The following is a 56,749-nucleotide window of genomic DNA, read 5'->3' as shown; positions in this document are numbered from 1 at the left end:
GCCACCACCGTCGAGTTCACCTTCGACGGGCAGCGGCTGACCGGCCACCCCGGCGACACGCTGGCCTCGGCGCTGCTCGCCTCCGGCCGGCACCAGGTGGCCACCAGCATCAAGCTCGGCCGGCCGCGCGGCATCGCCGCGGCCTGGGCCGAGGACCCGGGCGGCCTGGTGCAGATCGAGGAGCCCTTCCCCGAGCCGATGCTGCTGGCCACCACCGTCGAGCTGTTCGACGGCCTGGTCGCCCACGGCCTGCCGGGGCAGGGCCGCCTGGCCGACGTCCCGGACTCCGCGCGCTACGACGCCGTCCACCACCACGTCGACGTCCTCGTCGTGGGCGCGGGGCCGGCCGGGCTGACCGCGGCGCTCAGCGCCGCCCGGGCCGGCGCCCGGGTGGCGCTGGTCGACGAGCAGTCCGAGGCGGGCGGGTCCCTGCTGTCGGGCACCGACCGGCTCGACGGCGTCCCCGCCCTGGACTGGGTGGCGGACGCGGTCGCGGAGCTGTCCCGCCACCCCGAGGTGCTGCACCTGCAGCGCACCACCGCCTTCGGCAGCTACGACGACGGCTTCGTCCTGGCGCTGGAGCGCCGCACCGACCACCTCGGCGCGGCCGCGCCCAAGCACGTCTCGCGGCAGCGGATCTGGCGCATCCGGGCGCGGTCGATCGTCGTGGCGACCGGAGCCCACGAGCGGCCGGTCGTCTTCGCCGACAACGACCGCCCGGGCACCATGCTCGCCGGCGCCGCCCGGACGTTCCTGCACCGCTACGGCGTGCTGGCCGGCCGCGAGGCCGTCGTCTTCACCACCAACGACAGCGCCTACGACGCGGCCCTGGACCTGTCCCGCGCCGGTGTGCGGGTGCAGGCGGTGGTCGACGCCCGGCCGGAGGGCTCGCCGCGGCGGCGCGAGGAGTGCGAGCGCGCGGGCATCCGGGTCCTGGACGGCGCCGTCGTGACCGGCACCCAGGGCGTCGAGCGGGTCACCCACGCGCTCGTCGCCCCGCTCGCCGGCGGGGAGGTCGGCGCGAGCAGCGCCATCGCCTGCGACCTGCTCCTGGTCAGCGGCGGCTGGAACCCCGCGGTGCACCTGTTCAGCCAGGCCCGCGGCCGGCTGCGCTACGACGACGCCCTCGGCGCGTTCGTCCCGGGGGAGGAGCTCGACGGCCTGGCGGTCGCGGGCTCCGCCGCCGGCGTGCTCGACCTGGCCGGCTGCCTGGCCGACGGGCAGCGGGTCGCCCGCGCGGCGCTCACCGCACTGGGCACGGAGCCGGCGGGGGAGGACCGGCTGCCCGGCGCCCCGGAGCCCGTCGCCCCGACCGCGCCCCTGGTGCTGTGGCGGGTGCCGGACACCGCCGGGGGCAGCACCTCGTTCGTCGACCTGCAGCGCGACGCCACGGTCGCCGACATCACCCGCGCGGTCGGCGCCGGCCTGCGCTCCATCGAGCACGTCAAGCGCTACACGACGATCGGGACGGCGCACGACCAGGGCAAGACCTCCGGCGTCCTCACCTCGGGGATCGTCGCCGAGCTCCTGGGCGTCCCGGTGCAGGACACCGGGACCACCACGTTCCGGCCGCCCTACACCCCGGTCGCCTTCGCCGCGCTGGCCGGCCGTGACCGCGGCCGGCTCTTCGACCCCGAGCGGGTCACCGCGCTGCACGAGTGGCACGTCGCGGCGGGGGCGGTCTTCGAGGACGTCGGCCAGTGGAAGCGGCCCCGCTACTACCCGAAGCCGGGTGAGGACATGGAGGCGGCGGTCCTGCGCGAGTGCGCCGCGGCCCGCACCGGCGTCGGCATCCTCGACGGCTCCACCCTCGGCAAGATCGACGTCCAGGGCCCCGACGCCGCCGTGCTGCTGGACCGGCTCTACACGAACCTGATGAGCAGCCTGAAGGTCGGCTCGGTCCGGTACGGCGTCATGTGCGGCGTCGACGGCATGGTCATCGACGACGGCACGGTGCTGCGCCTGGCCGAGGACCGCTTCCTCGTCCTCACCACCACCGGCGGGGCGGCGAAGATCCTCGACTGGATGGAGGAGTGGGTCCAGACCGAGTGGCCGGACCTCCGCGTGCACTGCACCTCGGTCACCGAGCAGTGGTGCACCTTCCCCGTCGTCGGCCCGCGCTCCCGCGACGTCGTCGGCGCGCTGTTCCCCGACGTGGACGTGTCCAACGAGGCGTTCCCGTTCATGACCTGGCGGGACACCACCCTGGAGGGCGTGCCGGTCCGGCTGGCCCGGATCAGCTTCTCCGGCGAGCTGGCCTTCGAGGTCTACGTCAGCCCCTGGTACGCGGTCGCGGTGTGGGAACGGCTGCTCGAGGCCGGCCGGCCGTACGGCATCACGCCCTACGGCACGGAGACCATGCACGTGCTCCGCGCGGAGAAGGGCTACCCGATCATCGGGCAGGACACCGACGGCACCGTCACCCCGCAGGACCTGGGCATGGCCTGGGCGGTGTCGAAGAAGAAGCCCGACTTCGTCGGCAAGCGCAGCTTCGCGCGGCCGGCCAACCAGGACCCGCTGCGCAAGCAGCTGGTCGGGCTGCTGCCGGTGGACCGGGAGACCGTGCTGCCGGAGGGCTCGCAGATCGTCGAGTTCCGCACCGACGGTCAGCTGCCGCCCCCGCCGGTCCCGATGCTCGGGCACGTCACCTCCAGCTACCGCAGCGCCGAGCTCGCCCGCCCCTTCGCCCTCGCGCTGGTCAAGGGCGGCCGCGAGCGCATCGGCGAGACCGTCCACGTCCCCGTCAACGGCACCCTGGTCCCGGTCGAGGTCACCGGGTCGGTGCTGGTCGATCCCGAAGGAGCCCGTCGCGATGGCTGAGCTGCTGCGCACCCACCCGCTGGAGGCCTGGAGCGCCACCTTCGAGCGGCTGCCCGATCCGGTCGGGATCACCGTCGAGCCGTTCGTCGCGATGGTCGACGTCCGGCTCGGCGAGGTCGACGCGCAGGCGTCGGCGGCGCTGGGCGTCGACCTGCCGACGACCCCCAACACCTGGGTGCCGGCCGCTACCGGGCGGGCCGTGTGGCTCGGCCCGGACGAGTGGCTGCTCACCAGCACGACCGAGACGCCCGGGGAGCTCGAGGCCCGGGTCCGCGCCGCGGTGCTGCCGCTGGGCGGGTCGGCGACGGACGTCTCCGCCCAGCGGATCGGCCTGCGGCTGACCGGGGCGCGGGTGCGCGACGTCCTGGCCAGGGGCTGCTCGATCGACCTGCACCCGCGGGTGTTCGGCCGCGGCAGCAGCGCGCAGACGGTGCTCGGCCAGGCCGGCGTCGTCCTGCTGGCCCTGTCCGACGCCGGCGACGACTACGCCGTCCTCGTCCGGTCCTCCTTCGCCGGCTACCTCGCCGACTGGCTGCTCGACGCGGCCCTCGAGTTCACCCCCACCACCCACGACCGCTGACCGTCCCGTCAGTCAGGAGCGAAGCAATGTCCACCACCCCTCGTGTGGTCATCATCGGAGCGGGGATCGTCGGCGCCAACCTCGCCGACGAGCTCACCGCCCGCGGCTGGGACCGCGTCACCGTGGTCGACCAGGGGCCCCTCCCGCTGACCGGGGGCTCCACGTCGCACGCCCCGGGGCTGGTCTTCCAGACCAACGCCTCCAAGACGATGACGGCGTTCGCCAGCTACACGGTCGAGAAGCTCAAGGCCATCGACGTCGACGGCGCCTGGTGCTTCAACCAGGTCGGCGGCCTCGAGGTCGCCACCACGCCGGAGCGGCTGGCCGACCTGCACCGCAAGCAGGGCTGGGCCACCTCCTGGGGCGTCGAGTCCCAGGTGGTCGACGTCGACGAGTGCGTGCGGCTGCACCCGCTGGTCGACCGCGAGCGGATCCTCGGCGGCCTGCACATCCCCTCCGACGGCCTGGCCAAGGCGTCGCGGGCGGTCGTGGCGCTGGCCCGCCGCGCCGAGGCGCGCGGCGCCCGGTTCCAGGGCTCGACCCGCGTGACGGGCATCGAGCAGACCGGCGGCCGGGTCACCGGCGTCCGGACCCCGGACGGCGTCATCCCCGCCGACCTCGTCGTCTCCTGCGCCGGCTTCTGGGGACAGGAGCTCGGGGCCATGGTCGGCATGGACGTGCCCCTGCTCCCGCTGGCCCACCAGTTCGTCTGGACCGGCCAGGTGCCGGACCTGGTCGGGCGCAACACCGAGCTCACCGAGGCGAGCCTGCCGATCCTGCGCCACCAGGACCAGGACCTGTACTACCGCGAGCGCGTCGACTCCCTGGGCATCGGTTCCTACGCCCACCGGCCGATGCCGGTCGACCTGCGGGAGCTGCCGCAGGGCGACGGCGTCCGGGAGGAGTCGATGCCCTCGATGCTGCCCTTCACCGAGGAGGACTTCGCCGCGCAGTGGGAGGAGAGCCAGCTGCTGCTGCCCTCGCTGCGGAACTCGAAGATCGACTCCGGCTTCAACGGCGTCTTCTCCTTCACCCCGGACGGCGGCCCGCTGGTCGGGGAGTCCGCCGACGTCAAGGGCTTCTGGATCGCCGAGGCGGTCTGGGTCACCCACTCCGCCGGGGTGGCCCGGGCGGTTGCCCAGCTGCTCGTCGACGGGCGCAGCGAGGTCGACCTGCACGGCTGCGACGTCCACCGCTTCGAGGAGGTCCAGCTCGCGCCGGAGTACGTGAGCGAGACCTCGCAGCAGAACTTCGTCGAGATCTACGACGTGCTGCACCCGCTCGAGCCGCGGCAGTCCCCGCGCGACCTGCGGGTCAGCCCGTTCCACGCCCGGCAGCAGGAGCTCGGCGCCTTCTTCCTCGAGGCCGGGGGCTGGGAGCGGCCGCACTGGTACGAGGCCAACGCCGCCCTCGTCGACGAGCTGCCCGCGGAGTGGGTGCCGCCGGAGCGCGACGCCTGGGCGGCGCGGTACTGGTCCCCGATCGCCGCCGCGGAGGCGTGGAAGACCCGCACCGCCGTCGCCATGTACGACATGACGCCGCTCAAGCGGCTCGAGGTCAGCGGTCCCGGGGCCCTCGACCTGCTGCAGCGGCTGACGACGGGCCAGATGGACAAGTCGGTCGGGTCGGTCACCTACACGCTCGCCCTCGACGAGGCCGGCGGCATCCGCAGCGACCTCACCGTGGCCCGGCTCGGCGAGCAGCTGTTCCAGATCGGGGCGAACGGCCCGCTCGACCACGACCACCTCCGCCGCGAGGCGCCGGAGGACGGCAGCGTGCAGATCCGCGACATCACCGGCGGCACGTGCTGCATCGGCCTGTGGGGGCCGCGGGCCCGCGACCTCGTCCAGCGGCTCAGCGCCGACGACTTCTCCAACGACGGGCTGAAGTACTTCCGCGCCAAGCGGGCCCGGATCGGGGGCGTGCCGGTGACGGCGATGCGGCTGTCCTACGTCGGCGAGCTGGGGTGGGAGATCTACACCAGCGCCGACAACGGCCAGCGGCTGTGGGACGTGCTGTGGCGTGCCGGCCAGGACCTGGGCGTCGTCGCCGCGGGCCGGGCGGCCTTCAACAGCCTGCGGCTGGAGAAGGGCTATCGCGCCTGGGGCCACGACATGACCACCGAGCACGACCCCTACGAGGCCGGTCTCGGCTTCGCCGTCCGCAAGCAGAAGGACGGCTTCGTGGGCAGCGCGGCCGTCGCCGGGCTCAGCGACGACACGGTGAGCCGCCGGCTGTCCTGCCTCACGATCGACGACGGCCGCAGCGTCGTCCTCGGCCACGAGCCGGTCCTCGTCGACGGCCGCCCGGCCGGCTACGTGACCAGCGCGGCCTTCGGGCACACCGTCGGCCGGCCGATCGCCTACGCCTGGCTGCCCGCCACGGCGACCGTCGGCACGCAGGTCGAGATCGAGTACTTCGGCACCCGCGTCCCCGCGACCGTCACCGCCGAGCCCCTCGTCGACCCAGAGATGGCCCGCATCCGCGGCTAGTGCCCTGACCACAGCCCGTGCGTCCGACGGACGCGCAACGGTTCGTGCACCCATCGTGGCCCGGCGCCCGGCCGGGCCACGATGAGGGCACGCCACGCCGCGCGCGTCGGCGGTCGACCACTCCGCGCAGGGATCAGTGGTCACCGCACCGGACGTCGCCCTCCCCCCACCCGCCACCCGCTCCGGGTGGTGCCGGGGAGGGCCGCCCCGCCCCCGTCATCCGTGGAAGGACCCGCCCGTGCGCACCGACACCATCGAGACCTTCCTGGCGCAGCTCGCCGCCAGGGTGCCCGCCCCGGGAGGCGGGGCCACCGCCGCACTGCACGCCGCCCAGGCAGCCGCCCTGGTGGCGATGGTCGCCCGCTACAGCGACTCGGCGCGGTACGCCGAGCACGCCGAGGAGATCGCCACCGTCACGCACACCGCGGACCGGCTGCGCGAGAACGCGCTGGGCCTGGCCGAGGAGGACGCCGCGGCCTTCACCGCGGTCACCGAGGCCTACCGGCTCCCGAAGGGGACGCCGGACGAGGCCGCCGCTCGGTCCGCGGCGATCGCCCAGGCCCTGGTCGCGGCGGCGCACGTGCCGGCGATCGTGATCGCCGTCGCCGAGCAGGTGCTGGGCCTGGCCGAGCAGCTGCTGCCGATCGGCAACCGCAACGTGGTCAGCGACGTCGCGGCCGCCGCGGAGGCGGCCCGGGCGGCGGCCACGACGGCCCGGGTCAACGTCGAGATCAACCTCGGCGGCATCAAGGACCCGACGGCCCGGGGCGAGCTCGCCGCCGTCGTGGACACCGTCGACGACCTCGTCCTGCGCGCGGAGAAGGTCACCGCCGCCGTCCGGGACGGGCTGGTCCGATGACCGCGACGCTGAGCGGGACCGAGCTGGCCGCCGCCCTCCGCGCCGAGGCCGCCGCCGCGGCCACGGAGCTGACCGCGGCCGGGACCCCGCCCCGCCTGGCCGTGGTCGTCGCGACGGCGGACGAGTCCAGCGCCTGGTACGTCCGCTCCATCGCGCGCGCCGCGGAGCGGACCGGCATCGCCTGCTCGGTCGTCGACCTGGGGGAGACGGCGACGCCGGACCGGATCCGCGCCGAGCTCGCCGCGCTCAGCGCCGACCCCGCGGTGCACGGCATCATCCTGCAGACCCCGCTGCCCGCCGGCGCGGTGTTCGAGGACCTCGCCGCGGCGATCGACCCCGCCAAGGACGTCGACGGTGCCAACCCGCTCAGCCTGGGTCGGCTGGCCGCCGGCCTGCCCGCCCATCCACCGGCGACCGCGGAGGCGGTGCTCGCGCTCCTGGACGCCCACGGGATCCCGCTGTCCGGGGCGCACGCGGTCGTGGTGGGCCGCTCCACCGTCGTCGGCAAGCCCGCGGCGCACCTGCTGCTGCAGCGCGACGCCACCGTGACGGTCTGCCACAGCCGCACCAAGGACCTCGCCGCGGTCACCCGCACGGCGGACGTGCTCGTCGCGGCGGTCGGCCGGCCGGAGCTCGTCACGGCCGAGCACGTCGCCGAGCACGCGGTCGTCGTCGACGTCGGGACCAACCCGACGGCCGACGGCGGGCTGGTCGGGGACGTCGACGCGGGCTCGGTCTCGGGACGGGTCACCGGCCTGACCCCGGTGCCCGGCGGCGTCGGGCCGGTCACCACCGCCCTCCTGCTGCAGCACACGATCCGGGCCGCGCGGCCCTGACCGCTCCCGGGCGGGACGGCCGTGACCCCGCCGCCCCGCCGTCGGGACCACATCGATCGGAGCACCCTCATGACCGGCACGGCTGTGGCGGAGCGCACGACGGCGGGCGCCGGCGCGGCGCCCGCCCTCCGCCGGGCGCTGGCGACGCGGCAGCCCGTGGTCTGCGGCATCCTCAACGTCACGCCCGACTCGTTCTCCGACGGCGGGCGGTTCGACGGCCTCGAGCGGGCCGTCGAGCACGGCCGCCGCCTGGCGGCCGAGGGGGCCGACCTCATCGACGTCGGCGGGGAGTCCACCCGGCCGGGCGCGCGGCCGCCGGCCCTCGCCGAGGAACTGGCCCGCGTCGTCCCGGTCGTCGAGGCACTGGCCCGGGAGGTCCCCGTGCCGCTGTCGGTGGACACCTCACGTCCCGAGGTCATGGCAGCCGCGGTGGCCGCCGGCGCGAGCATGGTCAACGACGTGCGGGCGCTGCAGCGGCCGGGCGCCCTGGAGGCCGCGGCACAGCTCGGCGTCCCGGTGTGCCTCATGCACATGCAGCGCTCGCCGGACACCATGCAGGAGGACCCGCACTACCGGGACGTCGTCGCCGAGGTGCGCGCCTTCCTCACCGGGCGCATCGGCGCCTGCCTGGACGCCGGTGTCCGCCCGGAGGACCTGGTGGTCGACCCGGGGTTCGGGTTCGGCAAGACGCCGGCGCACAACGTCGCGCTCCTGGCGTCGCTCGGCACGTTCACCGGGCTCGGCGTCCCGGTCATGGTGGGGCTGTCCCGCAAGTCGGTGCTGGGTCAGCTGACCGGGCGGGCCGTGGGGGAGCGGCTGCCCGCCTCACTGGCCGCGGCGCTCGTCGCGGTGCAGCGGGGAGCGTCGGTGCTGCGGGTCCACGACGTCGCCGCCACGCGGGACGTCCTGGCGGTCCTGGACGCCGTCGGCCCCGTGTGAGGCCGGCACCCCGGTGGGACGGGCCTGCCGGGCGGACCGGGCACGTTCTCGCGGTGTCCTGCCTGTTCTCGCGGTGGTGCAGCGCCGCGGGCGCGCGGGGAACGCCGCGAGAGCGTCAGCGGGGCAGGAGGCCGTTCCTCAGATCACCGCGCGGATCGCCTGCTCGAAGCCGAGGACGTGCTCACGGGCGAGGTCGTCGGCCCGGTCGGCGTCGCCGGCGGCGATCGCCCGGAGCAGCGCCACGTGCTCGCCGACGTGCTCGTCGACCGTGGGCAGGCGGTCCAGGAACAGGCAGAAGATGCGCGTGGCCAGGTTGTCGTAGCGGATGAGGACGTCCTCGAGGTGCGGGTTGCCGGCCGCCCGGTAGATGGCGCGGTGCACCGCGAGGTCCCAGCGCATCAGCTCCGCGGGGTCGATCCCGGTGACGTCCAGCTGCTCGATGCCCGTGGCCAGCTCGTCGAGCTCGCCGTGGCCCACGCGGGCGGCCCGCTCCGCGGCCCGACGGGCGGCCAGGGGCTCGAGCTGGGCACGGATGTCCGAGATGTGTGCCAGGTCGGAGATGTCCATGCCGGTGGCGAACGTCCCCCGCCGCGGGTAGGACACGACCAGCCGGTCGCCCTCCAGCCGCTTCAGTGCCTCGCGCACCGGCGTCCGGCCCACGCCCAGGTCCTTGGCCAGCTCGTCGTCGTCGATCGGGTCTCCCGGCCGGATGGCCAGCATGATCAGCCGGTCCCTGATCGCCACGTAGGCCTTGTCCGCCAGCGACGTGGCGGCGGACGGGTCGAGCTCCAGCGGTGCGAGGGTCACGAGCAGATCGTAGAGGTTGACCGCCGGCAGGCCTTGCCTCTCGAGGGGGATCGACATACCGTCATCGTACTACTGATATACCAACTGTGTACCTGTACCGCGGTTGGTTCGCGTCACAACTGCGGCACGAGGAGGCACCGGGTGACCATCAGCGCCTTCGACCTGTTCAAGGTGGGCATCGGCCCGTCGAGCTCGCACACCGTCGGCCCCATGCGGGCCGCCGCCACCTTCGCCTCCCGCCTGCGGGAGGAGGGGGTGCTCGCGCGGGTCGCCGGGGTCCGGTGCGAGCTGTTCGGGTCGCTCGGGGCCACCGGGCACGGCCACGGCAGCGTCAAGGCCGTCGTCCTCGGGCTGGAGGGCGAGCAGCCCGACCTCGTCGACCCCGTCGCGGCCGGCCCCCGGGTCGAGGCCATCCGCCGGGAGGGGAAGCTGCGGCTGGCCGGCGAGCACCCCATCGCGTTCGCGGTGGACGACGACGTCGTGCTGCACCGGCGCAAGCGGCTGGACTTCCACAGCAACGGGATGCTCTTCGTGGCCGTCGACGCCGACGGGGCGGAACTCACCCGGCGCGAGTACTACTCGGTGGGCGGCGGGTTCGTCCTCGACGAGGACGAGGCCGGCAACCCGGTGATCGTCGAGGACGCCACGCCGGTGCCGTACCCGTTCCGCACCGGCGAGGAGCTGCTCGCGCGCACCCGGGAGACGGGCCTGCGCATCAGCGACGTGGTGCTGGCCAACGAGCTCGCCTGGCGCAGCGAGGCCGAGGTGCGCGCCGGTCTGCTGCACGTCTGGGCGGTCATGCAGGAGTGCGTCGAGCGCGGCACGCGGACCACCGGCGTCCTGCCCGGCGGCCTCCGGGTCCGCCGGCGCGCGGCCGCGCTGCGCGCCCAGCTGGAGGAGCACCCGGACGAGGCCGACCCGCTGCGCGCCATGGAGTGGGTCACCCTCTACGCCCTGGCCGTGAACGAGGAGAACGCCGCCGGCGGGCGGGTCGTGACCGCGCCGACCAACGGCGCCGCCGGGATCGTGCCGGCCGTCCTGCACTACTACCGCGACTTCGTCGGCACCTTCTCCGACGACGGGGTGGTGCGCTTCCTGCTCACCGCCGCGGCCATCGGGCTGCTGTTCAAGGAGAACGCCTCCATCTCCGGCGCGGAGGTGGGCTGCCAGGGCGAGGTCGGCTCGGCCTGCTCCATGGCCGCCGCCGGCCTGGCCGAGGTCCTCGGTGGGACTCCGGAGCAGGTGGAGAACGCCGCCGAGATCGGCATCGAGCACAACCTCGGCCTCACCTGTGACCCCGTCGGAGGCCTCGTGCAGATCCCCTGCATCGAGCGCAACGCCGTCGGCTCGGTCAAGGCCATCACCGCGGCGCGCATGGCCGTCCGCGGCGACGGCCGGCACCACGTCCCGCTGGACAAGGCCATCAAGACCATGCGCGAGACCGGCGCGGACATGAAGGACAAGTACAAGGAGACCGCCCGTGGCGGGCTGGCGCTCAACATCGTCGAGTGCTGAGGAGGCACCCGTGTCCCATCCCTACACCCTCACGCTCAGCTGCCAGGAGCGCCCGGGCATCGTGCACGCGGTCAGCTCGTTCCTGTTCGAGCACGGCTGCGACATCGTCGAGCACCAGCAGTTCGACGACGCCCTCCGCGGCCAGCTGTTCCTGCGGACGGCGTTCGTCTGCTCCCAGGAGACCGACGCCGAACGCCTGGCCGCGGAGTTCGGTGCGGTGGCCGAGGAGTTCGGCATGACCTTCGACATCACCGGCGAGGAGCCGCAGCGGGTGGTGGTCATGGTGTCCAAGCTCGGCCACTGCCTCAACGACCTCGTCTTCCGCTGGCGGGCCGGCAGCCTCGGCGCCGAACTCGTCGCCGTCGTCTCCAACCACGAGGACCTGCGCCCGATGGCGGAGGCGGCCGGGTTGCCCTTCCACCACGTGCCGGTGACGCCGGCGACCAAGCGCGAGGCCGAGGCCCGGCTGCTCGAGCTGGTCGACGAGCACCGCGCCGACCTGGTCGTGCTCGCGCGCTACATGCAGGTGCTCTCCGACGAGGCCTGCTCCGCCCTGCACGGCCGGGCCATCAACATCCACCACTCCTTCCTGCCGGGGTTCAAGGGCGCCAAGCCCTACCACCAGGCCTTCGACCGCGGCGTGAAGCTGGTCGGCGCGACCGCCCACTACGTGACCCCCGACCTGGACGAGGGGCCGATCATCGAGCAGGAGGTCATCCGCATCGACCACACCTACGACCCGCGCGCCCTCGCCACCGTCGGCCAGGACGCCGAGGCGCTGGCGCTGTCGCGGGCCGTCCGGTGGCACAGCGAGCGGCGCGTGCTGCTCAACGGCCACAGCACCGTCGTCTTCCGCTGAGCCGGCTGCCCTGATGGCGCCCGTCGCGGCTCCGGCGTCCCCGGCCGCGCTCGAGCGGGTCCACCGGTACCTGTACGAGGAGCTCGGGCCGCAGCGGGGACCGGCCGGCGCGGGCCCGACCCGCGCCCGGGCCCTGTTCAGGGCACTGGGAGATCCGCAGGACCGCTTCCGCGCGGTCCACGTGGCGGGCACCGCCGGCAAGGGCTCGGTGAGCACGTTCGTCGCGAGCCTGCTGCGGGCGCACGGGTTCCGGGTCGGCACCCACCTCTCACCCCACGTGTACAGCGTGCTGGAGCGGTTCCAGCTGGACGGGCAGCCGGCGCCGGCCGGGCTCGTCGACGCGGAGCTGGACCGGATCCGGCCGGCCGTCGAGATGGTCGAGCGGAGCGGGCACGGGCGGCCGTCCTTCTTCGAGGTCACCAACGCGATCGCGTTCGGCCTGTTCGCCGACCGGGTCGACCACGGGGTCGTCGAGACGGGGGTCGGGGGCCTGCTCGACTCCACCAACGCCATCTCCCGGGCCGACAAGCTCGCGGTGATCACCCCGATCGGCCTGGACCACCAGGACCTGCTCGGGCCCACGCTGGAGGAGATCGCGGCGCAGAAGGCCGGCATCCTGCCGATCGGCGGACGTGCCGTCGTCGCCCGCCAGCCGGGCGCCGGGGTGGCGGACGTGCTGACCGCCGAGGCGGTCCGCCGGGGGTGCGGCCTCCGGTGGGTGGACACCGGCGCGTCCGCGGGGCCGGCCCGGACCGGGCCCGGCGGCACCGAGCTGCGCCTCCCGGGCCGGCCGCCGCTGCCCCTGGGGCTCACCGGGCGGCACCAGGCGGGGAACGCCCACCTGGCGCTGCGGGCCGTCGAGGCGATCGCGGCCCGCGACGGGTGGGCCCTCGACGCGGACGCCGTCCGCCTCGGGCTGCGCAGCGCCACGCTGCCCGGCCGCTTCGAACGCCGGGAGGTCGCCGGCCGGCCCGTGGTCCTCGACGGAGCGCACAACCCCATGAAGCTGGCCGCGCTGGTGGCGACCCTGCGGGAGGTGCACCCCGGCGCCCGGTTCCCGTGGGTGTTCGCCGTCAAGCAGGACAAGGACCTGCGGGCGGCCCTCCGGGTCATCGCGCCCACGGCGTCGCTGGTGGTCGCCACGCAGTTCGCCACCGCGCAGGGCGACCACGCCGCCGGCACCTCCGTCCCCGCCGAGCGGGTGGCCCGGGCGGCCGCCGAGTGCGGGATCGCGGCACTGGTGGAGGAGGACCCGCCGGCTGCGGTGCTCCGTGCCGCGGAACGGGCCGGGGCCGGTCTGCCGGTCGTGGTCAGTGGCTCGTTCCACCTGCTCGCCGCCGTGTCGCCGGGGAGGGCGGCACCGTGAGGCCCCGGACGCCGTGGGCCCGCTTCGACGACCTGCGCGCCGGGACCGCCGTCCGGTGCCCGCCGCCCCACCGGGTGCTGGTCGCCGAGCGGCCCGGGGAGGTCCTCGACGTCCTCGCCGAGGTGGAGCGGGCGACCGACGCCGGGGCGTGGGCCTTCGGGTACGTCGCCTACGAGGCCGCCGCGGGGCTGGACCCGCGGCTCCCCGTCCACGGGACCACGCCCCTGGGCGTGCCGCTGGTGTGGTTCGGGCTCTGCGACGAGCCCGTCCCGGTGCCCGTGCTGGTGGCGGCCGGGCCGGCCGCGACCGCCCGGTGGCGTCCCGCGTGGACGCCGGACGGGCACGCCGCCGGCGTCGGGGAGGTCCGGGATCGGATCGCCGCGGGGGACACCTACCAGTGCAACCTCACCGTGCGGATGTCGGGCTCGGTGACCGGGGATCCCGTGCACCTGTACCGGGACCTGGCGCTGGGGCAGCGCGGCGCGTACAACGCCCACCTCGACCTGGGCCGGTTCGCCGTGGCCAGCGCCAGCCCCGAGCTGTTCTTCGAGCGCCGCGGGGACGACGTCCTGCTGCGCCCCATGAAGGGGACGGCGCGGCGGGGCCGGGACGAGGCGGAGGACCGGTGCCTGGCCGACCGGCTGCGCGCCAGCCCCAAGGAGCGCGCGGAGAACGTGATGATCGTCGACCTGATGCGCAACGACGTCGGCCGGATCGCGGAGATCGGGAGCGTCGAGGTGCCGGCGCTGCTCACCGTCGAGCGCTACGAGACGGTGCTGCAGCTGACCTCCGACGTCACGGCCCGTCTCCGCCCCGGAACCGGCCTGGTGGAGCTGTTCCGGGCGCTCTTCCCCTGCGGCTCGGTCACGGGTGCGCCCAAGGCGAGCTCCATGGGCATCATCCGGTCCCTGGAACCGGACCCCCGGGGCGTCTACTGCGGAGCGATCGGCCTCGTGGGTCCACCGGACGCCCCGGTGCGGGCCCGCTTCAGCGTGGCCATCCGGACGGCGGTCGTGGACACGTCCACGGGGGAGGCCGTGTACGGGACCGGGAGCGGCATCACGTGGGGCTCGGAGGCGGCCGCGGAGCACGACGAGGTGCTCGCCAAGGCCGCCGTCCTGGCCGCCCGGCCCCGCGAGTTCGAGCTGCTGGAGACCATGCGACACGACCCGCGACACGGCCTGCGCAACCTCGACGGGCACCTGCAGCGGCTGGCCGCCTCGGCCGGGCACCTCGGGTTCCGCTTCGACGGGTCGCAGGCGCGGCGCCTGCTGGGCACGCGGCTGGCCGGGCAGCCGCCGGCGCGCGTCCGGCTGCGGCTCCGCCGGGACGGGACGCTCGCCGTCGACGTCGAGGCGCTCCCCGCCCTCCCGGCCGGACCGGTGCTGCTCGCCGTCGACGACGAGCCGGTCGACCCCGGGGCGGGGTGGCTCCGCCACAAGACGAGCCTGCGCGGCCCCTACGACCGGCGCCGCGGCCGGCGCCCGGACGTCGACGACGTGATCATGGTGAACACGAGGGGAGAGCTCACCGAGGTCACCCGGGCCACGCTCGCCGTGCGGATCGACGGGCAGTGGTGGACACCGCCGGTGGAGTCCGGCTGCCTGCCGGGCGTCGAGCGCGCGCGCCTGATCGCGGCGGGCCGGCTGCGCGAGCGGGTGCTCTCCGTGGCCGACCTCGACCGGGCCGAGGGGGTGGCGGTGCTCAGTTCGCTGCGAGGATGGCGCGCCGCGCGGCTGTGGACCGCGCCACGCAAGGTGCCCACGCCCGCCCGGACCGCGCCGGCATCGGCGCCGGCCGCGCTCGCCGCCCGGGGCTGAACCGCCCGGCGAGCCGGCGATCCGGCGGCAGGTGTGATCCACACCAATCCGGTGGGATTTGTTGCGGGCTCCGTGGTGGGGGAGCATGGCGGGGTGGCCTGGCAGATCCTGACGAGTGACCGTGCCGTCGACCTCGCCGGCACCGCCAGCTGCCTCTGTCGCTGACGTCCCTGCGCCGCCCCGTCCACCCGGGGCCGGACGCCGTCGCGCCGAGCCCCTGCGCGACCGCGCAGCCCTGCCCGGCCCGACCCGCTCCCCGAGGACCCGCTCCCGTGATCGAACTGCACGACGTCCGCAAGGTGTTCCCCGCCCGGGGACGGGCCGGCGAGGTCGTCGCCGTCGACGGGGTCAGCCTGCGGGTGGAGGCCGGTGAGTTCGCCGGCGTGGTCGGCCCGAGCGGATCGGGCAAGAGCACCCTGGTGCGCCTGGTCAACCTGCTCGAGCGCCCGACGTCGGGGTCGGTGACCGTGGACGGGCAGGTGCTCACCGACCTGCCCGCCGACCGGGTGCGCGAGGCCCGCCGCTCCATCGGGATGGTCTTCCAGCACTTCGAGCTGCTGGACTCCCGGACGGCGGCGGAGAACGTGGAGCACCCGCTGGAGCTGGCCGGCGTCGGCCGGGCCGAGCGCCGGCGCCGCGCGCTGGAGCTGCTGGACCTCGTCGGACTGGGCGAGCGGGCCGGCGCGCACCCCGGGCAGCTGTCCGGCGGGCAGAAGCAGCGGGTGGCCATCGCCCGGGCCCTCGCCGGCCGCCCGCGGGTGCTGCTCTGCGACGAGGCGACCTCGGCCCTGGACCAGGCGAGCACCGCCGGCGTGCTCGACCTGCTCCGGCGGGTCCGCGCCGAGCTGGGCCTCACCGTCCTGCTCATCACGCACGAGATGGCCGTGGTCAAGGCCGTCTGCGACAGCGCCGTCCTGCTGGAACGGGGCCGGGTCGTCGACGGCGGCCGGCTGACCGACGTCCTCACGCGGGAGCACTCGCCGCTGGGCGAGGCCCTGCTGCCGGCCCCCGTCGCCGACGCCGGCGCCGGGCACGGCGGGGCACTGGTCCGCGTGACCGTCACCGACCGCACCCCGGAGACCGTCGTGCTGCAGACCCTCGTCGGGGAGCTTGGCCTCGCGGTGGAGGTCGCCGGCGGCTCGGTGGAGACGGTCGCCGGAGGCCGCTACGGCCGGCTGCTGCTGCGCGTCACCGGGGACCTCGACCGGCTCGACGGCGCCGTCCGCCGGTTGCGGGACGACGGCGTCCTCGTCGAACAGGTGCACCCGGGTGTGACCGCGGGTGCGGGGGCCGGGCGATGAGCGACTGGAGCCGCGTGTGGCCGCAGCTGATGGAGGCCACCGGCGAGACCCTCTACATGGTGGGCGTCGCCGCGCTGGTCACCGTGCTCCTCGGCGTGCCGCTCGGGGTGCTGCTGACGGTCACCGCGCCCGGCGGGCTGGCCCCGCGGCCCACCCTGAACCGCGCCCTCGGGCTCGTGGTCAACCTCGGCCGCGCGCTGCCGTTCATCATCCTGCTGGTCCTCGTCGCGCCGGTCACCCGCGGCATCGTGGGCACCACGATCGGCTCCACCGCGGCGATCGTGCCGCTGACCATCGGCGCCGTCCCCTTCCTCGCGCGGCTGGTGGAGACCAGCCTGCGCGAGGTCGCCCCCGGCAAGGTCGAGGCGGCGCTGTCGATGGGCGCCCGCCGCCGGGACGTCGTCCGCACCGTGCTGCTGCCCGAGGCGCGGCCCTCGCTGATCGCGGGGGCCACCGTCACCGTCGTGGCGCTGATCAGCTACTCGGCGATGGCCGGTGCCGTCGGCGGCGGCGGGCTCGGCGACTTCGCGATCCGCTTCGGGTACCAGCAGTTCCGCACCGACATCACGCTCAGCACCGTCGTCCTGCTGCTCGTCATCGTCCAGGCCCTGCAGTGGGCCGGTGACCGCTGGGCGCGCAGCCTGGCCCACGTATGACCCCTCGCCGGTGGCCGTCGGGCCGCCGGCACCCGCCGCACCACCCGAAGGAGAACCACCGTCATGCGCTCCCGCTCCACCGTGCTCCTGGCCGCCACCGCGGCGACCGTGCTGCTCACCGGCTGCGGCGGCGGCGAGGCCGAGCTGTCCGCCGCCGACGAGCCGCTGCGGGTCGGCGCCTCCCCGGTCCCGCACGCCGAGATCCTCCGTTTCATCGACGAGGACCTCGCCGCCGACGCCGGCCTGGACCTCGACGTCGTCGAGTTCACCGACTACGTGCAGCCCAACGTGGCCCTCGACGACGGGTCGCTGGACGCCAACTACTTCCAGACCGTCCCGTACCTGGAGGAGCAGGTGGCCAGCGCCGGCTACGACTTCACCGCGCTGGAGCCGGTGCACATCGAGCCGCTGGGCATCTACTCGCAGTCGCTGACCGACCTCGCCGCCCTGCCGGACTCCGCCACCGTGGCGATCCCCAACGACCCGACCAACGCCGCGCGCGCCCTGCGGCTGCTCGAGGCCAACGACCTGATCACCCTGGCCGACACCGGGGACGCCGCCCCGACGTCCCTCGACATCCAGGACAACCCGAAGGACCTGCAGATCTCCGAGGTCGAGGCCGCGCAGGTGCCCCGGTCGCTGGCCGACGTCGACATCGCGGTGATCAACGGCAACTACGCCATCGAGGCCGACCTGGTCCCGGCCGAGGATGCCCTGGCGCTGGAGGAGGCCGAGGGCAACCCCAACGCCAACCTGGTCGTCGTCCGGGCCGGCGACGAGGACGACGAGCGGATCCAGCAGCTCGAGGAGCTGATCCACTCCGACGAGGTCCGCCAGTTCATCGAGGACACCTACGAGGGCGCGGTCATCCCCGCCTTCTGAGCGCACGACAGCAGTGGGCCGGCCGCCCGTCCGGCCGGCCCGCTGCCGCCGGGGCCCGCGGTCCTCACATCGTGAGGTGGGCCGGTGTGCCCGTCGACTGCTCGACGTCCTCGCTCGCGGTCCGGAGCAGCCGGTGGCTCAGGTCCGACAGTGCCCGCGCGACCGCGATCTCGTCCCCGATCTCCGGGACGTCGCGGTCGGCCGGGTCCAGCCGGGCGAGGCCGACACCCGTGAGGGCCTCGGCGTCCCGCGTGCGCAGCCGCGCCACCGCACGGGTGTGTCCGTCGTGCTCGTCGATCTCGATGTCGACCGTCCAGGTCGTGGTCCGGCCCATCTCGTCCTCCCTCGCTCGATGTCCGGCTCCCGGGGCTCGGCGCAGCCGGGGCCCGTGCCGGTCAGCGGGGACGGCGGGCCTCGGCGGTGCCGCGGGTGGAGGCGGCGGCCGTGGCGTAGCCGACCAGCACCCGCCTGCTCTCGGTCACGGGGTCACGCTGCGCGGCCCGACGCGCCACGGGGAGGGACCGACGTCCCCGTCAGGACGTGCCGGACGTCGCCGCCTCCCCGGCGACGCGCCGGCGGCCGCAGCCGATCGGCCTCCTCCGCGCTCGTGGTCCGCGCCGGGTCACCCGGGCCGGGCCGCCGGGTCGGTCTCCTCGCTCCGGAGCAGCGGCCAGTAGCGCCACAGGAGCCAGCCCACCGCCGTGGCCGCCCCGATGGCGAGAGCGGTGACCATGGCGCCGAAGATGGCCAGCAGCAGCGCGCTCCACATGCCGGCCACCAGCACGGCGGGCAGGTCGTCCAGCCCGCGGCCCTCGAGGCGGCGCCGGCGCGTCGAGCGGACGCCGGGCAGGACGGGCTCCTCGGCCTCGGCGGCGTAGCACCGCTCGATGTCGTCCCAGATCCGCTGTTCGTGACTGCTCAGCACGGTCCACCTCCTGCTGACCTCGACGATGCCCGCCGGGCGGGAACCCCGGCCAGGGCAGCTCCCGGTCACCTGGCGCTTGCCCACCTTGCCGACGATCGGCAACGCTCGGGGGAGGGAGCGGCGCGGTGGGGGAGGGGCGATGGCGACCGACCGGCAGGCCGGGACAGCGGGTGACGACTGGTTGACACCCGTCGCGGCGTCGGCGGCGTCGGCCTGTCAGGCCCCGGTGGAGCTGCTGGGCGGCTACCTGCCGATGCTGGCCGACGCGGCCGTCTCCGGGCGCCGTCCCGACGCGTGGCAGCTCGAGGCGGTCCGCGAGCTGGGGCGGCGGGCCGCGGCGCAGGGGGTCGGCGCCCGCCGCGCGGTCGACCTGTACCTGTCGGCGTCGTGGCGGCTGTGGCGGCAGCTGCCCGTCGTGGTGCGCTCCAGCGACCCGGAGAAGGTGCGCCGCGCCGCGGAGGCGGTGCTGCGGGTGCTCGACGACGCCGTCGGCGTGCTCGTCGACGGCCACCAGTCCGAGCGGCGCGAGATGATCCGCCACGAGGAGGCGCTGCGCGCGGAGTTCGTCGACGACCTGCTCCGCGGGGACGCCGACGTCGCGCGGATGGTCGAGCGCGCCGAGCCGTTCGGCATCGACCTGGGCAGGTCCCACCACGTGGCCCTCGCCGTCCCGCGCGGGTCCGGCGGCCCGGTCGACCGCGCCGCCGTCGTGCTGGAGCGGGTCGTCGTCGACCGGTTCGGCGACCGGGACGTGCTCGTGGCCACCAAGGACGGCCGCGTGGTCGTGGTCGTGCCGGCCGGGACGGCGGCCCCGTCCGCGCGCACGGCGGACCTCGGCGCGGTCATCCACGCCGAGCTCGACCGGGTCGACGGCACACGGCGCTGGCGGGTGGCGGCCGGGCGGGCGTTCCCCGGCGCCTACGGTGTCGCGCGCTCCTACGAGGAGGCCCGCGAGGCGCTGGTGGTCGCCGACCGGCTCGGCCTCGACGCGGACGTGGTCCACGCCCGCGACCTCCTGGTGTACCGGGTGCTCGGCCGCGACCAGGCGGCGGTCGTCGACCTGGTGCACGACGTGCTCGGCCCACTGCGGGACAGCCGCGGCGGCGCCGAGGTGCTGCTGGAGACCCTGCTCGCGTACTTCGACGCCGGCGACGTCGCGACCGAGACCGCCCGGCGCCTGCACGTCTCGGTGCGCACCGTGACCTACCGGCTGGCCCGGGTCGCCCAGCTGACCGGGCTCAGCGTGTCCCGGCCCGACCAGCGGTTCTCGCTGCACGCCGCGGTGCTGGGCGCCCGGCTCCTTGAGTGGCCGGCGCGGCCACTGCCCGCCGACCCCTGACCACCGGACGCCGCGGCCGCGCGCTGCTGCAGCCGGGTGCGTGCCCGCGCCTCCGCCGCCCCCGCCAGAGGCCACGGACCGCACGCCGGTGGCGGTCACGGCGAGGCGTTGATCGCGTCCGTCCCGTCGTGGACGGTCGCCCCGGCGGCGGCGAGGGCCGCCTCGTGCTCCCGGCCGTGGTGGGCGCAGAAGAGCAGGTCGTTGCCGCCGGGCAGGACGGCGCGGATGAAGGCCTGCGCGCCGCAGGAGCCCCGGCCGGTCCTGCCGTTCGGGCCGCCCACGACCGCGGGGGCGTCGCAGCGGTCGGCGAGCGTCAGCGGGCCGGCGGGAGCCGTCGTCCCTCGGGCGTGCTCGTGGGCGGTTGCGGTGGGCACCTGGGTCCTCCGGTTCGGGGTCGATCGGTCTCGGTCACCGGGAACGTCGCGGGCCGCGCGCTGTCGGGCGGTCCGGCCGGGTCCACGTCCCGACCCGACCCTGCTGGGCAGGCGCCCGGCCGGCCAGGGGCGTCGTCGGGAAGCCGGGGCGCGGAGGCTTGCCGACGGTCGGCAACGGTCGTGGGCCGACGGACGAGCTTGCCGACGACCGGCAGCGACGGCAGGTCGTACGTCGCCGACGTGCGCCGTGGCCCGGCGCGGTCGCCGGCGGAGACGCTCGGGGCCGGCAGAGGAGGAGGTCGAGCGTGCTCAGCGATCAGGAGCGGCGGGTGTGGGACGACGTCGAGCGGTTCTGGGCGGAGGAGGCCGTGGAGCCGCGGCCCGCGCCGCCCCCGCGCCGGAGGGGTCCCCGCGGTCTGGACGACGGGTGCGCCGCCGCCGTCGTCGTCCTCTGGCTCGCGATCCTGCTGGTCCTCCTCGGCGTGCCGGCCGTCGCCGTCGCGCTCGCTGTGGCCACCGCCGTCGCGTGGGTGCTGTGGCGGTACTGGCCCCGGCTGGGCGAGCGGGGGTCGGCCTCGACCTGGTCGGTGCCGGGCGAGATCTCCGGGGGGGCGCAGGCGGCCCGCCGACCGGGTGACCGGTCGGGTCGCAGTGATACTTGAACTCTCAACATGAATGACGGACAGTGGAGTGGCCTGCCGCCACCGCGGCGCCGCCGGGCGTCGACGAAGGAGTCCCATGACCACGACCGTCTCCACCACCGCGGCCGCGGACAGCCGCATCCCCGCGCAGCACCCGTTCGCCGCGCACCTGCGCCGGACCGCGGCCGCGGAGGCGGCGGAGCCGCACCGGCCGTGGACGCCGGAGGACGGGCCGCTGCCCAGCCTCTACCTGAGCCACGGGGGTGGCCCGCTGCCGTTCGAGAGCCCCGAGTGGCTGGACCCGCTGCACGACTGGGCCCGGTCCCTGCCGAGGCCGAGGACGATCCTGGTGGTGTCCGCGCACTGGGAGTCCGCTCCGCTGTCGGTCAGCGCTCCCCGGCCGCGGGAGCTGGTCTACGACTTCGGCGGCTTCGACCCGCTGTACCACTCGTTCCGCTACGACACCCCCGACGCCGGTGAGCTGGCCCGGCAGGTCGTCGGGCTGATGCCGGACACCGAGCAGGTGCACGAGCACGCCCGCCGCGGCCTGGACCACGGCTCCTGGGTCCCGCTGAAGATCATGTACCCGGCCGCCGACGTCCCGGTGCTGCAGCTGAGCCTGCCCACCGACGACCCCGACCGGCTGCTCGCCCTCGGGCGGCGGCTGCGCCCGCTGCGCGAGCAGGGGGTCCTGGTCGTCGGCTCGGGGCACATGACCCACGGCCTGCCGTTCCTGATCCGGGAGATGTTCCTGGACAACGCCGTCCCCGGCTGGTCGGCCGACTTCGACGCCTGGGCCGCCGACGCGCTGGCCCGTGGCGACGTCGCCGAGCTCGCCCGGTTCCGGACCGCGGCGCCGGGGATGCCGTACGCGCACCCGACGGTGGAGCACTTCACCCCGCTGTTCGTCACCCTGGGCGCGGCCACCGACCCGGGCGCGCCGGTCACCACGACCCTCGACGGGTACGCGGTCGGCTTCTCGCGGCGCTCCTTCCAGGCCGCCTGAGCGGCGCGGCCGCTCGGCGGTCGCGCGGTCCCGCGCGCGCCGTACCGGGGGCGCTGCGAGGCTGGGGGCCCGACCACTGCGAGGAGGGCCCGCGATGGGCTACGTGTTCCCCGAGGACGCCGATCGGCGGCCGGTGGCCGTCGTCGGCGCCGGCAGCCTCGGCCGCCGCATCGCGGCCGTCCTGGCCGCGGGTGGCACGGACGTGCGGCTCACCGACGTTTCGGCCGAGCAGCGGGAGTCCGCACGGGTCTCCGCCGCGGCCTCGGTCGAGGACGTCCACCGGATCCTCGGACTGGCCAACCCGGGACGCGGGACGGTCTCCGCGGTCGCCGACCTGGGGGAGGCCGTGGCCGGGGTCTGGCTGGCGGTCGAGGCGGTCCCGGAGCGGGTGGAGGTGAAGACGGCCGTCTTCGGCGAGCTGGACCGGCTGGCCGAGCCCGACGCCGTCCTCGCCAGCAACTCGTCGTCCATCCCGACCCGGCAGGTGATCGGCGAGGTCACGCGCCCCGAGCGGGTGCTCAACACGCACTTCCAGTCCCCGCCGGAGCACAACGCCGTGGAGCTGATGTCCTGCGGCCGGACCGACCCGGCGGTCATCGACGCGCTGGTGGAGTGGCTGCCCCGGTACGGGCTCGTGCCCTTCCGCGTGCGCCGGGAGAGCGACGGGTTCATCTTCAACCGCATCTGGGCGGCCATCAAACGCGAGTGCCTCATGGTCGTCGAGGAGGGGGTGGCCACCCCCGAGGACGTCGACGCCATGTGGCAGCTGTTCACCCGCCCGGGGACGCCGCCGTTCCGGTTGATGGACGTCGTGGGGCTCGACGTCGTCCTGGCCATCGAGGAGCACTACGCCGACGTGCGCGAGGGGATCCCCGACGGGCCGCGGCGGCTGGTGCGGGAGTACGTCGAGCAGGGCCGCCTCGGGCGCAAGAGCGGCCGTGGCTTCTACGACGACTACGGGTGAGGCCCAGCGTGCCGCCCGGACCCGCTCAGTAGGACCGCGGCAGCCCGAGCACCTTCGTGGCGACGAAGGCCTTGACCATGTTGTTGCTGATCGGCGCGACCTGGTACAGGCGGGTCTCGCGGAACTTGCGCTCGACGTCGTACTGGTCGACGAACCCGTTGCCGCCGTGCGTGTCGAGGGCGGCGTTGCCGGCGGCCCAGCTGGCCTCCGACGCCAGGTGCTTGGCCATGTTGGCCTCGGCGCCGCAGGGCTCGCCCGCGTCGAACAGCCGCGCGGCCTGGTAGCGCATCAGGTCGGCGGCGCGCACCTTCATGTAGGCGTCGGCGAGGGGGAAGGCCACCCCCTGGTTGGCGCCGATCGGCCGGCCGAACACCTCCCGCTCGTTGGCGTAGGCGACGGCGCGCTCGACGAACCAGTAGCCGTCGCCGATGGCCTCGGCGGCGAGCAGGATGCGCTCGGCGTTCCAGCCGTCGATGACGTAGCGGAAGCCGGCGTCGACCTCGCCGACGACGTGGTCGGCCGGCACGCGCACGCCCCGGTAGAGGACCTGGTTGGTGGCGTAGTTGAACATCGTGCGCACCGGCAGGACCTCGAGGGTGTCCGGCTGTTCGGCGCGCACCTGCCGCAGGTCGACGAGGAAGAGGGTCAGGCCGCGGGTGCGGTCGGCGCCCCGCTCACTGGTGCGGGCGAGGACGAGCGCGAGGTCGGACTCCACGATCCGGCTGGTCCAGTTCTTGTGCCCGGTGAGCACGTAGTCGTTCCCGTCGCGGACCGCCGTGGTGGCGATGCTGGTGGTGTCGGAACCCGCGGCGGGCTCGGTGACGGAGAACGCCTGCAGCCGGAGCTCACCCGTGGCGATGAGCGGCAGGTACGCGTCCTTGAGCCGGTCGCTGCCGTGCCGCAGGAGGGCGCCCAGCGTGTACATCTGGGCATGGCAGGCGGCCGAGTGCCCGCCGGACCGGTTGATCTCCTCCATGACCACCGAGGCCTGGGTCAGCCCCAGCCCGCCGCCGCCGTACCCGGTGGGGATCAGGACGGCGAGCAGCCCGGAGGCGGTCAGGGTGTCCACGAACTCCTGCGGGTAGCGGCGGTCGCGGTCGGTCTCCCGCCAGTACTCGTCGGGGAACCGGGCGCACAGTGCACGGGTGCGGGCGCGCAACTGGTCCAGGTCGGTCTCGTCCACCCCGTGGTCGTAGCCCGCGCCGGGCGCCGTCACTCCTCCCCGGGAGCGACCGCGCGGCCGCGTCGGGGAGCCCCCCGTCGGCGCGGCGTCCCGCACCTGCGATAACCGTCGCATGAGCGCACACCCCGCCGCCCGCCCGGAGCCGGGGGCCACCCTCCGCCCGGGCGCCATCGGCTCCGTCGACGCCCTCGTGATCGGGCTGGCGTCCACGTCGCCGGCGTACTCGCTGGCGGCGGTCATCGGCGCCCTGGTCGCGCTCACCGGGGTGCACGCCCCCGGCGTGCTGCTGGCCTCGTTCGTGCCGATGCTGCTGATCGCCTCGGCGTTCGCCGCGCTCAACCGGGTCGACCCCGACTGCGGGACGACGTTCTCGTGGGTGACGCGGGCTCTGGGGCCGTGGGCGGGCTGGATGGGTGGATGGGCGATCACCATGACCGGCGTCCTGGTCATCGGGTCGCTCGCCGAGGTCGGCGTCGTCTTCACGCTGCGGACGCTGGGCCTGGACGCGCCGGCCGACGACACGGCCGTCGTCCTCGTCCTGACCGTCGCGCTCATCCTGCTGATGACCTGGATCTGCGTGCTCGGCACGGAGCTGTCGGCGCGCCTGCAGAACGGGCTGATCATCGCCCAGAGCCTCGCCCTGCTGGTCTTCGCCGCGGTGGCGATCGTCCGCGGGGTCACCGGCGACAGCCCGCTCGGCGGCCTCGACCCGAGCTGGAGATGGCTGGACCCGTTCGGCGCCGGCGGGGCGGCCCTGTCCGGGGGGCTGCTGCTCGGGGTGTTCGCGTACTGGGGCTGGGAGTCGGCGGTCAACCTCACCGAGGAGACCCGCGACCCGACGTCCGCCCCCGGCCGGGCCGCGATCGCCTCCACGGTCGTCCTGCTGGTCACCTACGTCGGTGTCGCCGTCGCCGTCCTCGCCTTCGCCGGCACCGGGCACCTCGCGCAGAACGCGGACGAGGAGGAGGCGATCTTCGCGCTGCTGTCCACCGAGGTGCTGGGCGGCTGGGACTGGGTGGTCCTGCTGGCCGTGGCCACGTCGGCCATCGCCTCCACCCAGACCACGATCATCCCGGCCTCGCGCACCGGGCTGTCGATGGCGCGGCGGCACGCGTTCCCGCGCCGCCTCGGCCACGTCTCACCGCGGCACCGCACCCCGGACGTGTCGACGTGGTGGGTGGGCGGCATCGCCAGTGTCTGGTTCGTCGTGGTCAGCCTGCTCAGCGAGGACGCCCTGTTCGACTCGATCACCGCGCTGTCGCTGCTGATCGCCTTCTACTACGCGCTGACCGGCATCGCCTGCGCGGTCTACCACCGCCGGCAGCTGACCCGCAGCGTGTCGTCGTTCCTGCTCATCGGGGTGGGTCCGCTGGCCGGGGCGGGGCTGCTGATCTGGCTGCTGGTGCTCGCGGTCCGCGACATGTCCGACCCGGCGAACTCCTACACCGGGCAGGCCTGGCTGGGCGTCGGCCCGCCGCTGGTCATCGGCGTGGGCATCACCCTCGCCGGGGTGGTCCTCATGCTGGCCTGGCGGGCGAGGGACGCCCGGTTCTGGCGGGAGCGGCCCGGGATCGCCGGGGACCGCGTCGAGGTCGACGCGGACCTGCGCTGAGCGCCGTCCCGGCGGACGCCGGCCCGACCGCCACCGGACGCCCCGGGCGCAACTGGGAGGATCGGTCCGACGCGCAACTCACGGAGGACGGTTCGACATGCCCAAGGCGCTGCTGCTGGAGAACATCGACGCGGTGGCGGTGGAGTCGCTGTCCTCGGCGGGCTACGAGGTTGAGGCGCTGCGGGGGGCGCTGGACGAGGCCGACCTGACCGCCGCGCTGGACGGCGTCGACCTGCTGGGCATCCGGTCGAAGACGCAGGTGACCAAGGCCGTGGTCGAGGCCCATCCGGAACTGGTGGCGGTGGGCGCCTTCTGCATCGGCACCAACCAGATCGACCTCGCCGCGGCGGCCGGGGCCGGGGTGGCGGTGTTCAACGCGCCGTACTCCAACACCCGCAGCGTCGTGGAGCTGGCGATCGCGGAGATCATCAGCCTGGCCCGGCGGCTCAACGACCGCGACCGCGCGCTGCACGCCGGCATCTGGGACAAGTCGGCCAAGGGCAGCCACGAGGTCCGGGGCCGGACGCTGGGCATCGTCGGCTACGGCAACATCGGCAGCCAGCTGTCGGTGCTGGCCGAGGCGCTGGGCATGCGGGTGCTGTTCTACGACCTGGAGGACAAGCTCGCCCTGGGCAACGCCGAGGCCTGCGGCAGCCTGGAGGAGCTGCTCGAGCGCGCCGAGGCGGTGACGCTGCACGTCGACGGGCGGGCCGGCAACGCGGGGCTGTTCGGCGCGGAGCAGTTCGCCCGGATGCGCCGGCGCAGCCTGTTCCTCAACCTCTCCCGCGGGTTCGTCGTCGACCACGAGGCGCTGCGCGAGCACATCGAGAGCGGCCACATCGCCGGCGCCGCGGTCGACGTCTTCCCCGACGAGCCGCGCGAGCAGGGCGACCCGTTCGACTCCGTCCTGCGCGGGCTGCCCAACGTCATCCTCACCCCGCACGTCGGCGGGTCCACGCAGGAGGCGCAGTACGACATCGGGCGGTTCGTCGCCGGGAAGCTGGCCGACTACACCCGCACCGGGACGACGACGCTGAGCGTGAACCTGCCCGCGGTGGCCCTGCACGGGTCGTCCGGGGGCCGCTTCGCACTGCTGCACCGCAACGTGCCGGGCGTCCTGGCCCGTGCCGACGCCCTGGTCGGGGAGCACGGCCTGAACGTCGACGGCCAGGTGCTGGCCACCCGCGGCGAGCTCGGCTACGTGGTGACCGACGTGAGCGACGCCATGCCCCCGGCCCTGCTGGAGGCGCTCCGGGCGCTGCCCGAGACCGTCCGCCTGACCACCTTCCGCTGAGGCCTCCCGGCCTGCCGCCCACCCCGACGGGCTACCGGGCCAGGCGCAGTGCCGGCGGCGCGGGCGCGGGACCCTCGACCGGCGCCGCCCCTCCGGGGAGGACGACGAGCGCCGGGCGCCGGCCGGGCGCCGTCGGCGCCCCGAGCACGGCCTGGAGGGACGCGTTCGCGTAGCCGGCGGGCAGCCGCCGGCACTCGTCGTGGACCTGCGGCGGCGCGGCGGGACGGGCGGGGACCGGTGCCAGGTGGACGTAGGTGATGCCGTCCGCGGGGTCGTACGTCCTCATCTCGTCCTCGCCTCCTCCCGGACCACCGGTGCCGCGCTCGCTGCCTGCGATGGCGACGGCGCCGATGCCGTCCGACAGGTCCAGCGTGGCCCGGAGGTACGACAGGAATCCGGCCTCCGCGCGGGGGCGCCGGACGCCCACGGGTGGGGGTCCGGCGCCCCGCACGGGGTCAGTCGACGGGGGCGATCAGCGCGTCGAGGTCGTCGACCGGCTCGTCGATGAACCCGAACTCGATCATCGACTCCTGGGTCACCTCGGCCCGCTCGGTGCTCGGGGCCCGGTCCTCCAGCCACGCCGGCAGGGTCATGCGCGCGGCCAGCTCGGGGGTGAGCTGGGTGTAGGTCGGCAGGATGTCGACGACCTGCTGCGGGTCGGACTCGGCCAGCTCCGCACCGCGCTCCAGGGCGCGGGCGAACGCCGCGGTGACCTCGGGGTTCTCCGCGGAGTACTGCGACGTGGTCATGAAGCCGATGACGGGCATCTCGGCGACCCGCTCACCGCAGCTGCTGCTGGGTTCGGCGACCACGCGGGCCCCCTGGTCCTCGGCGAGGGTGGTGAACGGCTCGCCGATGAACGCGGCGCCCACGTTGCCCTGCTGGAGGGCCGCCGGCATGTCCGGGAAGGGGATCTCGACGAGCTCGAAGTCACCCTCCTGCAGGCCACCGGCGGCCATGCACTCCCGGACCTGCAGCTCGACCAGGCCGGCGAGGGTGTTGACCGCGATCCGCTGGCCCTGCAGGTCGGCGGGGGTCTGGGCCGGGGAGTTCCCCGCGACCATGATCCCGTTGACGCCCTCCTTGGGGCCGGTCATCTCCCAGACCATCTGTGCCGGCAGGCCCTGGCTGGCCGCCTGGAGCACCGTGGTCCAGTTGGAGCTGCTGAACTGCAGGTCGCCGGCGACCATCGCCGGCAGCGCGGCCGAGCCGCCCGCGACCATCTGGGTCTCGACCTCGAGCCCCTCGTCGGCGAAGTAGCCCTCCTGGATGGCCAGGAACAGCGGGGCGTTGTCCGGGATCGGCAGCGTGCCGACCAGGATCGACACCGGGTCCTCCGGGCTCAGCTCCGTGCTCCCGGTCGCGGCCTCGTCGTCCCCACCCCCGCACGCCACCAGCAGGACGGCGGCCAGGGCGACCGGGACACCTCGCCGGACGGAACGGCTGATCCTCACGTGCTCTCCTCGACTCGATGCCCGTCCCGTCCGAGCTGGGGGACCGTGGCGGCTCGCCGAGCACCATAGTGACCGCCGTCACGGCGCCCTCCGCGACGTTCCGGTCCCCGGAAGTCCTGTTCGGACCGGGCGCGGGACGATGCGGAGGTGCCGTGGGCCGGTGGACTCCTGGAGGACTGGTGATCGACGTCGAGCTCCCCCCCGGACCCGCCGCGGGCGCGCTCGCCCGGGGGTTCGCCGCCTGCCTGGCGTCGGTCACCGAGGTCCCCGTGGCGGAGCTGCCGCCCCCCGGGGACGACCTGGCGTCCGCCCTCGGTTCCTGGCGGACCTGGCTGGCCGGGCGTGGCTCGGGCCTGGTGCCGTCGCCGACCCGGTGCGCTTCCAGTGGGCCGGGTGGTGGATCGCCGTCGTCGAGGGCCCGGACGGCGCGGCGGTGGCCGTGGTCGCGTTCGGCACGCCCCCGGGCGTCGTCCTCAGCCCGCAGGCGCCCGCGCTGCTGGGCCGGGCCACCGCGGACCTGTGCATCCGTGAGGCGCACGCCGTCGCCTCGCTCGACCCGGTCCTGCACCGGCCGCCGGCCGGCGCGGACCTGCACGGCACCGTCGAGGGCCTCGCCGTGGCTCCGGCGGCCGAGGCCCCGATGCAGCTGCTGACGGTCGCGCGGGCCCGTGCCGGCCGCGGGCTGGAGGGCGACCGCTACGCCGCGGGAGCCGGCACGTTCAGCCCCCGTGCCGGGAGGCGTCCCGGGTACGACCTGACCCTGATGGCGGCCGAGGTGCTCGACGAGTTCGCCGCCGCCGGCCGGAGCCCGGACTTCGCGGGGACCCGGCGCAACGTCCTCACCCGCGGGCTGGACGTGAACGCGCTGGTCGGGCGGCGCTTCCGCATCGGTGACGTGCTGTGCGAGGGGCGCCGGCCGTGCGAGCCCTGCGTCCACCTCGACCGGCTCAGCGGCCCGGGGGTGCTGCGGCCGCTGATCCACCGCGGCGGCCTGCGGGCCGACGTCCTCACCGACGGGGAGATCCGCCTCGGCGCACCGGTCCGCACCGTCTGATCAGGGATCCAGGTCGCGGCCGGCGGCGGCCAGCACCGCCTCCCGCACCCGGTCGAGGGTGGGGGAGCGCAGCCGCCACTGCTGCCAGTACAGGACGACGTCCACCGCGGCGGTCGGGTCCAGCTCGACCAGTTCGGCGGGCAGCCCGCGGGCCTGGAGGTCGGGCACCATGCCCCAGCCCAGGCCGAGGCCGACCGCGGCGGCGTAGTCCGCCGAGGCGGGCACGAAGTGCACCGGCGGGGCGACGCCGGCGCCGGCCTGCGCGTGCAGGTAGCGGTGCTGCAGGTCGTCCTTGCGGTCGAAGACGACGACCGGGGCGCGGGCGAGCGCCTCCGGAGTGGGGCCGCCGGGGAACCAGCGCCGCGCGAAGCCGGGGGTGGCCATCGGCCGGTAGCGCATGCCGCCCAGGCGGGTGGAGGTGCAGCCGGGCACCGGGTCGGCGTCGGCGGTCACCGCCGCCATGACCGTGCCGGCGCGCAGCAGGGCGCTGGTGTGCTCCTGGTCCTCGCGGTACAGGTCGAAGCACACCTCGCCGGCCAGCGGCGCCAGCGCGGGCAGCACCCAGGTGGCCATCGAGTCGGCGTTGACGGCGACGGGCAGCGTGGGCACGCGCTCGGGTGCGGGCTCCCCGCCGAGCTCGCGGGCGACGTCGGCGGTGAGGAGGTCGACCTGCCGGGCCAGCCGCAGCACCGCCTGCCCGGACCCGGTGACCTGCACCGGCTTGGTCCGCACCAGCAGGATCCGGCCGGTCGCGACCTCGAGGGCGCGCAACCGCTGGCTGACCGCCGACGGGGTGACGTGCAGCGCCCGGGCGGCGGCCTCCAGCGTGCCGCCACGGACGGTCGCGTCCAGCGCCCGCAGCTGGCCCAGGTCGAGGTCCATGGACAGCGATGCTAATGATGCATCAGGATCATGAGCTGGACTGCACGGATCGCCGTTCCTACCGTCGACCGTGTGCTCACCACCCCCGCGCTGCTCGCCGTCGCGTCCGGGCTGGCGCTCGGCCTGGGGCTGATCGTCGCCATCGGCGCCCAGAACGCGTTCGTCCTGCGGCAGGGCCTCCGGCTCGAGCACGTGGCCGCGGTCGTGGCCGTGTGCGCCCTCTCCGACCTCGCGCTGATCGCCGCCGGTGTGCTGGGCGCCGGCGCGGCCCTGTCGCGGGTGCCGTGGCTCATCCCGGTGGTCTGCTTCGCGGGGGCGGCGTTCCTCCTCTGCTACGGCGTGCTCGCCGCCCGGCGCGCGCTGCGTCCCGGCGCGCTCCTGTCCGATGCCGCCGGCGCGCGCGCCGGTCTCGCGGTGACCGTCGGCACGTGCCTGGCGCTGACCTGGCTCAACCCGCACGTGTACCTGGACACGGTGGTGCTCCTCGGCTCCATGGCCGCCACGTACGGCGAGCACCGGTGGCAGTTCGCCGCGGGCGCCGGCCTGGGCAGCGCCGTCTGGTTCACCGGCCTCGGCTTCGGCGCCCGGCTGCTCCGGCCGGTGTTCGCCCGCCCGGTGGCCTGGCGGGTCCTCGACGGGGGCATCGCCGTGGTCATGTCGGTCCTCGCCGTCTCCCTGGCGGTCCGCGGCGTCGCCGGGGCCTGAGCCCGGCACGGGACGGGGCGCGGGCACCCGGGTGGCGGAGGTCGCCGGGGGAGGACGGCGCCGGTCGCAGGTATCACGAGCCCGGCCGGAGGACTCCGAGCACTCGCTGACCAGGACACGCCCACACGACTCGTCGCGAAGGAGCCCGCCGTGCCCATCACGCCCGCCGACATCGAGGCCCAGCAGTTCCGCATCGTCTTCCGCGGCTACGACGTCGAGGAGGTCGACACCTTCCTCGACCGGCTGCAGCAGGCGTGCGGCGAGCCTGCCGAAGCGGCGCCGGACACGGCGCCCGACCAGCCGGTGCCGGCGGCGGACGGCGAGCGACCGCAGGACGACGAGGCGGCTGCCGCCCGGGCGCTGCGCACCCTCCTGCGGGCCGAGCAGATGGCCGACCAGGTGCTCGCCGACGCCGCTGCCGAGGGGGAACGGCTCGTCGCGGAGGGCCGGGCGGAGCGGGAGCGGATCCTGGCGGAGGCCCACGCCGAGCGGGCACGGGCCGAGGCGGAGCTGGTGGAGCACCGCCAGCGCGAGCTCGGCGTGCTGGCGGTGCGCCGCGCGGAGCTCCAGAGCGAGGTCGACCGGCTGGACGGCATCGAGCGCGAGGCCCGCACGTCGTTGCGGGAGTGGCTGCAGGACCACCTGGACCGGGTCGGCCCCGGCGTCCCGGTCGTGGGTGCGCAGCCGCCGTCCTCCGTCCGGGCCACCGGCGAGCCCCGCCCCCGCGCGGCCTGAGCCGGGCTGCGGGCAGTTCCCCCGAGCCGGAGGGCCGCCGCGTGGGGCAGCGGAGACCCTCCGCGTGCATCGGACCCGCGCACCTCGCCGTCCTGCGCGAGCTCGCCGCCCTGGCGGTGGCCGCGGTCGGCTACCCGCTCGGGTTCACGTCGGCGACCAACGGGGCCGCACTCCGGCTCCTCGGCGCGGGCGCCGAGCCGGCGGCCGGGACGCTGACCACCCCGGTCGTCCTGGTCCACGGCTACGGCGGGAACCGGTCGAACTGGCTGCCGCTGGAGCTCGCGCTCTCCCGTGCCGGGTTCGTGCACGTGTACGCCATGCGGTTCAACCCGCTGACCACCGACGTCCCCCGCCTCGCCGCCCGCCTCGTCGACGACTGCCGCGGCGCGATGCGGCAGGCGGGCAGCGACCGGGTCCACGTCGTCGGCCACAGCCTGGGCGGTGTCGTGCTCCGCTGTGCCGCGGCGCGCCTGGGGCTCGACGCCGCCCTGGACCGCGGGGTCACGATCGCCACGCCGCACCGCGGGACGTCCGTGGCGCGGCTCGGGCGGGGCCGGGTCGCGGCCGAGCTCCGGCCCGGCTCGCCGCTGCTCCGCGCGATCGAGCACGCCCGGGGCTCGGCCACGGTCAGGTGGCTGTCGTACTGGTCGGACCTCGACCCGATCGTCCGGCCGTGGTCGGCCCGGCTGCCCGACTCCGTGCCCGGTGCCGTCAACATCGCGGTGCCGCAGGAGGGACACCTGTCCATCCTGCGCGCGCCCGCCCTCCTCACCGATCTGGTCCGGCGCCTGCGTCAGGCCGAGGTGCCGATGCCGTCGCCGGCGGCGGACCGGCTCCCACGGGTGGCGTGAGGGCCGTGGCTCCGTGGCTCGGCCGCGTCCACGTGCGTGACCCCGGCGACCGGGCCACCGGCCCCCACCACGCCGGGTGGCTCCGCCCCCCGTGGCGCTCCTCCGGGTCAGATCCGTGCCCGGGCCTCGGCCGTGTCCGGGTCGTAGGCGTAGATCCACCCGCTCGCGACGAGGGGGTCGGCGGCGGCCAGCCCCGCATCGCGCGCGGCCTGCTCGGGGCCGTCCGGCAGGTGGTTGACGTGCGCCCGGGCGTGGCTGATCTCCTGCAGCCGGGTGGTGCGCCCGATCCGCAGCGACTCGTACCGCTGCAGCGCGCGGGCCGGGTCCTGCGGGTCGTCGGCGAGGCAGCGGGCCAGGACGGCGGCGTCCTCGATGGACTGCGCGGCGCCCTGGGCGAAGAAGGGGAACATCGGGTGGGCGGCGTCGCCGAGCAGCGTGACCGGGCCGCGGCTCCAGCGCTCCAGCGGCGCGCGGTCCAGCAGCGCCCACCTGCCCGGCGTGCCGGCCTGCCGGATGAGCTCCTGCAGGCGCGGGTCCCAGCCGGCGAACTCGGCGAGGAACTCCTCGACGGTCGCGGTGGCGCTCCAGGACTCGACGGTGAAGTCCCCGGCCGGGGCGAACGCCACGAGGTTGACCGCCTCCCCGCCGGAGATCGGGTAGTGCACCAGGTGGTGGCCGGGGCCGATCCACAGGGTCTGCGCGCGGCGGCGGGCGAAGTCGGGGGCGCGGTCGGCCGGCACGATGGCGCGGAAGGCCGACAGCCCCGAGTACGTCGCGGGCGACGGCTCGGTCACGACCCCGCGCACGGTCGAGTGCACGCCGTCGGCCCCGATGACGACGTCGGCCTCGGTGCTGGTGCCGTCGGCGAACGAGACCACCACCGCGTCGCCGTCCACCGCGACCGACGTGCAGCGCGCGCCCAGCCGCACCCGGTCGGCGGGGACGGCCGAGCCGATCGCGCGGAGCAGGTCGGCGCGGTGCAGTGTGTAGGTCCGCTCGCCGTAGAGGCGCTCGCACGAGCCGGCCAGGTCCTCGGCGGACAGCACCCGCCCGTCCTCCCACCGGCGGAACTCCCAGCCCACGTCCAGCGGGACGGCGCGGTCGAGCAGCGCGTCCAGCACGCCCAGCCGGCGGAGCAGGCGCACGGCGTTGGGGGCCAGGACCAGCCCGGCGCCGACCTCCGTGAGCTCCCGGGCCTGCTCGTGGACGACGGCCGGCAGCCCCGTCCGGTCGAGGAAGGCGGCCGCCGCGAGGCCACCGATCCCTGCGCCGACGATGGCGATCCGGGGGGTGCCGGCGGACGTGGCGACCATGGTGTTCCGCTCCCTCTCGGCGATCCGGTGGCGCTGGCGGACAGCGGGCAGGACCTGCGGACCCGAGCCTGCCCTGCGGCGCAGCCCCGCGCCTCCCGATCGCGGCGTTGCCGCCCACGCGGATCGCCGCTGCCGCCCCCGCGGACCCCCGGCGCAGGAGTGCGCCGGGCGACGATCAGGAGGCCACCAGGGCCCAGACGGTCTTGGCGCGCCCGTCGCGGTGCACGCCGTGGCGCACCGTGAGCCGGCTGACCATGTGCAGGCCCATGCCGCCCCGCTCGGCCGGCCGGTCGACGGCGACCGAGGGGACCCGCTCGGGAGCGGCGTCGGTGGCGATGACCAGCCAGCCGTCGGCGTGCCGGCACAGCTCGATCGACGCGGGCGGGGAGCCGTGCCGCAGGGCGTTGGACGCCAACTCCTCGAGCACCATGACCACGTGGTCGGCGGTCTCGGCCGAGGCGCCGTCCGGGTCGCGGGTCAGGCACCGCCGCGCGCCGCGCCGGGCCGTGGCGAGCTGGCGCGGCTGGTCGAGGTCCCAGGCACAGCACTCCTGCGCCTCGGGCGCGGGGGAGGGCTCCCACGGGCGGGGCGGGGGAGAGGCGGGAGTGGACACGGTGCTCCGTTGCCGTTCCTGGGCGGTGCCGTTCCTGTTCCCCCTGCCGCGCGGGCCACACCTGCCGGTCGGTCCGTCGCGCACGGACCTCCCGGTGGCTCCCCCTTTCCGGGGGAGACGTCGCCCACGGGCGGCGTGGCACCCGCCGACGCCGGGCACGCGGTCGTCGGAGGCGGCTACCGTGGCAGGGCAGGCACTCGGCAACGACCCGGGCGGGTCGACGGCCACGACGGGGGGAGCACGCGGTGGGCGGGGACGGAACAGTCGCGGCCGACACCGCCGACGCTGCCGTCGACGTCCAGGCGCGGGGGTTCCGGCACGACGCGCTGGTCTACGAGTCTCCGGACGAGCTGGTCGCGGTCGCCGCCCCCTGGCTGCTGGCGGGCCTGGCAGCCGGCGACGCCGCGGTGATCGCCGCTGCGCCGGAGACCGCCGGCCTGCTGCACGAGGCCGTCGGCGCCGATCCCCGGGTGACCGTGCTCGAGCGCCACGCCCTGTACCGCGCCCGCACGCCCACGGCCATCACGGCGTTCCGCCGCCTCGCCGACGAGCAGGCCGCATCCGGGCGGCGGGTCCGCGTCGTGGGCGAGGTCGACTTCGGCGCCAGCGACGCCGACCGCCGCGAGTGGCAGGCCTACGAGTCGGTCATCAACGCCGCGTTCGCCCCGCTGCCGCTGTGGGGCCTGTGCGTCTTCCGGGCGGACCTGCCCGAGCCGGTCCTGCGCTCGGCCCGGCACACCCACCCGCAGCTGGTCGGCCCCGGCGGGCGGGAGGCCAGCCCCGACTTCGTCGACCCGGCCACCTACCTGCGCGGTCTCCCGGTGCCGCCCGAGCCGCTGGAGGACACCCCGCCCGCGCTGGCCGACGACGACATCACCGACTACGCCGGCCTGCGGCACGCCGTCCGCCGGCTGCTCGCCGAGGTCGACGGGCCCCGCGACGTCCTCGAGGACTTCCTGATGGCCACCGACGAGATGACCTCCAACGCCGTACGTCACGGACGGGCACCGGCCGGGCTGCGGCTGTGGACGGCGCCGGGCCGGCTGGTGGCCACCATCCGGGACTCCGGCCGCGGCTGGGACGACCCCTTCGCCGGCTACGGGCCGGCGCACGGTGCGGACCTCTCCCACGGCGGCATGGGCCTGTGGCTGGCCCGCCAGCTGTGCGACCACGTCGCCATCCGCCGCGACGAGCACGGCGTCAGCGTCCGGCTGTCCACCAGCTGGAGCTGACGCCCGCGGGGTGCGGGGCCGGCCGCGCTCCGGTGCGGTCAGCGACCCGCCGCGCCGGTCGTGCAGGCGGGACAGCGGCCCCAGTAGACGACCTCGGCCTCGTCGATCGCGTATCCCGCGTCGTCCGACGCCGTGAGGCACGACTGGCACCGACCGCGCGGTCGACGTCGACGATGGCGGCGCAGGACCGGCAGACGAGATGGTGGTGGTTGCACGAAGACGGGTGCGACGTCGTCCCGGCGGCTCCGCCGGGACGACGTCGCGCTGCTCGGCTAGTCCTCGACGCGGAACCCGATCTTCATCTCCACCTGGTAGTACGCGACGTCGCCGTCGGCCACCATGCCGCGGATCTGCTGGACCTCCAGCCACTCGATGTTCCGCACGGTCTGGGATGCCTTGCGCACCGCCGTGCGGATCGCGTCGTCGACGCTGGTGGGGGAACTGCCGACGATCTCGCTCATCCGGTAGACGTGGTTGCTCAACCCAACTCCTCAGGGAGGCAGCCCGGACGGCTGCGGGGGCTCCACCGTGGCAGATGGGTGCGCGGTCGGCCCCCCGGAACGGGACGGGGACACCGCGGTGACCGCCGCGATCCCCGCCGTCGCTAGGACGATCCGGGAGGCGACGTGGCACCGGGCCGGTGGTCCGGCCGCCCCGCTCCGGTCCGCCGGGGGAGAGCGCACGTCCGCGGTCGTCCCCAGCGCGGGCGGGCCCAGGGCATTCGGTCCCGTGTCGTCCGGTCCCGCGCCCGTACACCTTGACCGCGCATGCGGGACGCGCTGGGCTGGCGGCCACCCCCTCCGCCCTGCGAGGTCCCCATGCCTCTCCCCGACGAGATCCCCGCTCCCCGGACCGGGGCGCCCGCTGCCCCGCCGGCCCGCGAGTCCGCGGCCCCGGTCCCCGACGACCGCCCGTCCGACGCCGTCGCCGACGTGGTCGTCGTCGGCGGGGGTGGGGCCGGCCTGCCCACCGCGCTGTTCAGCCGCTGGCTGGGCAACGAGGTCGTGCTGCTGGAGAAGGCCGACGAGCTCGGCGGCACCGCCCGCAAGGCGGCCTTCTGGTACTGGGTGCCCGCCAACGAGCCGATGCGCGCGGCGGGGATCGCCGACGAGGAGCCGGACTTCCTGCGCTACGTGGCCCGGCTGTCGCGGCCCGCCGCCTACGACCCGACGTCCCCGACGCTGGGCCTGTCGCAGTGGGAGTACGACACCTGCCGGGCGATCTACGCCAGCGCCTCCCCGGCGGCCGAGCTGCTGGCGCAGCGGGGGGCGCTGGAGTACCGGCACTGCGCCGAGGTGCCCGACTACTGGTCGGAGATCCCCGAGGACAAGGCGCCCACCGGGCGGGTCCTGGTGCCCCTCGGTGCGCGCGAGTCGATGTCAGACGGCGGTGCCGTCGCCGTCGAGTCCCTGAGCGCCGCGGCCCGCCGGGACGGCGTCGACGTCCGCACCGGTCACCGGGTGCAGCGCCTGGTCGTCCGGGACGGCGCGGTCGTCGGCGTGGAGGCGACCACGCGGGACGGCCGCACGCACCGCATCGCCGCCCGCAAGGCCGTCGTCTTCGCCACCGGCGGGTTCACCCACGACGTCGACCTGCGGCGCAACAACCTGCCCGCGGGCATCTACGGCGGGTGTGCGGCGACCACCAACGAGGGCGACTTCCTCGCCATCGCCGCGCCGCTGGGCGCCCAGCTGCGGAACATGAACTCCGCCTGGATGTGCCCGCTCCCGCTGGAGCGGGCGGTCGCGCGTGACCCGGGCCTGATCGGCATGTTCTCCGTGGCCGGCGACTCGACGGTCTTCGTCGACAAGACCGGCCGCCGGGTGGTCAACGAGAAGCTGCAGTACAACGAGCTGGCCCAGACCTTCTCCACCTGGGACGGCGGCAGGGGCGAGTACCCGTACCTCGTGCTGGTGCAGATCTGGGACCAGCACAGCCAGGACCACTCGGCCAGCGACGAGTACGGCCGGCTGATCGTCCCGCCCGGCACCGACGACTCGCACGTCATCCGGGGGGAGACCCTCGAGGCCCTGGCCGACGCGATCGCCGAGCGGCTGCGCCGGTACGCGGCCGTGACCGGTGGGCTGGCCCTCGACGCGGACTTCGTCCCGACCCTGCGGCAGACCATCGCGCGCTTCAACGGGTTCGCCGAGCGCGGCGTCGACGAGGACTTCCACCGCGGCGAGAAGGCGGTGCAGCTGCTGTTCAACGGGCCGGTCGCCGACGAGCCCGGGCGGGCCAACCCGACCATGTGGCCGATCAGCGACCGCGGCCCGTACTACGCCGCCCTCGTCACCGGCGGCACTCTGGACACCAAGGGCGGGCCGCGGACCAGCCCCGACGGCCAGGTCCTCGACGACACCGGGACGCCGGTGCCCGGGCTCTACGGCGTCGGGAACTGCGTCGCCTCCGCCTCCGCCCAGGCCTACTGGGCCGGCGGGGCCACCCTCGGCCCGATCATCGCCCTCGCCCACCGGGCCGCCGAGGCCGCCGACCGGGAACCGACGCGGCAGCCGGCCGTCCTGAGCCCCGCGTGAGGGCCGGCTCCCACCGCTGACGGCACCGCGCTCGTGCGGTGCTGCGCACGGTCGTGCGGTGCTGCACGACCGCGAGAGCCGACACGACACCGCGAGAGTCACGCGGATCGCCGGCGTCCGCGGCTCAGGCCGGGGCCGGGACGGCGCCCAACTGCACCATGAGGCCCAGGAAGTCGGCGGTGGTCCACCGCTCGATCACCTCGTCGCCCCGGAGCCGCATGATCGTGATGCCCTCGAACACGTACGGCCGGCCCGTGGCGGGCACTCCCATGAACTCGCCGCGGTGCTCGCCGGACACGGCGAACCGGCAGCTGTACAGGTCGCCGTCGACGAGGTGTTCGTGGAAGTCCAGCTGCGGGTTGGGCCGCCCCGGCGCCCCCATGGCCGACCAGAAGCGCTCGTAGAAGGCGGTCACGGACGGCTTGTCCATCGGATCCGGCTCCATGCCGTGGAACCGCAGGTCCCGGGCGTACACCTCGAGGTAGCCCGGCAGGTCCCCGGCGTTCCACCGTTGCCGTGCCCGTTCGACCCGTTCGGCGGGAGAGGTCATGACTCCTCCTGCGTGACGTGCCCCCGCAGCCTCGCGGAGGACCCTGGCAGGCGGGTCCCGGCCGCCCCCAGAGCCCTTCGTCCCGCCGGGGCGGGAGGGTGTGGCGGCGCTCCCGCACCCGCCGGCCTCACCGGTTGCTGTAGACCCGGCCCGGCGCGACGAGGACGGCGGTGCGCCGCTGCTCGGCCATGACCCGGTCGTAGGCGTCCCAGTCGTCGTGCCGGCCGCCGGCCGCGGTGAACACCGCGCGCAGCAGCAGCCGCAGCCGGTCGGCGTCGTCCAGCCACGGCTGCGGGTCGTCCGGCCCGGCCAGCTCCGCGCGCCCCTCCACCGTCGCCCACTCCCACCCGTGCCGGAACGTGAGGCTCAGCTGCGGCCGGGCGCGCAGGTTGGTCAGCTTCACCCGGCCGTAGGTCACGAAGCCGACCACCCGCTCGCCGGTCGCCGGGTGGGGGAGGAGCCCCGCGTTGACCACCGACGCCTGGACGGTGGCGTCGGCCCGCAACGTGGCGACGACCGCGAGGTGGTGCTCGCGCGCGGCGAGGGCGGCGACGTCGTCGAGGCCGGTCATGCCGTGCAGCGTCGCACCGATCCCGTCGCCGGGCGTGCCGCTGTCACCCCGCTCGTCCCGCGGCCGCGACGCGCTCGGCGACGAGGGCGGCGACCGCCTCGGGCCGGGACGCGGCGGGGCTGTGCCCGGAGGCCCACTCCACGGTCCGGGTGGCCCGCTGCGCCATCACCCGCTGCAGCTCCGGGTGCACCACCTCGTCGGCGGTGCAGACGACGAAGGTCGACGGCACCGTCCGCCAGGCGATGACCTCCGGCACCCCGCGGAAGACCGGTCGCGCGACCGGGCGCAGCCGGGCGGCGGCCGCCGCGGCGACGTCGGCCGGCGCGTCGGCGAACAGCAGCCGCGGGCCGAGCTCGGGATCCAGGCCCACCTCGTCACCGGACACCCGCACCGCCTCGCCCAGCCGCGTGTCCGGCAGCCCCTGCCCGGCGCGGGTCCGGCTGACCGACTCGCCCTCGTCGAGCTGGAACGCCGCGAGGTAGACCAGCTCGCGCACGAGCGGGTGCGCGCCCGCGGCGGTGATGACCGCCCCGCCGTAGGAGTGCCCGACCAACACCGCGGGCCGGCCGAACCGGTCGAGGGCGTCGCGCACCGTCCGGGTGTCGGCGGCGAGGTCGGTCAGCGGCAGGTCGACCGCGACGCTGTCCACCCCCTGGGCAGCCAGCGCCGCGCGGACGGCGTCCCAGCACCAGGCGCCGTGCCAGAGGCCGTGCACGAGGACGGCGCCGGGGGTCGTCGAGGTCTGCTCCACCCGAGCCAGTCTGCCCGTCGGCGTCCCCGGCCCGGCGACGCACGGGTGCCTGGGCAAGGCGGGTGCCGAGGAGGAGCCTTGACGCTCTTGGTGAGCCGTGTCACATTGACCCATGTCACTATGTCCGGACATGAGGACGGCAGAGGGCCCGATGTCCTCACGGCTGAGCGCTCCACCCGACGTCCAGGACTCAGCAGGTCAGCGGCCACCAGCCCGGTGGTCAACCCGACGAGGAGACACGAATGAGGACCAGCCGTAGGTCGCTGAAGGTGGCGGTGGTCGTGACCGCCGCCGCCACGGCGCTGGCCGCGTGCAGCAGTCAGGGCGGAGCACAGAACGAGGGCGGTGGGGCCGCTGCGGAGGGCGAGAACTTCACCATCGCGATGATCACGCACGAGGCGCCCGGGGACACCTTCTGGGACAAGATCCGCGCCGGGGCCGAGGCGGCCGCCGCGAACCACAACATCACGCTGAACTACTCCAACGACCCCGACGCCGGCGAGCAGGCGACCCTCGTCCAGAACGCGGTCGACAGCGACGTGGACGGCATCGCCGTCACGCTGGCCTATCCCGACCAGGTCGGTCCGGCCGCGCAATCAGCCGCGGAGGGCATTCCGGTCGTCGCGTTCAACTCCGGGATCAACAACTACCAGGACTACGGCGTGTCGATGTACTTCGGCTCCAACGAGCAGCTCGCCGGCCGGACCGTCGGTGAGCGCATCGGCCAGGACGGCGGCGGCAAGGCGCTCTGCGTGATCCAGGAGCAGGGGCAGGTGGCGCTGGAGACCCGCTGTGCCGGCGTGGCCGAGGGCTTCCCCAACACCGAGGTCCTCTACGTGCAGGGGACCGACCTTCCCTCGGTGCAGCAGACGATCGGCTCCAGCCTCCAGACCGACCCGTCGATCACCCACATCGTCACCCTCGGTGCCCCGGTCGCCCAGGCTGCGCAGCAGGCCAAGTCGGACACCGGTAGCCAGGCGCAGGTCATCACCTTCGACCTGAACGCGGACGTCGCCCAGGCGATCCAGAACGGAGACATCGCCTTCTCGATCGACCAGCAGCCCTACGTCCAGGGCTACATGGCCGTCACGTCGCTGTGGCTGAACCTCACCAACGGCAACGACATCGGCGGTGGCCAGCCGGTCCTCACCGGTCCGTCCATCGTCGACGAGTCGAACATCGACGTGATCTTGCCGTACACGGAGAACAACACCCGCTGATCGCCACCCGGGGGGAGTCGGGTTTCCGGCTCCCCCCGCCCGTCCCGACTCCTCTGGAGCAGCCATGAGCTCATCCGTGGCGGCGAAGCCGTCCAACGCACCCCCGACCACGCCGCCGGGGCGCACCCAGCGGTCGCTGGTGTCCCGCGTCCTCGGCCGGCCCGAGGTCGGCGCGCTGGCGGCGGCGATCGTGATCTTCGCCTTCTTCTTCGCCGTGGCCCCGCCGTTCCGGACGCTGCCCGCGCTGGCGACGGTCCTCTACGCCTCCTCCACGATCGGCATCGTCGCGGTCGGTGTGGCACTGCTGATGATCGGTGGCGAGTTCGACCTGTCCGCCGGTGTCACGGTCACCACGTCGGCGCTCGCGTCGGCGATGATCTGCTACCAGTTCAGCCTGAACATGTGGGTCGGCGTCGTCGTCAGCCTGCTCATCGCGCTGGCGATCGGCTTCGTCAACGGCTACCTGGTGATGAGAACGGGGATCCCCAGCTTCCTCATCACGCTGAGCACCTTCTTCATCCTCCAGGGCGTCAACCTCGGCGTCACCAAGCTGGTCACCGGGACGGTCGCCACTCCCAACGCCAGCGCGCTGGACGGCTTCGACGCGGCGAAGGCGGTCTTCGCCTCCGACATCCCGCTGGGGTTCATGACCGTCAAGGTCACCGTGCTGTGGTGGCTGCTGTTCGTGGCCGTCGGCACCTGGCTGCTGCTGCGCACCCGCACCGGCAACTGGATCACCGCGGTCGGCGGCAACCAGGCCAGCGCCCGCGCGGTCGGCGTGCCGGTCCGCGCGACCAAGATCGGCCTGTTCATGGGCGTGTCGTTCCTGGCCTGGTTCCTGGGCATGCACCTGCTGTTCAACTTCAGCTCCGTGCAGGCCGGCCTCGGCATCGGCAACGAGTTCATCTACATCATCGCCGCGGTCGTCGGCGGTGCGCTGCTCACCGGCGGCTACGGCTCCGCCGTCGGCTCGGCGCTGGGCGCCTTCATCTTCGGGATGACCACCCAGGGGATCGTCTACGCCGGCTGGGACCCGAACTGGTTCCGCACCTTCCTCGGCGTGATGTTGCTGCTCGCCGTGATGGTCAACCTGTACATCAAGAACTACGCCGCCCAGAGGAGATGACGACGTGACAGACACCATCGCCGAACACGCCGCCCCCGACCTGCACAGGGGCGAGCCCCTCGTCGAGATGGAGGGCGTCGGCAAGGCCTACGGCGCCATCCGGGCCCTGGAGGGCATCAACCTCAAGGTGAACGCCGGCGAGGTGGCCTGCGTGCTGGGGGACAACGGCGCCGGCAAGTCCACCCTCATCAAGATCATCTCTGGGCTGCACCCGCACACCGAGGGCACGCTGAAGGTCGACGGCCAGGAGCGGCGCTTCGGCTCCCCGCGCGAGTCCCTGGACGCCGGCATCGCCACCGTCTACCAGGACCTCGCGGTCGTGGGGCTCATGGAGGTCTGGCGGAACTTCTTCCTGGGGTCGGAGATCCGCAAGGGCAAGTACCCCATGGCGCCGCTGGACATCTCGGCCATGCGCGAGATCGCCGACGCCGAACTGCAGAAGATGGGCATCGTCGTCAAGGACATCAACCAGCCCATCGGCACCCTCTCCGGCGGCCAGCGGCAGTGCGTCGCCATCGCCCGGGCGGTGTACTTCGGGGCCCGCGTGCTGATCCTCGACGAGCCGACGGCGGCCCTGGGGGTCAAGCAGTCCGGGGTGGTGCTGAAGTACACCGCCGCGGCGCGGGACGCCGGTCTCGGCGTCGTCTTCATCACCCACAACCCGCACCACGCCTACCTGGTGGGCGACCACTTCATCATCCTCAAGCTCGGCCGCCGCGTGCTGGACAAGAAGCGCTCGGAGGTCACGCTGGAGGAGCTCACCACCGAGATGGCCGGCGGCCAGGAGCTGGCCGAGCTCAGCCACGAGCTCAAGCGCTGAACCGACCCGACGGCGCCCTCCCTCCCGGCACCCGGAGGGCGGGCGCCGTCGTCGTCCCGGGCGTCAGCCGGGGCGCACCGCCACCAGCTCGCGCGCGGTGGCCGCGGCGCGCGCGGCGGCCTGGCGGACGTCGAGCCGGCGGTGCCCGGCGGAGAGGATCTCGACCCCCCACGGACCGGCCCACCCGGCGGCGCGCAGCGCGGTGATCGCGCCGGGCAGGTCGAAGTCCCCCTCGCCGCAGTAGCGCCGCCGGTCCACGGTGTCCTCGAACAGCGTCCCCGCCGGCGTGCTGTCGGCGTCGTCCAGCTCTACGCCGACGATCCGGTGCAGCGGGAGCGACGCGAGCTCGGCCGGCGGCGTGCCGGCGCGCTCGACGGGCCAGACGTCGACGACGATCCCGCCGGCGGGGTGGGCGGCGTCCTCCACCAGTCGCAGCGCGTCGTGGACGGTCGCGACGTCGGTCCACGGCAGGAACTCGATGCCCAGGCGTGCTCCGGCGTCGGCGGCCTGGGCGGCCAGCCGGGCGAACTCGGCCGCTCGGCGCCCGCCGTCCCCCGGCGCGTCGCCGGCGTCGGGGGTGACCTTGAGGTGCCGGGCGCCGAGTGCCTCGGCGGCCCTGAGCAGGAACCCGCGCAGCTCGTCCGACGCCGCCCGCTCGGGCCCGCTGCTGCACCAGCCGGGGAGGCCCTCCAGCTCCAGGTGGACCAGGCCGTTGTCGGCCAGGATCGCCCGGATGCCGGGGAAGCCGTGCTCCCGCTCGGCGACGGCCAGGTCGACGGCGAGCACCCCGAAACCGGTGAACCCCGCGGCGGCCGCCGCCTCGATCCGCTCCCGCAGGGGCACCGGGCTGCGCCAGTCCGCCCGGGACGGCGCGGCGTCGCCGGCCGTCGTCCAGCACGTGGCCAGCAGCTCGTCCATCGCTAGAGGGCGCCGGCGTGCCGCTCGGCCTGGGCGGTGAGCTCGGCGTCGAGTGCCGCCGGCGACCAGCCCTCCTGCAGGGCGCGCCACACGAGCTCCGCCTGGGTCTCAGGCGCCAGGCCGCCGATCGGCTGGTCGTGGTCGAGGTTGGTGGGGAAGGCGTAGCCCTCGGCGGAGGCGGCGACGGCGTTGCGCAGGGCGCGCTCGTCGGCGCCGGCGGCCCGCTGCTCGAGCAGGCCCGGGTAGAGGGCGCGGACCATCGCCGTCCGGTCGACGGTCTCCATCGCGCGGCCGAAGGCGGAGGAGACCTGCAGCAGGTTGGCCATGCGGCGCACGCCGGCCGACCGGTTGGTGCCCGCGCCGTGGAACAGCGCCGGGTTGAAGAAGGCGGCGTCGCCCTTGCGCAGCGGCAGCTGCACGAAGTGCTCGTCGAAGTAGGCGGTGAACTGCGGCTGGTGGAAGGCGACGTACCCGGGGGCGTACTTCTGCGAGTGCGGCAGGTACATCGTGGGGCCGGTCTCCACGGGCATGTCGCAGTGCGCCACCGCACCCTGCAGCGTCATGACGGGGGAGAGCCGGTGCACGTGCGCGGGGTAGGCCAGCGCCTGCTCCTCGGACATGAAGCCCAGGTGGTAGTCGCGGTGCGCGACCTGCGCCCTGCCGCCGGGGTTGACCACGTTGACCTGGCTGGTGACCTGGTAGCCACGGCCCAGCCACGCCTCGGAGACCAGCGCGAGGACGTCGTTGCCGTAGTACTCGGCGAACAGCCGCGGCTCGCGGACGGCGAACTTGTCCAGCGCGCCCCAGACGCGGTCGTTGGCGCCGGGGGTGGCGAAGTGGTCCCCGCCGACGACGCCGGCCGCCTTCTGCTCGGCGATCAGCGCCTCGAAGACCGCGGTGGCGCGGTCGACGACTCCGGTGTCGGGGAAGGCGCCGGCGAAGACGACGATCCCCGGCCCGTCGGCCAGCGCGCGGGCCAGCTCGGCCTGCACCTCCCGGCGTCCCCCGGGGGTGGCGACGGCGTCGCGCAGCCGCGCGCCGTAGACGAGGACGTTCTGCCGCACCTCGTCGGCGGTGGGGTACTCGGCCGGGTCGGTGGTCGTCTCGACGACGGCGCGGAAGTCCGCCAGGCGGCAGTCCTGCGCGGTGAACCAGCCGGGGGTGCGTCGGGTGAGGGAGGCGGTCACGGGAGCGTCCTTCCTGAGCGGGGGCTGCAGACGAGCCTGACGGGTCGGTGATCCCGCATCAACCTCGCCCTTCCCTCATCTCCCCCTCAGACTGGGCCGGTGCCGCACCCGTACCCCATCCGCGAGATCGCCCGCCAGGCGGGCCTGTCCGAGGCCACCGTGGACCGCGTGCTCAACCGGCGCGGCGGCGTCCGGCAGAGCACGGTCGACGAGGTGCACCGGGCGATCGCCGACCTGCACCGGCAGCGCTCGCAGGTGCGGCTGAGCGGGCGGACCTTCTTCCTGGACGTGGTCGTCGACGCACCCGCCCGGTTCTCCGCCGCCGTCCGAGCCGCGCTGGAGTCGCAGCTGCCGCTGGTCCGCCCGGCGACCTTCCGGGCGCGCTTCCACCTGGCCGAGTCCCCGCCGGTCGCCGAGCTGGTCGCCACGCTCGACGGCATCGCGCGGCGCGGCTCGCAGGGCGTCGTCCTCAAGGCCCCGGACTCCCCGCTGGTCGCGGTGGCCGTCGAGCGGCTGGCCGAGGGAGGCATCCCGGTCGTCACGCTGGTGACCGACCTGCCGACCAGCCGCCGCGTGGCCTACGTCGGCCTGGACAACCGCGCCGCCGGGGCCACGGCCGCCTACCTGCTCGACCAGTGGCTCGGCGACGACGACGGCGCGGTGCTGGTGACCCGGGGCACCGGCACCTTCCGCGGCGAGGACGAGCGCGAGATGGGCTTCCGCGCGACGCTGCGGCAGCTTCGCCCCGGCCGCCGGCAGGTCGACCTGGTCGACGCGAGCGGGGACGACGCGGTGCTGCGCGGGCTGGTCGGCGACGCGCTCGCCGCCGACCCGGGCATCGTCGCCGTCTACTCGCTGTACGCCACCGGCGGCAACGCCGCGACGGTCGCGGCCTTCGCCGACGCCGGGCGCGGCTGCCGCGCCTTCGTCGCCCACGACCTGGACGCCGAGAACCTCGCGCTGCTGCAGGCCGGCCGGCTGTCGGCGGTGCTGCACCACGACCTGGCCCTCGACCTGCGCCGCGCCTGCCACGTGGTGATGCAGGCCCACGGCGCGCTGCCCGGCGCGCCCCGCTCCTGGCACTCCGGCGTCTCGGTGGTCACGCCGCACAACATCCCCGTCGAGGTGCTGTCCGCGCCGGCCCGCTGAGGGGAACTCGAGGGCTCCGCGTCGTTGACGGGGTCGTGGCGGCGGCCACAGCCTTGACCCCGGCACGGCCGGCACCGGCCGGCCGGACACGGAGTCGAGGAGGCGTCGTGACGCTGGACGTCGGGGTCATCGGGGTCGGCATGATCGGCCAGGAGCACGTCCGCCGCCTGGACGGCGGCCCCGGGGGCAGCCGCGTCGTGGCCGTCGCCGACGCCGACGCCGGGCGCGCCGCCACCGTGGCCGGGCAGCTGCCCGACGCCAAGGCGCTGCCGACGGGCGAGGAGCTGATCGCCTCCGACGCCGTCGACGCCGTCGTCGTCACCTCGTGGGGCCCCACGCACGAGCCCTACGTGCTCGCGGCCGTCGCCGCCGGCAAGCCGGTGTTCTGCGAGAAGCCGCTGGCCACCAGCCAGGACGCCTGCCGGCGCATCGTCGACGCGGAGGTCGCCGCCGGGCGCCGGCTGGTCCAGGTCGGGTTCAACCGGCGGTACGACCCGGCGCACCGGGCGCTGAAGCAGGCCCTGGACGGCGGTGCGATCGGCGCGCCGCTGCTGGTGCACTGCGCGCACCGCAACGCCTCGGTGCCCCCGCACTACACGCGCGACATGTCGATCGCCGACACCGCGATCCACGAGATCGACGAGCTGCGCTGGCTGCTGGGGACCGAGATCGCCGCCGTGCGGGTGCTCACCCCGCGCAGGAGCAGCCGCGGCGGGGAGCTGCAGGACCCGCTGCTGGTGCTGTTCGAGATGGCCGACGGCGTGCTGGTCGACGTCGAGGTGTCGGTCAACGTCCACTACGGCTACGAGATCCGCTGCGAGGTGTCGGGGGAGACCGGCACCGTCGAGCTGGCCGACCCCGCGCCGGTGACCATCCGCCGCGAGGGCGCCGTCGCCGGTCTGGTGCCGGCCGACTGGCGCGAACGCTTCGCCCTCTCCTACGACGTCGAGCTGCGCGAGTGGGTCGACGCCGTCGCCGGCGGGCGGTCGCCGCAGGGGCCCGGCGCCTGGGACGGCTTCGTCGCGCAGGTCGTCTCCGACGCGGCGCTGCAGGCGCTGCACACCGGAGCCCGGGTCGCGGTCGAGCTGCCCCCACGGCCGGACCTCTACGCCCCCGCCTGACCACCGGGCCCGGGCCCACCCCCCACACGAGAGGCTCAGCATGCGCATCGGACTCATCGGTCTCGGCAGGATCGGGGCCTTCCACGCCGGCACGCTGGTCGGCATCCCGGCGGTCGAGTCCCTCGTGGTGACCGACCTCGTGCCCGACCGGACCAAGCAGGTCGTCGACCGCCACCGGGCCGACGGCGTCGAGGGCGTCGACTCCCTGGCGGCGCTGCTCGGCTCCGGCGTCGACGGGGTGGTCATCGCGGCGGGCACCGACGCGCACCCCGAGCTCGTCCTCGCCTGCGTCGAGGCCGGGCTGCCGACGCTGTGCGAGAAGCCGGTCGCGCAGACCGGCGCGGCCGGCGCGGAGCTGCTGCGCCGGCTGGAGGGCTCCACCGTGCCGGTCCAGATCGGGTTCCAGCGCCGCTACGACGCCGCCATCGCCGCGGCCCGGGCCGCGGTCGCCGGCGGCGAGCTCGGCTGGGTCACCACGGTGCGCTCCACCACGCTGGACCCCGAGCCCCCGCCGCCGGAGTACATCGCGGTCTCCGGTGGCATCTTCCGCGACTGCGGCGTGCACGACTTCGACGCCGTCCGGTGGGTGACCGGCCAGGAGGCCGTCGAGGTCTACGCCACCGGCAGCAACCAGGGCGCGGACTTCTTCCGCCGGTACGGGGACGTCGACACCTCCGCGGCCGTCGTGACCTTCGCCGGCGGCGCCCTGGGGATCGTGTCCAACACCCGCTACAACGCGCGCGGCTACGACGTGCGGCTGGAGGTCCACGGCTCGCGCGACAGCGTCGCCGCCGGCGTTGACGACGGGTGGCCGATCCGCGCCACCGAGCCCGGCGTCACGTTCCCGGCCGGCCCGCCGCACCGCTTCTTCATGGACCGCTTCCAGCCGGCCTTCCGGGCGCAGTTCGAGACCTTCCTCGAGGTCGTCGCCGGCGACCGCCCCTCGCCGTGCACGGTCGCCGACGGGCTGGAGGCCGACTGGATCGCCGAGGCCTGCGCCCGGTCGCTGGCTGAGCACCGGCCGGTGCGGATCGACGAGGTGCGCCTGGCATGAGCGGCCCGCCCGGGCGCGGTCCTCGTCATCATGGTGTCGTGACCACTCCGAAGCACGCAGCGGTGGTCACGACGCCATGATCACGATGACGGGAATCCGCTGACCACACCTTCACGGCGGGGGCCGGCCCGGGCACGCTCCCCCCTCGGGGTCATTGGCCGGGGCGTCTTGAAGCGCTTCACTGGCGTCGTGGACCGCACCAGCAGGTCGCCGCGGTGTCGTGGGAGCGGGCGGCCGTGACCGCCTCGAACCGCGCGCGGCGTCCGCGGCTGCAGGACGTCGCCGATGAGGCCGGCGTCTCGGCGGCGACGGCGTCCCTCGTGCTGCGCGGGGCGCCCGGCCCGAGCGGCGCCACGCGGGAACGGGTCCTCGGCGCGGCGGGCCGCCTGGGGTACCGCCCGGACCGGGCGGCGAGCCTGCTGGCCCGCCGGCGCAGCGGGCTGATCGGGATCGCCATGGACGTCCGGAGCACCTTCCACGCCCAGCTGGTCGAGGACGTCCACGAGGCCGCCGAGGCGCACGGCTACGACCTCGTGCTCAGCACGGTCACCCGGACCCGCGACGAGCGCCGGGCGGTCGAGACGCTGCTGGACTCGCGGTGCGAGGCGCTGCTGCTGCTGGGGCCGGACGCGCCCGCCGCCCGGCTGAGCGCGCTGGCCCGGCAGCTGCCGGTGGTCGCCGTCGGCCGGCCGGTGTCGGCCGAGGGCGTCGACGTCGTCCGCGCCGCCGACGACGACGGCGTGGCGCAGGCCGTGGAGCACCTGGCCGACCTGGGGCACCGGCGCATCGCCCACGTCGACGGCGGCCGCGGGCCGATCGCCGCCGCCCGGCGGCGGGGCTACGAGCGGGCGATGCGCCGCCGGGGCCTCGGGGAGCACGTACGGGTCGTGGGCGGGGACGCCGGCGAGGGGGCCGGCGGCCGCGCGGCGGCGCCGCTGCTCGGCTCCGACGTGCGTCCGACGGCGGTGGTGACCTACAACGACGCCTCCGCGGTCGGCCTGCTCGACGCCCTGCTGCGCGCCGGTGTCGACGTGCCGGGGGAGGTCTCCGTGGTCGGGTACGACGACAGCCCGCTCTCCCGGCTGGCGCACATCGACCTGACCACCGTCAGCCAGGACTCCCCGCAGATGGCCCGGCTCGCGGTGGGGGCGGTGGTCGAGCGGCTCGACGGCGGCCGCACCGACCGGCGCGAGGTCGTCGTCCCGCCGCACCTCGTCGTCCGGGGGACGACGGGGCCGCCGACTTCGTCCTGACAAAGTCTTGACGGTGACGCCGGTCACCCGCCACGCTGGCGTTTGAAGCGCTTCAAAACCCCCGCGTCGATCCCGACGCCCTCGCCGCCCACGCGCCCGCGGAGACCGCCATGGCCAGCCTCGCCACCGAGCTCGACTACGACCCGTTCGCCCCCGACTTCTACACGTCCGACCCGTTCGCGGTGTACCGGCGCATGCGGGACGAGGCGCCGGTCTACTGGAGCGAGCGGTGGGGCTGGTACGCCCTGACCCGCTTCGAGGACGTGCGCGCCGCCGCGCTCGACGCGGAGACCTTCCTCAGCTACGAGGGCATGGACATCGACGACAGCCGCCTGGAGCAGGTGCCGCCGGGGTCGATCGGCAGCATGGACAACCCCCGGCACGACCAGGTCCGCTCGGTCGTGCAGCCGTACTTCCTGCCGCGCCGGATCGCCGAGCTGGAGGACGGCATCCGCGCGGTGGTGCGCGAGCTGGTCGCCTCGTGGCGGGACCGCGGCGCCGTGGACCTCGCCCAGGAGCTGGCCTGGCCGATGCCGTTCGACGTGTTCTTCCACCTGATGGGGCTGCCGAGCCGGCACGCGCCGGACCCGGTGGAGCGGACGCGGCGGGAGCAGCTGGAGCACTGGACCCACGAGCTCAAGGACCGGGTGCCCGGCACGCCGCACCTGACCCCGGTCGCGCGGGCGGCCACGGCCGGCGTCCAGCAGTTCTTCATCGACCTGCTCGACGACCGCCGCCGCAGCGCGCGCGACGACCTGGTCACCCGGTTCGTGCAGGCCGACATCGACGGAGTGCCGTTCGTGGAGGACCGGGTCACGCCGGACTCCGAGGTCAGCGGCCTGATGATGATCCTGTTCCTGGGCGGGGTGGAGTCCACCGCCGGACTGACCGGCACGCTGTTCAAGCTGCTGGCCGAGAACCGCGACCAGCGCGCGCTGCTGGAGCAGGACCCCTGGCTGATCCCGAACGCCGTCGAGGAGGCCCTCCGCCTCGTCACGCCCCTGCAGCTCACCGCCCGGACGACGTCGCGCGAGGTGACCCTGCACGGGGTGACCATCCCCGCCGGCGGCCGGGTCGTCCTCGTCCCGGGCGCGGCCAACCGCGACGAGCGCCAGTTCCCGGACCCGGACCGGTTCGACGTCACCCGGCCCCGGGCCCGGCACCTGGGCTTCGGGGAGGGCGTGCACGGCTGCCTCGGCGCCCCGCTGGCCCGCCTGGAGGCCCGGATCGCGCTGGAGGAGGCGCTCCCGGTGCTGGGCGACTACGAGCCGGCCGGCCCGCCGGGGTTCTACCCGAGCTCGCCGAACATGTACGTCTGGAAGTCCCTGCCGGTCACCGTCGGCCCCCGGGGTGCCGACGGGCGCCGCCCGCACGTCGAGGAGGTGCACCACCGGACGACCTCGGTCACCCTCGCCACCTCCGAGTTCGAGGTGTCCGCGCGCGTGGTCGCCAAGCGGCAGGCCGCCGACGGCGTCGTCACGCTGGCGCTGCGGGAGGCCGGCGACGCCCCGCTCCCGCGCTGGGAGCCCGGCGCCCACGTCGACCTCGTCCTCGACGGGGCGCCCACCCGGCAGTACTCGCTGTGCGGCGACCCCGCCGACCGCTCCGAGTACCGGCTGGGCATCCTGCGCGACCCGGCCGGCCGCGGCAGCTCGCTGTTCGTGCACGACCGCCTGCAGGAGGGCGACACCGTCCGGGTGCGCGGGCCGCGGAACAACTTCCCGCTCGTCGACTCACCCCGCTACCTGTTCGTCGCCGGCGGCATCGGCATCACGCCGATCCTGCCGATGATCCGCGCCGCGGAGGCCGCCGGCGCCGACTGGGAGCTGGTCTACGGCGGGCGCCGGCGGGCGTCGATGGCCTTCCTCGGCGAGCTGGCGCGGTACGGCGGCCGGGTGACGGTCTGCCCGCAGGACGAGGTCGGCCTGCTCGACCTCGACACGCTGCTGGGCGAGCCGCGCCCCGACACGCGGGTCTACTGCTGCGGCCCGGAGCCGCTGCTCGCGGCGGTCGAGCAGCGCGGCGCGGCGTGGCCGGCCGGGTCGCTGCACGTCGAGCGGTTCACGGCCAGGCCGCTGACCGAGCCGGTGCGGTCGGACACCTTCGAGGTCGTCCTCGCCCGGAGCGAGCTCACCCTGCCGGTGGCGCCGGACCGCTCGATCCTCGACGTGGTGGAGGCGGCCGGTGTGGGCGTCCTCTCCTCGTGCGCCGAGGGCACCTGCGGCACCTGCGAGACCACCGTCCTCGACGGCGTCCCCGACCACCGCGACTCGGTGCTGAGCAGCGAGGAGCGGGCGGCCGACGACTGCATGATGATCTGCGTCTCCCGGTCGACGACGCCGCGCCTGGTCCTCGATCTCTGAAGCGCACCCCTCACCCGACCGAGGAGACCGCCATGACCCCCGCCCGCACCGCGATGGAGTACGACCCCTTCAGCCCGGAGTTCCAGGCCGACCCCTATCCCGTGTACCGGTGGATGCAGGAGGAGGCGCCGGTCTTCCACAGCGAGAAGTGGGGATGGTGGGCGCTGTCCCGGTACGAGGACGTCCGCGCGGCCGCGACCGACCCGGACACGTTCCTCAGCTACGAGGGCATCGACATCGACGACACCGCCAAGGACCAGAGCGGGCCGGGCTTCCTGCCCGACGTCGACAACCCGCGGCACGACCCGGTCCGCCGCGTGGTGCAGCCGCACTTCCTGCCACGGCGCATCGCCGCCAAGGAGGACGCCATCCGGGACGTCGTCCGCGGCCTGGTCGACACCTGGCGCGACCGCGGGCACGTCGACCTCGCCCGGGAGCTGGCCTGGCCCATGCCCAACGAGGTCTTCTTCACCGTGCTGGGCCTGCCCAGCGCCCGGGAGGAGGGCCGGGCCCAGCTCGACCGCTGGGTGCACGAGCTCAAGGACCGCCGTCCGGGCGACCCCAGCCTCACCCCGGTCGCCAGGGCCGCCACCGAGGGCATCCGGGACTACTTCATCGCCCTGCTGGAGGACCGCCGGCGCGCCCCGCGCGAGGACGTCGTCACCGCGCTGGTCCAGGCCGAGATCGACGGGGTGCCCTTCGCCGACGAGCACCTGACGCCGGCCTCGGAGATCCTCGGCCTGATGATGGTGCTCTTCCTGGGCGGGGTGGAGTCCACGGCGGGGCTGACCGGCACGCTGTTCAAGCTGCTGGCCGAGAACCCCGACCAGCGCACGCTGCTGCGGCAGGACCCCTCGCTGATCCCGACCGCGGTGGAGGAGGCGATCCGCCACTCCAGCCCGCTGCAGCTGGTCGGGCGCACCACGTCCCGCGAGGTCACCCTGCACGGCGTGACCATCCCCGCGGGCGGGCGGGTGGTGCTCGTCTACGGCGCGGCCAACCGCGATCCGCGCCAGTACGCCGACCCGGACCGGTTCGACGTCACCCGCGGCAGGGTGCGGCACCTCGGTTTCGGCGAGGGCCGGCACGGCTGCCTCGGTGCGCCGCTGGCCCGGCTCGAGGCGAGGGTGGCCCTGGAGGAGGCGCTGCCGGTGCTGGGCGACTACACGCTCGCCGGGCCGCCGGTCCGCTACCGGACCACGCCGAACATGTACGTGTGGGACTCCCTGCCGCTGTCCTTCGCCGTCCCGGGGTGAGCGGGGGCGTCAGCGGGGCGGGGCGGTGGTGCTCCGGACGACCAGCCGCGGCGGCACCACGAGCTCGCGCTGCTCGACGGGGACGCCGTCGAGCCGGTCGAGGGCCCGCCGCACGGCCAGCGTGCTCAGCCGCCCGACGTCCTGGGCGACGGAGGTGAGGTCGACCGAGGAGAGCCGGGCGATCCGGCTGTCGTCGTAGCCCACGACGCTCACGTCCCCGGGCACCGTGCGCCCCGCCCGGCGCAGGACGTCGAGCAGGCCCAGCGCGCAGCGGTCGTTGAAGGCCGCGACGGCTCCCGGGAGGGGGCCGGCCAGCAGCGTGCGCGCGGCGGCCGCGCCGTCCTCCTCGGTGAGCCCGCCGGGCACGATCCGCGGCTCGAGGCCGTGCCGGCGCGCCGCCTCGCGGTACCCCCGGCGCCGCTCGGCCGCGCCCGGGGCGCGCCCGCCGTCGACGTGCACCACCTCGCGGTGGCCGAGGGCCACCAGGTGGTCGACCGCCAGCCGCGCGCCCTCGTCGTCCGCGGTCCGGACGACGTCGACCGCGGCCGACCGCACCGAGCGCGCGACCACCACGACCGGCAGGCGCTCGGCGAGACCGGCGAGCCGTGCGCTGGGCGAAGAGGGGCCGAGCAGGACCAGCGCCTCGCAGCGGTCGCGCAGCAGTCCCTCGACCGCCCGCTGCTCGCCGCGGCCCGGCGTCACGGCGCTGAGGGCCAGCTCGTACCCGGCCCGCTCGGCGGCGGCGTAGAGCCCGGTCAGCAGGTCGCCGTGGAAGGCGTGCTGCACCCCGAAGACGACGCCGATCAGCCGGCTGCGGGAGCTGCGCAGCAGGCGGGCGCGGCTGTCGGGCCGGTAGCCGATCTCCTCGGCGGCGCGCCGCACCCGCTCCCGGGTCGCGGTGCTGGCCCCCGGGGCGTCGCGCATGACGATCGAGACCAGGGCGGTGGAGACCCCGGCGCGGGCCGCGACGTCGGCGAGGGTCGGCCGCCGGTCGGGGCCCGTGGAGGACACCCGGCGAGCGTAGCCCTGACAGCTAGAACGTTCTAGCGCGATCCCCTTGACGAGGGAGAGTGACGGGGGCCACGCTGGCAAGGACCTAGAACGTTCTAGCCGAGGGAGTCCGGGATGGCTGGCGAGACCGTGGGCGTGGCCCTGATCGGATCGGGGCGCATGGGCGCCTTCCACGCGCAGACGGTGACCCTGCGCCTGCCGCGGGCGCGGCTGGTCGCGGTGGCCGACCCCGCACCCGGGGCGGCGGAGCGGCTGACCGGGGCGCTGGGCGCGGGACGGGCGTACACCGACCTGGCGCAGGTCTGGGCGGACCCGGAGGTCGACGCCGTGGTGATCGCCGCCCCCGCGCGGTCGCACGCCGACCTGGTCGTGGCCGCCACCGCCGCGGACCGGCACGTGTTCTGCGAGAAGCCGATGGCGGTCACGCTGCCCGACGCCGACCGGGCGATCGACGCCGCGCGCGCCGCGGGCGTCGTCCTGCAGGTGGGGTTCAACCGGCGGTTCGCCGCGGACTGGCGGGCCGCCCGCGCGCTGCTCGACGCCGGCACGCTCGGCACGCCGCGGCAGCTGCGCTCGCTGACCCGCGACCCGGGCGGCTTCGACCCCTCGCGGGTGCTGCCGGACACGATCTTCCTGGAGACGCTGATCCACGACTTCGACACGCTGCGCTTCCTCAACCCCGGCGCCGAGGCCGTCGAGGTGTACGCCACCGCCGACGCGCTGGTGGAGCCGTCGTGGCGGGACCGCGGGCTGCTGGACACCGCCGTCGTGCACGTCCGCTTCGACAACGGCGCCATGGCGGTCGCCGAGGCCTGCTTCGAGGCCGCCTACGGCTACGACGTCCGCGGGGAGGTGCTCGGCTCCGGCGGCCTGGCCACGATGGGCGACGGCCGCCGCACCGGGATGGTCTTCTCCGGCTCCGCCGGCCGGCTGGTCGAGACCGTGCGCAGCGACCAGGAGCTCTTCCCCGAGGGCTACACCGGCGAGCTGGCCGCGTTCGTCGACGCCGTCCGCACCGGCACGCCGGCCCCCGTGACCGGCGAGGACGCCCGGGCGGCCCTGGCGATCGCCCTCGCCGCGGCGGAGTCGGTCCGCGCCGGCCGCCCGGTCCGCATCGACGAGGTCGAGAAGTGACCGCCTACCGGCTGGCCGCGTCGGCCGAGATGCTCTTCCTCGACCTGCCGTTCGCCGAGCGGGTGCGGCGCATCGCCGACGCCGGCTGCGAGGTCGAGATCTGGGACTGGACGGTCCAGGACGTCGACGAGCTGGCCGAAACCGGGGCGACGTTCTCGTCGATGACCGGTTACGTCACCGGCACCCTGGCCGACGCCGGCGGCGCGGAGGAGCTGCTGAAGACGGCCGAGCAGTCCCTGACCGTCGCCGAGCGGCTGGACTGCCCGCGGCTGAACGTGCACGGCACCGGGCTGGACGGCCGCGGGCTGCCGGTGGTGCCGAGCGAGGTCGTGACCCCGGCGATGTGGCTCACCGCCGCCCGCACCCTGGAGCGGCTGGCGGCGCTGGGGGAGCGGGCCGGGCGGGTGTTCACCCTGGAGAACCTCAACACCGCCGTCGACCACCCGGGCACGCCGTTCGCCCGCGCCGCCGACACGATCGCGCTGGTGGAGGCGGTGGGCAGCCCGCACCTGCGGCTCAACCTCGACCTCTACCACGCGCAGATCGGCGAGGGGAACCTCGTGCAGCTGGTGGAGCGGGCGCTGCCGCTGGTGGGCGAGATCCAGGTGGCCGACGTCCCGGGCCGGTGCGAGCCGGGCACGGGGGAGATCCACCACCCGGCGATCGCCGCCGTCCTCGACCGGCTCGGCTACACCGGCGTCGTCGCCCTGGAGGGCTGGGCGTCGGGCGACCCGGCCGTGGCCCTGGACCGGTTCCGCGCCGCCTACACCCGCTGACCCGCGCGCGCCCGTGCCCTGCCCACCACCGTGGGCAGGGCAC

Annotated in this window: 52 protein-coding genes and 1 pseudogene (1 of these 53 cut by a window edge); 36 read left to right on the top strand and 17 right to left on the bottom strand. The window is 75.2% G+C overall.

The features are described from left to right. From ACI784_RS20450 to folP, 6 genes are all read left to right on the top strand, one after another. A protein-coding gene (locus ACI784_RS20450; RefSeq protein ID WP_457014696.1) for a 2Fe-2S iron-sulfur cluster-binding protein crosses the window boundary here: on the top strand, positions 1 to 2,820 show its 3' portion. 45 nt of this gene lie to the left of the window's left edge; the window shows 2,820 of its 2,865 coding nt (coding positions 46–2,865); the start codon falls outside the window, past its left edge; its stop codon occupies positions 2,818 to 2,820. Then, positions 2,813 to 3,400: a sarcosine oxidase subunit gamma gene (locus ACI784_RS20445; RefSeq protein ID WP_457014695.1), complete on the top strand. Its 588-nt coding sequence runs from the start codon at positions 2,813 to 2,815 to the stop codon at positions 3,398 to 3,400. The genes ACI784_RS20450 and ACI784_RS20445 overlap by 8 nt, the downstream gene beginning before the upstream one ends. Before the next feature lie 26 nt (positions 3,401 to 3,426). After that, the gene (locus ACI784_RS20440) at positions 3,427 to 5,892 is read left to right on the top strand and encodes a GcvT family protein (protein ID WP_457014694.1); all 2,466 of its coding nucleotides are present in this window, start codon (positions 3,427 to 3,429) and stop codon (positions 5,890 to 5,892) included. 238 nt (positions 5,893 to 6,130) lie between these two features. Further along, the gene (locus tag ACI784_RS20435; RefSeq protein ID WP_456922824.1) at positions 6,131 to 6,751 is read left to right on the top strand and encodes a cyclodeaminase/cyclohydrolase family protein; all 621 of its coding nucleotides are present in this window, start codon (positions 6,131 to 6,133) and stop codon (positions 6,749 to 6,751) included. Beyond that, positions 6,748 to 7,587, top strand: coding sequence for a bifunctional 5,10-methylenetetrahydrofolate dehydrogenase/5,10-methenyltetrahydrofolate cyclohydrolase (locus tag ACI784_RS20430; RefSeq protein WP_457014693.1), 840 nt, complete (start codon positions 6,748 to 6,750; stop codon positions 7,585 to 7,587). The genes ACI784_RS20435 and ACI784_RS20430 overlap by 4 nt, the downstream gene beginning before the upstream one ends. Before the next feature lie 69 nt (positions 7,588 to 7,656). After that, positions 7,657 to 8,526: a dihydropteroate synthase gene (gene folP, locus ACI784_RS20425; RefSeq protein WP_457014692.1), complete on the top strand. Its 870-nt coding sequence runs from the start codon at positions 7,657 to 7,659 to the stop codon at positions 8,524 to 8,526. 138 nt (positions 8,527 to 8,664) lie between these two features. On the opposite strand, the gene ACI784_RS20420 is transcribed toward folP, so the two are convergent. Beyond that, complete coding sequence (locus ACI784_RS20420) at positions 8,665 to 9,390, bottom strand: GntR family transcriptional regulator (RefSeq protein WP_457014691.1); 726 nt, start codon at positions 9,388 to 9,390, stop codon at positions 8,665 to 8,667. Between the two features lie 84 nt (positions 9,391 to 9,474). On the opposite strand from ACI784_RS20420, the gene ACI784_RS20415 reads away from it, so the two are divergent. The 7 genes from ACI784_RS20415 to ACI784_RS20385 all read left to right on the top strand — a co-directional run bounded on the left by ACI784_RS20415 (position 9,475) and on the right by ACI784_RS20385 (position 17,732). After that, complete coding sequence (locus ACI784_RS20415; protein ID WP_457014690.1) at positions 9,475 to 10,848, top strand: L-serine ammonia-lyase; 1,374 nt, start codon at positions 9,475 to 9,477, stop codon at positions 10,846 to 10,848. Between the two features lie 10 nt (positions 10,849 to 10,858). Further along, positions 10,859 to 11,707 (top strand): formyltetrahydrofolate deformylase, encoded by an 849-nt coding sequence (gene purU, locus ACI784_RS20410; RefSeq protein WP_456922830.1) that lies wholly within the window; start codon positions 10,859 to 10,861, stop codon positions 11,705 to 11,707. 13 nt (positions 11,708 to 11,720) lie between these two features. Next, positions 11,721 to 13,073, top strand: coding sequence for a bifunctional folylpolyglutamate synthase/dihydrofolate synthase (locus tag ACI784_RS20405; RefSeq protein ID WP_457014689.1), 1,353 nt, complete (start codon positions 11,721 to 11,723; stop codon positions 13,071 to 13,073). After that, positions 13,070 to 14,893, top strand: coding sequence for an aminodeoxychorismate synthase component I (gene pabB / locus ACI784_RS20400; RefSeq protein ID WP_457014688.1), 1,824 nt, complete (start codon positions 13,070 to 13,072; stop codon positions 14,891 to 14,893). Before ACI784_RS20405 ends, pabB begins: the two co-directional genes overlap by 4 nt. 272 nt (positions 14,894 to 15,165) lie before the next feature. After that, positions 15,166 to 16,194, top strand: coding sequence for a methionine ABC transporter ATP-binding protein (locus ACI784_RS20395; protein WP_456922833.1), 1,029 nt, complete (start codon positions 15,166 to 15,168; stop codon positions 16,192 to 16,194). Further along, positions 16,191 to 16,850, top strand: coding sequence for a methionine ABC transporter permease (locus tag ACI784_RS20390; RefSeq protein WP_456922834.1), 660 nt, complete (start codon positions 16,191 to 16,193; stop codon positions 16,848 to 16,850). Before ACI784_RS20395 ends, ACI784_RS20390 begins: the two co-directional genes overlap by 4 nt. A 63-nt stretch (positions 16,851 to 16,913) precedes the next feature. Continuing rightward, a complete protein-coding gene (locus tag ACI784_RS20385) occupies positions 16,914 to 17,732 on the top strand; it encodes a MetQ/NlpA family ABC transporter substrate-binding protein (RefSeq protein WP_457014686.1) in 819 nt (272 codons plus the stop codon). Positions 17,733 to 17,796: 64 nt separating this feature from the next. Here ACI784_RS20385 and ACI784_RS20380 read toward each other — a convergent pair whose 3' ends face one another. Together ACI784_RS20380 and ACI784_RS20375 are read right to left on the bottom strand one after the other, a co-directional pair. Then, positions 17,797 to 18,066, bottom strand: a complete 270-nt coding sequence (locus ACI784_RS20380) for a DUF1876 domain-containing protein (protein ID WP_457014685.1) — start codon at positions 18,064 to 18,066, stop codon at positions 17,797 to 17,799. 288 nt (positions 18,067 to 18,354) lie between these two features. Beyond that, positions 18,355 to 18,657, bottom strand: coding sequence for a DUF3040 domain-containing protein (locus tag ACI784_RS20375; protein WP_457014684.1), 303 nt, complete (start codon positions 18,655 to 18,657; stop codon positions 18,355 to 18,357). A 139-nt stretch (positions 18,658 to 18,796) separates the two neighbouring features. On the opposite strand from ACI784_RS20375, the gene ACI784_RS20370 reads away from it, so the two are divergent. Further along, on the top strand, positions 18,797 to 19,996 hold the full coding sequence (locus ACI784_RS20370; protein WP_457014683.1) for a PucR family transcriptional regulator: 1,200 nt from the start codon (positions 18,797 to 18,799) through the stop codon (positions 19,994 to 19,996). Positions 19,997 to 20,091: 95 nt separating this feature from the next. On the opposite strand, the gene ACI784_RS20365 is transcribed toward ACI784_RS20370, so the two are convergent. Continuing rightward, positions 20,092 to 20,370, bottom strand: a complete 279-nt coding sequence (locus ACI784_RS20365) for a DUF7455 domain-containing protein (protein ID WP_457014682.1) — start codon at positions 20,368 to 20,370, stop codon at positions 20,092 to 20,094. Positions 20,371 to 20,675: 305 nt separating this feature from the next. On the opposite strand from ACI784_RS20365, the gene ACI784_RS20360 reads away from it, so the two are divergent. The 3 genes from ACI784_RS20360 (at position 20,676) to ACI784_RS20350 (ending at position 22,981) form a co-directional block, all read left to right on the top strand. After that, a complete protein-coding gene (locus ACI784_RS20360; RefSeq protein ID WP_457014681.1) occupies positions 20,676 to 21,032 on the top strand; it encodes a hypothetical protein in 357 nt (118 codons plus the stop codon). A gap of 76 nt (positions 21,033 to 21,108) precedes the next feature. Next, positions 21,109 to 22,017, top strand: a complete 909-nt coding sequence (locus ACI784_RS20355; RefSeq protein ID WP_457014680.1) for a dioxygenase family protein — start codon at positions 21,109 to 21,111, stop codon at positions 22,015 to 22,017. A 94-nt stretch (positions 22,018 to 22,111) separates the two neighbouring features. Beyond that, positions 22,112 to 22,981, top strand: coding sequence for a 3-hydroxyacyl-CoA dehydrogenase family protein (locus ACI784_RS20350; protein WP_457014679.1), 870 nt, complete (start codon positions 22,112 to 22,114; stop codon positions 22,979 to 22,981). 25 nt (positions 22,982 to 23,006) lie between these two features. Here ACI784_RS20350 and ACI784_RS20345 read toward each other — a convergent pair whose 3' ends face one another. Continuing rightward, positions 23,007 to 24,164, bottom strand: a complete 1,158-nt coding sequence (locus ACI784_RS20345; RefSeq protein ID WP_456922843.1) for an acyl-CoA dehydrogenase family protein — start codon at positions 24,162 to 24,164, stop codon at positions 23,007 to 23,009. Positions 24,165 to 24,276: 112 nt separating this feature from the next. On the opposite strand from ACI784_RS20345, the gene ACI784_RS20340 reads away from it, so the two are divergent. Both ACI784_RS20340 and serA read left to right on the top strand, forming a co-directional pair. Beyond that, positions 24,277 to 25,776 (top strand): APC family permease, encoded by a 1,500-nt coding sequence (locus tag ACI784_RS20340; RefSeq protein ID WP_457014678.1) that lies wholly within the window; start codon positions 24,277 to 24,279, stop codon positions 25,774 to 25,776. Positions 25,777 to 25,873: 97 nt separating this feature from the next. Next, positions 25,874 to 27,070, top strand: a complete 1,197-nt coding sequence (gene serA, locus ACI784_RS20335) for a phosphoglycerate dehydrogenase (RefSeq protein WP_457014677.1) — start codon at positions 25,874 to 25,876, stop codon at positions 27,068 to 27,070. A 31-nt stretch (positions 27,071 to 27,101) separates the two neighbouring features. Here serA and ACI784_RS20330 read toward each other — a convergent pair whose 3' ends face one another. Both ACI784_RS20330 and ACI784_RS20325 read right to left on the bottom strand, forming a co-directional pair. Continuing rightward, positions 27,102 to 27,497, bottom strand: a complete 396-nt coding sequence (locus ACI784_RS20330) for a hypothetical protein (protein ID WP_457014676.1) — start codon at positions 27,495 to 27,497, stop codon at positions 27,102 to 27,104. Positions 27,498 to 27,525: 28 nt separating this feature from the next. Beyond that, the gene (locus tag ACI784_RS20325) at positions 27,526 to 28,524 is read right to left on the bottom strand and encodes an ABC transporter substrate-binding protein (RefSeq protein ID WP_457014675.1); all 999 of its coding nucleotides are present in this window, start codon (positions 28,522 to 28,524) and stop codon (positions 27,526 to 27,528) included. 373 nt (positions 28,525 to 28,897) lie between these two features. On the opposite strand from ACI784_RS20325, the gene ACI784_RS20320 reads away from it, so the two are divergent. Beyond that, complete coding sequence (locus ACI784_RS20320; protein WP_457014674.1) at positions 28,898 to 29,578, top strand: MOSC domain-containing protein; 681 nt, start codon at positions 28,898 to 28,900, stop codon at positions 29,576 to 29,578. Here ACI784_RS20320 and ACI784_RS20315 read toward each other — a convergent pair whose 3' ends face one another. Continuing rightward, positions 29,579 to 30,460 (bottom strand): LysR family transcriptional regulator ArgP, encoded by an 882-nt coding sequence (locus tag ACI784_RS20315; protein WP_457014673.1) that lies wholly within the window; start codon positions 30,458 to 30,460, stop codon positions 29,579 to 29,581. A 72-nt stretch (positions 30,461 to 30,532) separates the two neighbouring features. On the opposite strand from ACI784_RS20315, the gene ACI784_RS20310 reads away from it, so the two are divergent. From ACI784_RS20310 to ACI784_RS20300, 3 genes are all read left to right on the top strand, one after another. Then, positions 30,533 to 31,165, top strand: a complete 633-nt coding sequence (locus ACI784_RS20310) for a LysE/ArgO family amino acid transporter (protein WP_457014672.1) — start codon at positions 30,533 to 30,535, stop codon at positions 31,163 to 31,165. A gap of 150 nt (positions 31,166 to 31,315) precedes the next feature. Beyond that, positions 31,316 to 31,900 carry a DivIVA domain-containing protein gene (locus ACI784_RS20305; RefSeq protein WP_457014671.1) on the top strand — a complete coding sequence of 195 codons (585 nt, stop codon included), beginning with the start codon at positions 31,316 to 31,318 and terminating at the stop codon, positions 31,898 to 31,900. A 41-nt stretch (positions 31,901 to 31,941) separates the two neighbouring features. Next, on the top strand, positions 31,942 to 32,751 hold the full coding sequence (locus ACI784_RS20300) for an esterase/lipase family protein (protein ID WP_457014670.1): 810 nt from the start codon (positions 31,942 to 31,944) through the stop codon (positions 32,749 to 32,751). 107 nt (positions 32,752 to 32,858) lie between these two features. Here the strand turns inward: ACI784_RS20300 and ACI784_RS20295 are convergent, their stop codons facing one another. Continuing rightward, complete coding sequence (locus ACI784_RS20295; RefSeq protein ID WP_457014669.1) at positions 32,859 to 34,064, bottom strand: FAD-dependent monooxygenase; 1,206 nt, start codon at positions 34,062 to 34,064, stop codon at positions 32,859 to 32,861. A gap of 175 nt (positions 34,065 to 34,239) precedes the next feature. Further along, positions 34,240 to 34,677: an ATP-binding protein gene (locus tag ACI784_RS20290; RefSeq protein WP_457014668.1), complete on the bottom strand. Its 438-nt coding sequence runs from the start codon at positions 34,675 to 34,677 to the stop codon at positions 34,240 to 34,242. Between the two features lie 245 nt (positions 34,678 to 34,922). On the opposite strand from ACI784_RS20290, the gene ACI784_RS20285 reads away from it, so the two are divergent. Then, a complete protein-coding gene (locus ACI784_RS20285) occupies positions 34,923 to 35,909 on the top strand; it encodes an anti-sigma factor RsbA family regulatory protein (RefSeq protein WP_456922857.1) in 987 nt (328 codons plus the stop codon). A 272-nt stretch (positions 35,910 to 36,181) separates the two neighbouring features. Here the strand turns inward: ACI784_RS20285 and ACI784_RS20280 are convergent, their stop codons facing one another. Then, entirely contained in the window at positions 36,182 to 36,391 is a 210-nt protein-coding gene (locus tag ACI784_RS20280; RefSeq protein ID WP_456922858.1) for a dodecin, read from the bottom strand. A gap of 336 nt (positions 36,392 to 36,727) precedes the next feature. On the opposite strand from ACI784_RS20280, the gene ACI784_RS20275 reads away from it, so the two are divergent. Further along, on the top strand, positions 36,728 to 38,446 hold the full coding sequence (locus ACI784_RS20275; protein WP_457014667.1) for an FAD-dependent oxidoreductase: 1,719 nt from the start codon (positions 36,728 to 36,730) through the stop codon (positions 38,444 to 38,446). Positions 38,447 to 38,570: 124 nt separating this feature from the next. Here the strand turns inward: ACI784_RS20275 and ACI784_RS20270 are convergent, their stop codons facing one another. From ACI784_RS20270 to ACI784_RS20260, 3 genes are all read right to left on the bottom strand, one after another. Then, the gene (locus ACI784_RS20270) at positions 38,571 to 38,996 is read right to left on the bottom strand and encodes an ester cyclase (protein WP_456922860.1); all 426 of its coding nucleotides are present in this window, start codon (positions 38,994 to 38,996) and stop codon (positions 38,571 to 38,573) included. Positions 38,997 to 39,123: 127 nt separating this feature from the next. Beyond that, positions 39,124 to 39,567, bottom strand: coding sequence for a TIGR03618 family F420-dependent PPOX class oxidoreductase (locus ACI784_RS20265; protein ID WP_456922861.1), 444 nt, complete (start codon positions 39,565 to 39,567; stop codon positions 39,124 to 39,126). A 43-nt stretch (positions 39,568 to 39,610) separates the two neighbouring features. After that, positions 39,611 to 40,318, bottom strand: a complete 708-nt coding sequence (locus tag ACI784_RS20260; protein ID WP_457014666.1) for an alpha/beta fold hydrolase — start codon at positions 40,316 to 40,318, stop codon at positions 39,611 to 39,613. Positions 40,319 to 40,560: 242 nt separating this feature from the next. On the opposite strand from ACI784_RS20260, the gene ACI784_RS20255 reads away from it, so the two are divergent. From ACI784_RS20255 to ACI784_RS20245, 3 genes are all read left to right on the top strand, one after another. Beyond that, positions 40,561 to 41,538, top strand: coding sequence for a substrate-binding domain-containing protein (locus ACI784_RS20255; protein WP_456922863.1), 978 nt, complete (start codon positions 40,561 to 40,563; stop codon positions 41,536 to 41,538). 64 nt (positions 41,539 to 41,602) lie between these two features. Beyond that, positions 41,603 to 42,664, top strand: a complete 1,062-nt coding sequence (locus ACI784_RS20250; RefSeq protein ID WP_456922864.1) for an ABC transporter permease — start codon at positions 41,603 to 41,605, stop codon at positions 42,662 to 42,664. Positions 42,665 to 42,668: 4 nt separating this feature from the next. Then, complete coding sequence (locus ACI784_RS20245; protein ID WP_457014665.1) at positions 42,669 to 43,484, top strand: ATP-binding cassette domain-containing protein; 816 nt, start codon at positions 42,669 to 42,671, stop codon at positions 43,482 to 43,484. 63 nt (positions 43,485 to 43,547) lie between these two features. On the opposite strand, the gene ACI784_RS20240 is transcribed toward ACI784_RS20245, so the two are convergent. Both ACI784_RS20240 and ACI784_RS20235 read right to left on the bottom strand, forming a co-directional pair. After that, on the bottom strand, positions 43,548 to 44,402 hold the full coding sequence (locus tag ACI784_RS20240) for a sugar phosphate isomerase/epimerase family protein (protein WP_457014664.1): 855 nt from the start codon (positions 44,400 to 44,402) through the stop codon (positions 43,548 to 43,550). Positions 44,403 to 44,404: 2 nt separating this feature from the next. After that, positions 44,405 to 45,589 carry a phytanoyl-CoA dioxygenase family protein gene (locus ACI784_RS20235; protein ID WP_457014663.1) on the bottom strand — a complete coding sequence of 395 codons (1,185 nt, stop codon included), beginning with the start codon at positions 45,587 to 45,589 and terminating at the stop codon, positions 44,405 to 44,407. A gap of 99 nt (positions 45,590 to 45,688) precedes the next feature. Here ACI784_RS20235 and ACI784_RS20230 point away from each other — a divergent pair, with 99 nt between their 5' ends. The 6 genes and pseudogenes from ACI784_RS20230 to ACI784_RS20205 all read left to right on the top strand — a co-directional run. Then, on the top strand, positions 45,689 to 46,738 hold the full coding sequence (locus ACI784_RS20230) for a LacI family DNA-binding transcriptional regulator (protein WP_457014662.1): 1,050 nt from the start codon (positions 45,689 to 45,691) through the stop codon (positions 46,736 to 46,738). A 107-nt stretch (positions 46,739 to 46,845) separates the two neighbouring features. After that, positions 46,846 to 47,859 carry a Gfo/Idh/MocA family protein gene (locus tag ACI784_RS20225; protein WP_456922869.1) on the top strand — a complete coding sequence of 338 codons (1,014 nt, stop codon included), beginning with the start codon at positions 46,846 to 46,848 and terminating at the stop codon, positions 47,857 to 47,859. A 40-nt stretch (positions 47,860 to 47,899) separates the two neighbouring features. Beyond that, entirely contained in the window at positions 47,900 to 48,913 is a 1,014-nt protein-coding gene (locus ACI784_RS20220; RefSeq protein ID WP_456922870.1) for a Gfo/Idh/MocA family protein, read from the top strand. Positions 48,914 to 49,149: 236 nt separating this feature from the next. Beyond that, positions 49,150 to 50,166 (top strand): LacI family DNA-binding transcriptional regulator, encoded by a 1,017-nt coding sequence (locus ACI784_RS20215; protein ID WP_456922871.1) that lies wholly within the window; start codon positions 49,150 to 49,152, stop codon positions 50,164 to 50,166. Between the two features lie 110 nt (positions 50,167 to 50,276). Beyond that, positions 50,277 to 52,529 (top strand): cytochrome P450, encoded by a 2,253-nt coding sequence (locus ACI784_RS20210; RefSeq protein WP_457014661.1) that lies wholly within the window; start codon positions 50,277 to 50,279, stop codon positions 52,527 to 52,529. A gap of 32 nt (positions 52,530 to 52,561) precedes the next feature. Further along, positions 52,562 to 53,782: pseudogene (locus tag ACI784_RS20205) on the top strand (cytochrome P450); the annotation flags it as partial. A 12-nt stretch (positions 53,783 to 53,794) separates the two neighbouring features. Here the strand turns inward: ACI784_RS20205 and ACI784_RS20200 are convergent. Further along, positions 53,795 to 54,796, bottom strand: coding sequence for a LacI family DNA-binding transcriptional regulator (locus ACI784_RS20200; RefSeq protein ID WP_457014660.1), 1,002 nt, complete (start codon positions 54,794 to 54,796; stop codon positions 53,795 to 53,797). A 114-nt stretch (positions 54,797 to 54,910) separates the two neighbouring features. On the opposite strand from ACI784_RS20200, the gene ACI784_RS20195 reads away from it, so the two are divergent. Next, entirely contained in the window at positions 54,911 to 55,930 is a 1,020-nt protein-coding gene (locus ACI784_RS20195; RefSeq protein ID WP_457014659.1) for a Gfo/Idh/MocA family oxidoreductase, read from the top strand. Continuing rightward, positions 55,927 to 56,706, top strand: coding sequence for a TIM barrel protein (locus ACI784_RS20190; RefSeq protein ID WP_457014658.1), 780 nt, complete (start codon positions 55,927 to 55,929; stop codon positions 56,704 to 56,706). The genes ACI784_RS20195 and ACI784_RS20190 overlap by 4 nt, the downstream gene beginning before the upstream one ends. Positions 56,707 to 56,749: the final 43 nt, after the last annotated feature.

The organism is Geodermatophilus sp. SYSU D01186, from assembly GCF_054050215.1.
The sequence above is the reverse complement of the archived record's forward strand: the minus strand, read 5'-3'. Positions and strand labels throughout refer to the sequence as shown.

What these genes read in the sequence shown, in the direction of transcription:
- ACI784_RS20340 (WP_457014678.1), top strand. Translation starts at nt 24,277, where the DNA reads ATGAGCGCACACCCCGCCGCCCGCCCGGAGCCGGGGGCCACCCTCCGC.
- ACI784_RS20350 (WP_457014679.1), top strand. Translation starts at nt 22,112, where the DNA reads ATGGGCTACGTGTTCCCCGAGGACGCCGATCGGCGGCCGGTGGCCGTC.
- ACI784_RS20405 (WP_457014689.1), top strand. Translation starts at nt 11,721, where the DNA reads ATGGCGCCCGTCGCGGCTCCGGCGTCCCCGGCCGCGCTCGAGCGGGTC.
- ACI784_RS20440 (WP_457014694.1), top strand. Translation starts at nt 3,427, where the DNA reads ATGTCCACCACCCCTCGTGTGGTCATCATCGGAGCGGGGATCGTCGGC.
- ACI784_RS20255 (WP_456922863.1), top strand. Translation starts at nt 40,561, where the DNA reads ATGAGGACCAGCCGTAGGTCGCTGAAGGTGGCGGTGGTCGTGACCGCC.
- ACI784_RS20240 (WP_457014664.1), bottom strand. Translation starts at nt 44,402, where the DNA reads ATGGACGAGCTGCTGGCCACGTGCTGGACGACGGCCGGCGACGCCGCG.
- ACI784_RS20275 (WP_457014667.1), top strand. Translation starts at nt 36,728, where the DNA reads ATGCCTCTCCCCGACGAGATCCCCGCTCCCCGGACCGGGGCGCCCGCT.
- folP (WP_457014692.1), top strand. Translation starts at nt 7,657, where the DNA reads ATGACCGGCACGGCTGTGGCGGAGCGCACGACGGCGGGCGCCGGCGCG.
- ACI784_RS20295 (WP_457014669.1), bottom strand. Translation starts at nt 34,064, where the DNA reads ATGGTCGCCACGTCCGCCGGCACCCCCCGGATCGCCATCGTCGGCGCA.
- ACI784_RS20390 (WP_456922834.1), top strand. Translation starts at nt 16,191, where the DNA reads ATGAGCGACTGGAGCCGCGTGTGGCCGCAGCTGATGGAGGCCACCGGC.
- ACI784_RS20270 (WP_456922860.1), bottom strand. Translation starts at nt 38,996, where the DNA reads ATGACCTCTCCCGCCGAACGGGTCGAACGGGCACGGCAACGGTGGAAC.
- ACI784_RS20370 (WP_457014683.1), top strand. Translation starts at nt 18,797, where the DNA reads ATGGCGACCGACCGGCAGGCCGGGACAGCGGGTGACGACTGGTTGACA.
- ACI784_RS20380 (WP_457014685.1), bottom strand. Translation starts at nt 18,066, where the DNA reads ATGGGCCGGACCACGACCTGGACGGTCGACATCGAGATCGACGAGCAC.
- ACI784_RS20210 (WP_457014661.1), top strand. Translation starts at nt 50,277, where the DNA reads ATGGCCAGCCTCGCCACCGAGCTCGACTACGACCCGTTCGCCCCCGAC.
- ACI784_RS20250 (WP_456922864.1), top strand. Translation starts at nt 41,603, where the DNA reads ATGAGCTCATCCGTGGCGGCGAAGCCGTCCAACGCACCCCCGACCACG.
- ACI784_RS20385 (WP_457014686.1), top strand. Translation starts at nt 16,914, where the DNA reads ATGCGCTCCCGCTCCACCGTGCTCCTGGCCGCCACCGCGGCGACCGTG.
- ACI784_RS20265 (WP_456922861.1), bottom strand. Translation starts at nt 39,567, where the DNA reads ATGACCGGCCTCGACGACGTCGCCGCCCTCGCCGCGCGCGAGCACCAC.
- ACI784_RS20445 (WP_457014695.1), top strand. Translation starts at nt 2,813, where the DNA reads ATGGCTGAGCTGCTGCGCACCCACCCGCTGGAGGCCTGGAGCGCCACC.
- serA (WP_457014677.1), top strand. Translation starts at nt 25,874, where the DNA reads ATGCCCAAGGCGCTGCTGCTGGAGAACATCGACGCGGTGGCGGTGGAG.
- ACI784_RS20420 (WP_457014691.1), bottom strand. Translation starts at nt 9,390, where the DNA reads ATGTCGATCCCCCTCGAGAGGCAAGGCCTGCCGGCGGTCAACCTCTAC.
- ACI784_RS20315 (WP_457014673.1), bottom strand. Translation starts at nt 30,460, where the DNA reads ATGGACCTCGACCTGGGCCAGCTGCGGGCGCTGGACGCGACCGTCCGT.
- ACI784_RS20220 (WP_456922870.1), top strand. Translation starts at nt 47,900, where the DNA reads ATGCGCATCGGACTCATCGGTCTCGGCAGGATCGGGGCCTTCCACGCC.
- ACI784_RS20355 (WP_457014680.1), top strand. Translation starts at nt 21,109, where the DNA reads ATGACCACGACCGTCTCCACCACCGCGGCCGCGGACAGCCGCATCCCC.
- ACI784_RS20430 (WP_457014693.1), top strand. Translation starts at nt 6,748, where the DNA reads ATGACCGCGACGCTGAGCGGGACCGAGCTGGCCGCCGCCCTCCGCGCC.
- ACI784_RS20195 (WP_457014659.1), top strand. Translation starts at nt 54,911, where the DNA reads ATGGCTGGCGAGACCGTGGGCGTGGCCCTGATCGGATCGGGGCGCATG.